The sequence below is a fragment of the Chryseobacterium populi genome (genome assembly GCF_000282115.1).
Taxonomy (GTDB): Bacteria; Bacteroidota; Bacteroidia; order Flavobacteriales; family Weeksellaceae; genus Chryseobacterium; species Chryseobacterium populi.
In genome coordinates this window covers 1-57671 of sequence record NZ_AKJY01000018.1, presented here as the reverse complement: position 1 = coordinate 57671, position 57671 = coordinate 1, and the positions used below count along the sequence as shown (strand labels likewise).

The following is a 57671-nucleotide window of genomic DNA, read 5'->3' as shown; positions in this document are numbered from 1 at the left end:
ATTGCTCTGATATTGATCCCGTTATTTCCCAGACACCCGAACATTTTTGCACTCACGCCGCTTCTGCTTTTCATATTTTCTCCGACAAGGGCGATAACAGAAAGGCCACTCTCCATCTTCAGAGGGTTTATTCTTTGCAATTTCAGGTCGTCTTCAAATGCAGAATTAATGGCGCTTTCCGCCTGATATGCATCTTTCTCACTGATGGCAATTGTAATAGAATGTTCCGATGAGCTTTGGGTAATCAGGATAACATTTATATTCTGGTGGCTTAAACACTGGAATAGCTTAGCTGAAATGCCAGGAACACCTACCATTCCACCTCCTTCGAGAGTAAGCAGGACGATATTGCTCATATTGGAGATTCCTACAGCGATCTGCTGATCTTGAGGTTTCAGATGCTGAGAAATCAGGGTTCCCGGAGCTTCTGCCTCAAAAGTATTTTTGATACGGAGATCAATATTTTGTATCATGACCGGCTGAATGGTAGGGGGGTAAAGAACTTTAGCTCCGAAATGGGAAAGCTCCATAGCTTCCTGATAGGAAATTTCTGAAATAACCTTGGCATTGGAAACCAGTCGGGGATCGGCAGTCATCATTCCGCTCACATCAGTCCAGATCTGAAGTTCGTGAGCATTCAGTACAGAAGCAAAAACAGATGCTGTATAATCTGAGCCTCCTCTTCCCAAAGTAGTGGCATTACCATTTTCATCATTGGCAATAAAACCGGGGACGAGTGTGATTTGGCTTTGATTCTTTTCAAAATAGTTTTTCAGGTTTCTTTCAGTAACTTCAAAATCTACTTTAGCATGGGTATAACGGTTATCGGTTCTGATATATTCAGCAGCATTCATCCAGGAAGAATCCAATCCCTGAAACTGTAGTCTTGCAGCAATAATACGGGAAGAAAGAAACTCTCCGTAAGAAGTGATTTTGTCTTTAATCCGGGCTGTAAATTCACCCAGGATAAAAATACCGTTACAGAGATCTTCAATGTCATTGAAATGTTTTTTTACAAAACTAAGCCATGAGCTTTGCCCGGAAATGGGGATGAGCTCTTTGACCAGGTTCAGGTGCTTTTCTTCAAGCCCTTTAATGAATTGAAGATAGCTTTCGTCAGCAACGGATGCTAATTCAGCCGCTTTAATTAAAGTATCTGTAACATTATGTAACGCGGATACTACAACGACTATTTTATCATCAGAAGATTCTTTTTTAATAATATTTTCAACTTTCAGAATAGCAGATGCATGGGCTACGGAAGTTCCGCCAAATTTTAAAACTTTCATATAAATGTGTGTTTTCGATTTTTTTGTAAACGATTTTTTTTGCTCTTATAAAAAAAGCAGGCGACAACAGAATGATATGTGAAAATTTACCCCGTTTATGGGGTTGTAGTAGCTGTAGAAATAATTACCGTAACAGATGCTGCTGCCGAAATGAAAATTCCGGATAAAACCTGAGATATGTTTTGTTGAGATAGCATCTTAATGGGACAAATGTAGAAGTTATTTTGGAGAATAAAAATATTTTTAAGATATTTTTTTGAGATCAGTAATGGGAATGTCTTCTGGAATCCTCTGTTAATCATAGGTGTAGTGATTAATCAGGTTTTTGAAAATTTCTGAAATGTATGTTTTTTATAAAGGTAAAAATACCAGATATATAGTTTTATTTTACGAAAGTATTTTTCACAATGCTTACACTTATTTTGAATATCTGCTACACTTGCTAAGTTTTGTTTTAAAAATACAGAGCCCCACATTTGTTTTATAAATAATATAATCAGCGGTAACCCGAAAAACTGATGGGTGGGGAAATTAAAACAATGATATTATGAAAAACTTAAAGAAACTTTCGCGGGAAGAACAGAAAAAAGTCACAGGTGGTTTCACTCAGTTTCAGATTGATACCTGTGGCGGAGCAGCATATATATGTTATCAAAAAAACGGATCCTGAGGATGCTGGCGTAATCCGGGAGGAACCTGCTATCCACCGATGCTGTAATAAAAACAGACTGAATCGTTTAACATAAATATTTTAATTATGAAAAAATTATCAAGAGCCCAATTAAAGTCAATTGGTGGCGGAGGATGTACCGGCCCTTATCCTCCTGGAACAGGTTACGGACCACACAACGGTGTTCGTACATGTGCAGCTTATCAGGCGTTGCCGAATTGCTGTCAAATTCAATATTGTTCCGGAGAATCCTTATGGACAAGATTAAGACTGATACTAAGCTTAAAATCTATAGGAAAAGCACTGTTCCCTACAGTGCTTTTTTTGTGTATGCTAAGTAATCATTGAATATTTTTTGATATTTAGCTCAAATATAAATAAATATTCAAAATGAAAAATTATTTTATAGATTTAGAAAGATCCAGCATAGCCTCAATCGGTTTTAATGCTTTCAATCTCAATTCTTCATCAATAAGAATTTCAGGAAGTTCGTATTTCATACATAAATACAGTTTCTCCATGGTATTTCGTTTCATGTAGAAACATTCGGAGCAGTTACAGCTTTCGTCAAAAACCAAAGCAGGAATCAGCTCTTTATGGGGAGCACGTTTTTTCATTTCGTGAAGAATTCCTTCTTCAGTGGCGATAATGAATTTCTGGCAGTCGTCTTTTTCTACAAAGTTTAAAAGGGCAGAAGTGGATCCGATAAAATGAGCCAGCTTTAAAACAGCTTCTTCACTTTCAGGGTGGGCAATCAGTTTTGCATCAGGATGATCTGCCATTTGCTGGGCAATTCTTTCCATTGAAAACGCCTCGTGTACAATACAGCTTCCATCCCAAAGGATCATATCCCGGCCCGTTTTCTTGGATAAATATCTTCCCAGGTTTTTATCCGGTGCGAAAATAATGGGTCTGTCTTTCGGAAGAGCTTCGATTACAGTTTCTGCATTAGAGCTCGTGACGATAATGTCACTCTCGGCTTTGGTTTCTGCATTGCAGTTGATGTAGGTGGCAATCAAGGCATTCGGGTGCTGTTCGCGCATTTTCCTCAGTCCTTCCCCTGAGCATCCGTCAGCTAGAGAGCATCCTGCCATGGTATCCGGAAGAACTACTTTTTTAGTTGGATTCAGGATTTTTGCTGCTTCGGCCATGAAATGTACTCCACAGAATACAATCATATCGGCATTGGTTTCCTTTGCCTGCCGTGCCAGCTGCAGAGAGTCACCCAGGAAATCGGCAATATCCTGAATTTCTCCGGGCTGGTAATAATGCGCTAAAATAACCGCGTTTTTTTCTTCTTTCAATTTAAGAATAGCTTTCACCAATTCTTCTCCTTGAGGAATCACCAAATCTTTTATGTCCAAAAACCCTTTAACAGGAATTGCAGATTTAGCTCTTTCTAATGTTTCGGTACTCATATCAACCTCAATGTTTTTTAATTTATAGATGTTAGGTTGGGAATCAGAAGCTAGATTTTTATTTCCATCCTCAATACTTTTATCCTCAACTGTCTATAAAATTTTTTATTAAACTTTCTATTTCTTTTTTAGCGTCATCCAAATCTGTGTTGATTACGATTTTGTCGAAATCTTTGGCATAGGACATTTCTTCTTCTGCCTTTTCTACACGGGTTTTGATGGTTTCCGTATCATCTGTATTTCTTAAAATCAATCTCCGTTCCAATTCTTCAATGGAGGGAGGTTCAATGAAAATGGATAAGGCTTTTTCTCCAAAATATTTTTTTAAAGAAATTCCGCCCTTTACATCCACATCAAAAATAACCACTTTTCCCTGATTCCAGATCTTTTCCACCTCAGATTTTAAAGTACCGTAATATTTATCGGTATAAACTTCTTCATATTCTACAAATGCGTCTTCAGCAATCTTCTGTCTGAACTCATCAGGACTTAAAAAATGATAATCCACGGCATGTATCTCATTTCCTCTCGGCTGTCTTGTGGTGCACGAAATTGAAAACTCAAGTTCGGGAAATGTTTCCAGAGAATGCTTTACCAATGTTGTTTTTCCGCTTCCGGACGGTGCCGAAAATATGATAACCTTTTCCATTTTTATTAATAGTTATGAATTATGAGTTATAAATGATGAGTTATTTTGAAGCTGTATTAAGGCAACGTATAGCCCATGACCAATAACCAATAACTTACAAAACGTTTAATGTCTGTTCTTTAATTTTTTCAAGATCATCCTTCATCATTACCACCAGTTTCTGGATTTCAGCATGATTGGCTTTTGATCCTAATGTATTAATCTCTCTTCCGATTTCCTGGGAAATAAAACCTAATTTTTTTCCGTTGAAATCTTCATTATCCATTACTTCTTTGTAATATTTTAAATGTTGGGAAAGCCTTACCTTTTCTTCTGAAATATCTAATTTTTCAGTAAAATAAGCCATTTCCTGATAGAAACGAGTTTCGTCAACGTTTTCAAATTCTTTCAGGGATTTCTGATAACGTTCTTTTACGCTCTGGATTCTTACTTCTTCAAACGGAATAACTTCAGACAGGTATTTATCAATATTCTGAATGTTTTTTTCCAGTTCCTCTTGTAAAGTCTTCCCTTCAGTTTTTCTGAATTCTTCAAATCTGTCTACTGCAGCATTGACAATTTTTGCTAAAGATTCCCACTCTCCTTCCGTAAGCTCATCAGGCCTTGATGTAATGGCATCCGGAAGTCTTACTGCCATTTTAAGATATTCAAAATCAGGTCCGTCGGATGCGATATTGCGAAGCTCGTTGATATAAGAATCAATAAGGTTTTTATTGATCTTCACATCATTTGTCTCTTCGAGATTTTCTAAATTAATATAGCAATCTACCTTTCCACGGATAATTCTGTCGTTAAGAATTTTTCTGATCTCAAATTCTTTTTCCTTATAACGCAACGGTATTTTGATATTTAAATCAAAGCTTTTGCTGTTCAGAGATTTAACATCTACGGTTATTTTCTTTCCTTCAAAAACATCTTCGGCTCTGCCGAATCCGGTCATTGATAAAATCATAGTTTTTTATTGTTGTACAAAGATAAACATTTAAATTAGCACTGTGAAAAATTTGATTTCTGTAGTAGGACCCACCGGAATTGGAAAAACGAAATTAGCAATTGATCTGGCTAACCATTTCAATACGGAAATTGTTTCCTGTGATTCACGCCAGTTTTTTAAGGAAATGAAAATTGGTACGGCAGCTCCGTCAGAAGAAGAATTGTCGGAAGCTACTCATCATTTTATCGGAAACCTTTCGGTTAAAGAATATTACTCCATCGGGCAATACGAAGAAGATGCCTTAAAAAAACTCCACGAACTTTTTAAAAATCATGATACCGTGATCCTTGTCGGTGGAAGTATGATGTATGAAAGAGCCGTGATTGAAGGCTTGAATGATCTTCCGGAAGCTGATGAAAACAATCAGAAAAAATTACAGAAAATCTTTGACAAGGAAGGAATTGAAAAGCTACAGGAAATCTTAAAGGAGCTTGACCCTGAATATTATGCAGTCGTAGATTTTCATAATCACCGGAGGCTTTTAAGAGCGATTGATGTGATTTGGCAGACCGGCAAAAAGTATTCTGAGCTGATTGCTGTTTCACAGGATTCCAGGGATTTTAATGTAATCAGGATCGGAATTGAGGCTTCGAGGGAAGAGTTGTATGAGAGGATCAACAGGAGAGTGGATATGATGATGGAGAAAGGTTTGCTGGAAGAAGCAAAAGGCCTGGAAGAATTTAAAGGGCTCACCGCCCTGAATACGGTTGGCTATGCTGAGCTTTTCAAATATTTTGGTGGTGAATGGGATCTGGATTTTGCCGTTTCTGAAATCAAGAAAAACAGCAGACGATATGCAAAACGTCAGTTAACGTGGTATCGGAAAGCGGATGATATTCATTATCTGAAGCTGGGGTATTCTCAAAATGATTTTGATGATCTTCTTCAATGGATTTCTGGAAACATTAAAAATTTTAACCATTAAGATCCTGTTGAGTTTTTAAGGATATTAAGTTTCATGATCGCAAGTATTTTTAACGTAAAGATTGATTTTGATTACTGAACATTTTAAAGAGGCAAAGTCTGAATCAATGAAATTGATTTTTAAGAAGCCGGTCTTATAAACGGATTGCTGCAATCTTTACTCATTGGAGCACCTTTTTTTATTAAAACTTTGCGTTTAAATAATTTAGAATAAAAAAGTGCGATCCCGAAGGACCGCACTTCAACAATATAATTAATTTACTACTTCCATCCGCCGCCTAAAGCCCTGTAAAGATCTACAATGCTGCTTAATCGTTGTCTTTTTACAGATGCAAGATTCAGTTCTGCCTGCAGAGAATTACCCTGAGCTGTAATTACTTCCAGGTAATTGGCCAGACCACCTTTGTAAAGCATCTGTGCACTTTTAATCCCGTCTTTTAGGGTAGCAACCTGTTCTGTTGCTTTTTGTTCCTGCACTTTTAGGCTTTCATTAGAAACCAAAGCATCGGAAACTTCACCTACTGCATTTAAAACAGACTGACGGAATGCCAGTACATTTTTCTCTCTCTGAATTTTAGCGACATTCAGATCGGTTTTCAATTGTCTTTTCTGGAAAATTGGCTGGGTAATTCCTCCTAAAACAGATCCGAACAATGAAGCCGGAATCTGAAACCAGTTATCAATTTTGAAAGAATTAACACCGCCATTTGCTGTAATCTTTAAAGAAGGATACATATTGGCCTGGGCAATTCCTACTATGGCATTGGATTCCAGTAAAACCAATTCCTGCTGACGGACATCCGGACGACGGCTTACCATTGCTGCCGGTAATCCTGCTGAAATATCCTGTGGTAATGATGTGTCAGACATTTCAATCGTTCTGTTTACTTTATTCGGAGTTTCTCCAACCAGGATGCTCAGTGCATTTTCCTGAATGGCAATATTTTGTTCCAGCTGGGAGATCAGAAGCTCTGTAGACTGCTTTTGTGCAGTAGCCTGCTGAACTCCGAGAGAAGTTGTATCTCCGCTGTCCCACATCTTTTGGGTGATCGACAACGTGTTATTGCTTAATTCCAGGTTGGATTTGGCAATTTCCATCTGCTTGTCAAGCATCAGCAGATTATAATATCCCTGAGCGATCGCAGCCACTACCTGTGTCTGGATGGCTTTGGTTGCCTCATAAGTCTGCAGATACTGCATTCTTGAAACTTCCTGCTGATTTTTTATTTTCCCCCAGATATCAGCTTCCCATGAAAGGTTGAATGCTGCATTGTAATCTTCAACATGGCTTTTCCCTAAAAATAAATTAAGGCTCTGCCCGTTCATGCTGTTTTTTGAAGGTCTTGAAATCTGAGCTGAGACTCCAAAACCGATGTCGGGATATTGGAGGTATTTTGCCTGCAGTAATCTCTCCTGTGAAGAGGCGACCTGTTTCAAAGCAATCTGAAGGTCATAGTTATTGGCAATTCCTTTCTCAATCAAACCCTGTAAAATGGGATCATTGAAGAATTTTCTCCATTCCAGATTAGCGATGCTTGCCGTATCAGCGGTTGCTGTAAACCGGAATTCTTCGGGAAGCTGGGGATCCGGCTCTTTGTAGGCAACTTTCGTTACACAAGAAACCGCGATCACTGCTAATATTAATGCTGTAAATATATTTTTTATTCTTTTTATTGTTCTCATTTCAATAAACTTTTAATGAGCAGTTGTTAAAGTTTGCTCCTGATTTTGCTTTTGAAGTCTTCTCTTTTTTCTGCTCGGCATTTTTTCATGCAGATACTGGAAGATGACAAACATCACAGGAATAATAAAGATCCCGAATAAAACACCTGTCAACATTCCACCTACTGTACTGATACCGATTGAATGGTTACCTTTTGCAGAAGCACCCTGTGTCCAAACCAACGGAAGCATACCGATAATGAAGGCGAATGAAGTCATCAAAATAGGTCTCAAACGTAGTCTTGATGCCTGAAGTGCAGATTCAATCAATGTTTTTCCTGCGTTTCTTCTCTGAACGGCAAATTCTACAATCAGGATGGCATTTTTTGCCAATAGCCCCACGAGCATGATCAGTCCTACCTGTACATAAATATTATTGTCAATTCCTGCCAGACCTGTGAAGGCAAATACCCCAAATATTCCTGTAGGAACGGTAAGGATGACTGCAAACGGGAGGATATAGCTTTCATACTGAGCGGCAAGCAAGAAGTATACAAACAAAATACTTAGCATAAAGATGAATGCAGTCTGGCCTCCGGTTTTGATTTCTTCACGGGTAATTCCGGTCCATTCGTAGCCATATCCTCTTGGAAGGGATTGCTTAGCCACTTCTTCCACTGCTTTAATGGCATCTCCGGTACTGTATCCGGGTTTTGGTGTTCCGTTGATGGTTACTGCATTGAACAGGTTATTTCTTGTTACGGTTTCAGGGCCGAATGATCTTTTTAAAGTCACTAAAGTTTTTACAGGAACCATTTCAGCCTGATTATTTTTTACATAAATTCCTTCTAAAGAATTTACATCCGTACGATAAGGAATATCAGCCTGGGCCATTACTCTATAGTATTTTCCGAATCTGTTGAAATCTGAAACGAAGCTACTACCGTAGTAAATCTGCATGGTCTGCATCAATTCTGTAACAGAAACTCCCAACTGGTTGGCTTTATCAGCGTCCACTTCAATAGTGTACTGTGGATTTCCTGCTGCATACGTTGTGAATGCAAAAGCGATTTCCGGACGTTTCATCAATTCACCGATAAATGCCTGGGTTGTCGTTCCCAATTGTTCAAAAGAACCGTTGGTCTTATCCTGCAACATGAATTCAAAACCACTCACGTTACCAAACCCCTGAATGGTAGGGAAGTTGAAGAAGAAAGCATTCGCATCTTTTACCGCACCTACCTTTCCGGTTAATTGTGCGGCAATCTGGTCAGGATCTTTAAGATCACCACGTTGGTCGTAATCTTTCAATTTAATAAATCCTGCAGAATAAGGAGAAGCGTTGGCGTTACTGATGAAATTCAATCCGTCTGCCACCCATAAATGGCCGGTTGCTTTCTCTCCGTTTACAATTTTATCAATCTGTTCGGTGGCACGGTGCGTTCTTTCCAATGAACTCCCCGGAGGAGTGTTCACGGCATATAAAACAAATCCCTGGTCTTCTGTCGGAATAAATCCTGATGGCGCTTTTTTAATCAGGATCACACTTGCTGCAATTAATATCGCCAAACCTCCTACAGCTACCCATTTATTTTTAATTAAAAACTTAAGACTGTAGATGTATTTTCTGGTCATATTATTGAAGCTGGCATTGAATGCACTGAAAAATTTCGCTCCAAATCCTTTTTTCTCGTGGCCGTGCTCTCCCTGAGGATCATTAAGGAAAAGCGCACATAAAGCCGGGCTTAATGTTAATGCGTTCACAGCTGAAATCAAAATCGCGATAACCAATGTGAAGGCAAACTGTCTGTAGAAAACCCCTGCAGGACCCTGCATAAAACCAACCGGAATAAATACCGCGCACATTACCAGTGTAATGGAAATAATGGCTCCTGAGATTTCACTCATTGAGTTCGTCGTGGCCTGTTCCACGGGCATTCCCGTATGCTCCATTTTAGAGTGAACAGCTTCTACTACCACGATGGCATCATCCACCACAATACCGATGGCCAGGATCAAAGCAAACAACGTAAGCATATTGATACTGAACCCAAACAATTGCAGGAAGAAAAAAGTACCGATAATGGCTACAGGAACTGCAATTGCCGGGATCAGGGTAGATCTGAAATCCTGAAGGAAAATGTATACCACAATAAATACCAGAATGAATGCAATTATCAAAGTTTCCACTACCTGATGAATAGAAGCATCAAGGAAGTCTTTGGAATTATACATGATGATCGGTTTTACTCCTTTTGGCAGGGTAGTTGAAAACTCATCAACCTGTTTTTCAATTTCAGTTAAAATTTCATTCGCGTTAGAGTTGGCAGTCTGTAAGATCGCAAAACCGGCTACCGGCTTTCCGTCAACTCTGTTGGCCGCTGTATAAGTATAAGAACCGAATTCTACTCTTGCCACATCTTTTAGTCTCAGGAATGATCCGTCATTGTTAGCTTTAATGGCAATATTTTCATAATCTGCATTCTTATTCAGCTTTCCTTTATACTTAAGGATGTATTCGTATGTTTCCTTACTTCCCTGCCCGAGACGTCCTGGAGCAGCTTCAAGGTTGTGGTCTTTAATGGCATTCAATACTTCCTGAGGAGAAAGATTATTAGCTGCCAGACGATCCGGTTTCAGCCAGATACGCATTGAATAGTCTCTTGTTCCGAAAACCTGGGCCTGTGCAACCCCCGGGATACGCTGTATCTGAGGAATTACATTGATCTTAAGGTAATTTTGCAGGAAAAGCTCGTCATATTGTTTCGGATCTTCACTATACAGACCCATAAACATGATGAAACTGTTTTGTACTTTCTGTGTTGAGATACCGGCCTGCACCACTTCCTGAGGAAGCTGGCTCATTGCTTTCGATACACGGTTTTGTACGTTTACGGCTGCGTTATCGGCGTCTGAACCCTGTTTGAAAAATACGCTCAGAGTCATTGTACCGTCGTTACTTGAATTTGAGGTCATGTACGTCATGTTCTCAACACCATTCACTGCTTCTTCAATCGGGGTTGCTACCGAGCGGGCCACTACTTCAGCGTTGGCTCCGGGATAGAATGCTGTCACCTGAACACTTGGAGGTGCGATATCCGGAAACAGCGTAATCGGAAGATTGAAAACCGAAAGTGCCCCCAATAATAAGAGTATGATGGATATGACCGTGGATAGTACCGGTCTTTCTATAAATTGTTTTAACATAAGAAGTTTATTTTTTTAAGTCTTCTGTATCTGAAAAAAGTTTACAAGGGTTTTGACTTGAATAAGCTGTCAGAAGAAATCGCTTTCGGTTGTATTGAAGCGCCGTCTTTCAAGCTGCCAAGACCTGTGTATACAATTTTATCACCTACAGAAAGTCCATCAGAAATGAAGTAATAGCTGTCTGTTTTTCCGGAAATGGTCACCGGTTTGCTCGTTACTTTTTTATCTTTTCCTAGAACATATACATAAGTTTTATCCTGAATCTCAAAAGTAGATTCCTGTGGGATAACCAACATATTGGTCAGAAGCTGAGGCATACGTACTCTTCCTGTATTTCCTGTTCTCAATGCTCCGTTTGCATTTGGGAAAACTGCACGCACGCTGATGGCTCCGGTAGTCTTATCAAACTGTCCGTCTACAATACTCATTTTACCTTTTTCGGGATAAGTGCTGTTGTCGGCAATTACCAGGTCTACCATAGGCATATTTTTCAGTTTCTCATCTAAAGTTGCTCCGGGATATTTTTTCTGAAAAGCAATAAAGTCCAGTTCACTTAATGAGAAATAGGCATAGATCTCGCTGATGTCTGACAGTAAGGTTAAAGGATTGGGATCTGTTCTTGAGATCAGACTTCCTTTTTTATATGGAATTCTCCCGATATAACCGCTTACAGGAGCTGTAATGGTTGTAAATCCTACGTTGATCTTAGCGCCGCCTACAGAAGCTTTTGCCTGTGCTGCAGATGCTACTGCGGCCGCATAATTGGCTTTTGCAGTTTTCAGCTGTACATCAGAAACTACTTTTGCGGCTACCAATGGCTGAAGCCTGTCAACTTCTACTTTTGCTTTCTGAATATTAGCATTGGCAGCCTGTAAGTTGGCCTGAGCCATATTCATCTGTTCACCATATGCTCTTGAATCTATTTTGAACAGAGGTTGTCCGGCTCTCACATAAGCGCCTTCTTCCACATAGATTCTATCTAGATATCCGTCTACCTGAGACCTTATTTCTACATTGTTTTTCCCTTCTAATGCAGTCGGAAATTCCTGATATGTCGTAGCTGGAGAGGTAATCACGGTATAAACCGGCAATTCTGGTGCAGGTGGGGCTTGGTTTGAACCTTCCGCGGCCTTGCTGCAATTCTGTAAAAGGATAATACTTGAGATCAGTACAATAATCCTCGTTTTTCCAGGTATTTTCATTTTAAGTTTAATTTTTTAATGAAGTGTTGAATTAAGTAAATGTTGTTTTTTGAATAAATTCCGTTAATTTTTCTAACAGTGTTAATGATTAGTTCAAAAAAAATTATAGAATTTGTAATAAAGGTTACATGATCATTTCCATAATAGTTAATGTTTTTAATGTTGGTTTAGTATTTATAAAATGAGGTGTGATTGTTATTTTTTCTAACAGTGTTAATACTTAAGAAGGTAATATTAAAAAAATACTTTTAATTTCTTATTTTCTATAGGTGTATTTTGGTTTTATTTTCTTTTTTGTTGAATATTTTTAATATATTCTGTGTTATTTTTCCTAACGGTGTTAATGTCAGGTTCAAAAAAAATTTACAAAGATTTAATGAAAGCAGAAACCGTTTCGTCTAAAGTTGTTTTATTCATCGTAGAAGGAATATCATCATTACGCATCATCATAATAGAAATCAGTCCGTGTACTGCTGAAAACAAAGCATGAGACATATGACAGGCATTGTCCGTATTCGATCCGTTCTTCTTAATCATTTCGTAGGTACAATCATAAATAAGGTCCTGAAAAGATGAAAATTCTTCTTTCATCAACCCTTTACCACTACATTGCATTCCCAAACCAAACATCAGCTGGTAATATTCTTTATTCTTAAAAGCAAACTTCCAGTAAGTATCCACAATGGCTGTCAATTGTTCTTCCGGTGTGTCATGTTTTTTCTGAGCTTTCAGTAATTCTATATGTAAACAATGGAAACCATTTAGTGAGATTTCATATAAAATAGCTTCTTTGTTTTCAAAATAGTCATAAACTACAGGAGCACTATATTCTATAGCGTCTGCTATTTTACGTATAGAAAGTGAAGCCCAGCCGTCTGTTTTAGCCAAATTAAAAGCCGCCTGCAAGATATTTGCTCGGATGGATTCTTTTTCTCTTTGACGTCGTTCATGTAGGCCCATTATATTTTTTACTAACAGTGTTAGCAAAACTACAAAGATTAACCAATATCTTCCAAATAATATTTAAATTTTAACATTTAACTCAACTTTATAACAACCTGAATTGCCAGTCATAAAAGAAGTTTTATCTTTGCCGATAAAGAAAATAAAGGATATGAATACACCCTCCAATATGTTGGCATTAGGAACAAAAGCTCCTTTTTTTGAGCTTCCTAATCCGTCGAAAACTAACGAGATTCAGTCATTAGATGACCTGAAAGGAGAAAAGGGAACGTTGGTTATTTTTATGTGTAACCACTGCCCGTTTGTACTTCACGTGATTGATAAGCTTAATGAGCTTTATGAAGATTATCAGGAAAAAGGAATAGAATTCATTGCAATCAATGCAAATGATATGGAAAAATACCCGGCAGATGCTCCGGAAAAAATGATTGAATTCCAGATTGAAAGAAATTTTGATTTCCCTTACCTGTATGATGAAAGCCAGGCGGTTGCAAAAGCATATGATGCTGCTTGTACACCGGATTTTTATTTCTTTGATGAAAAGCTTGACCTTATTTACAGAGGTCAGATGGATGATTCAAGACCCGGAAATAATAAGGATGTGACCGGTGAAGACCTGATTATTGCCTTTGAAAATCTTTTATTGGGAGAGCCTCAGGAAGAAATCCAGAGACCGAGTATGGGCTGTAACATCAAATGGAAATAATTTTTAAGCTGAGGACTGCATATTATCTATTTATGGTTTTTGCAATTTAAGAATATATAAAAGCTGTTCACTTAAAGAACAGCTTTTATTTCAAAAACTCTATAATTTTTATTTACATTCAGGAAGTGATAACAAATTATTTCTGACTGTATTGTCTGCCTCTGTTTTTAAATATTGAGTACCATGAGCAGTCTCTGCAGTAATAACTTTTACTCTGTTTCCATAGACATCTGTAACATAAGCATATCCATTCTTGTTCTTTATCCAGAAATATATTTCTAGTCTCGTACTTTTTCCTGATTCTTTAGTTTCTTCATTTATCCAACCTAAGTGGGTAATTGCCAGGTTTGGATTTTCGTGATAACCATTATCTTTGCTGATACATGTAATTCTAATTGCCATAATTTTGTAGTTAAGATTGTTAATAAATTATTATTACGAAAATAATTTATACCAATTGCTTATCCTTACGGTTTTCCATAACTTGAAAAATTATTAATGAGTAATGAATTCTATATTTCATTTAAGAGATTGTGAACATAAAATTTGAATTAAAATAAAAATTTATTACAATTTATTTGTTAAAACTTTTAAATTCTTTACTAAAATTGAGGCTTGATTTTAGTCTCATCTTTAAAATTCAAATCCACATTCACTTTATTGTGTGAGAAATTCTTAATAAACTCTGAAGGTGTTTTCTCCGTATACTTTTTAAACATTCTGTTAAAATAAGTCACATTATTAAAACCGCAACTGTAGCTGCATTCCGAGATTGCTTTATCCTGAGCCATTAATAAACAGGCTTTATTGATACGGTACCGGTTGACAAATTCAGTAAACGTAATCTGAGTGGCTTTCTTGAAGAAATTACAAAATGCAGGTAGGGTAAGATTAGCCAGCCGAGCTACATCTTCTATATTAATATCCTTCTCATAATTGTTTTCTACGTAGGTGAAGATATTTTCAAGCCGTGTTTTATTTTTTGAAATGATTGTGTAAGGCATAATTTCGTTATTAAGAAGCCGGTAATCTTTCCGTGTGGAGAGGTCAAAAATAATTTCCAGAAGCAGAAGGTATCTTTTGTAGCCTTCATATTCGAGCATTTTCCTCAGTTTGGGAAGCAGTGCTTTTTTAGTAGCTGTATTAAAAAGAATGCCGTACTTGGATAATTCAAGCAGGTTTTTAATAGATCTTGCTTCCATTTCTTCCTGGGGAAACTGCAGGATTTCTTCCCTGAACTGCAAGACAATCTCCTCGTGTGGGTCAATAGAATTCAGGCCGAATCCTGAATGGGGAATATTAGAGCCGATAAGCACTAAGTCTCCATCGGAATAATTACTTTTATGATACCCTACATGGCGGGTTCCGCTCCCGGAAACAATACATACCAGCTCAATTTCCGGATGATAATGATACTCCCATTTGAATTCAGATATAGGCGCATCATTATGTAAGGTGCGGAAAGAGCTTCTTTCATCGGCTATAACCCTTTCAAAACTAACTTTCATTCAATTAACAATATTTTTGGCTTAAAAATAATAATTATATTAATATAGTTCAAATATTGATTTACTGTGTTAAATTAACGTTAAGCCAAATGCTTCTATCTTAGCCGCAAAGAAATTGTTAATGAGAAATTTCAACATCCGGGCTATCTTATTTTTAAACTATTTTGTTTTTGCGATTTTGCTGAATTCTGTAGGAACAGTTATCCTCCAGGTGCAGCAGAATTTCGGAATTTCAAAATCGTCTGCAAGTGTTCTGGAAGGATTTAAAGATCTTCCGATTGCGATCTGCTCATTTATTTTAGCCTCATTTTTACCGAAAATAGGAATCAAAAATTCTATGCTGATCGCGTTGTTTCTGGTAAGCTGGATGTGCTTTGTGATGCCATTCTCGAATGATTTCTGGTTTTTTAAATTATTGTTTGCCATTGTAGGAATTTCTTTTGCCCTCATAAAAATTTCGGTTTTCACGTCTATTGGCCTGGTTACCGATACCGATAAAGAGCACTCAAGCTTTATGGGCTTTCTAGAAGGTTTCTTTATGATCGGAGTACTGGCCGGAAATGTATTGTTCAGTTTATTTATTGATGATCATAATCCGAAATCTACTCATTGGCTTAATGTTTATTGGGTGTTGGGCGGACTTTCCTCATTGTCATTTCTGTTCCTTTTCTTCTCAAAACTGGATGAGAAGGAAGCCAGAAGTGAGAAAACCGATTTGTTGGGTGACCTTAAAAACAGTATCAGTTTATTCAGCTACAAAAAAGTACTGTTCTTTTTATTGTGTGCATTCCTTTTTGTGCTGGTAGAACAGAGCTTTCAAACCTGGACCCCGACTTTTTATAAGGAAATACTGAAAGTACCGACTTCTATGAGCATTCAGGCAGGAGCTGTTTTAGCAGGAGCTTTTGCTTTAGGTAGGTTTTTATCCGGTTTTTTCTCTAAAAAATTCAGTTGGATCTATGTGGTTTCTTTCTGTGTCGTGGGGTTTGCTATCAGTATTTTGTTGGTACTACCTTTAACGAACAATACCCATATTGATGAGAATACAGGCTGGCTGAATGCTCCGGCTGTAGTCTATTTATTTCCATTGATGGGCGGGTTACTGGCTCCGATTTATCCGAGTATCAATTCCGTGATTCTGGCTTCAATACCAAAATATTTACATAGTGCCATGTCGGGGCTTATTGTGGTTTTCTCTGCCATTGGGGGAACGATAGGCTCGATTATTACAGGTTTTGTATTCCAGGAATTCAGCGGGCAGAGAGCATTTTATCTTTCACTGATTCCACTTTCATTACTGGTAATATCGGCAGTTATCATGAATAAATTAAAAATAAATCCTAAAAAATAAATGAATACACAGCTTTATATCAAAGACATTCACACTCTTTTTGATGATGTTCAAAGAGCGGAAATTTTTGAAGATCAGAAAATGATGACAGATGCAGTGCCTTTATTTTCCATATCTGAGATTAATGAGAAATATGAAAAGGAAAAATATGAAAAGGATTTTGATTTAAAAGATTTTGTGCTTTCAAATTTTGATTTTTTAGGAGCGAAAATATCAATCCAGCGGGAAGATCAGTTACCCATACGGGAACATATCGAAAAGCTCTGGGACGAGCTTACCCGTACTGCTTATGAAGAAAAAGGAACCCTTTTGAAACTTCCCAAACCTTATGTGGTTCCCGGAGGGCGCTTCAACGAGTTTTTCTATTGGGACAGCTATTTTATTATGTTGGGGCTGCAGGTTTCAGGGAGAACAGAGATGATGGAGAATATTGTTGAGAACTGTTCTTACCTTATCCAGACGGTAGGATTTGTGCCGAATGCCAGCAGGACGCATTTCCTGAGCCGTTCACAGCCTCCGTATTTTTCTTTAATGCTTGATTTGCTTTTTGAAAGTACAAATGATGGAAAAGTGTACAGCAGGTATCACGATACTTTGGAAAAAGAATATGCATTCTGGATGGATGGAGAGAAAGACTTAGAGAATGGTTCCAGTGCAAAAAGAGTTGTCAAAACTCAAAATGGGGATATCCTGAACCGTTACTATGATGCGGAAAATGCACCCCGTCCGGAAAGTTATTTAATTGATATTGAAGATGGTGAGAATATTTCCGGAGAAGAGTTTTACAGGAATATAAGAAGTGCTTGCGAATCAGGCTGGGATTTTTCTTCCCGATGGTTTGCCGACGGAAATACAATACAGACAATAGAAACACTGAATCTTGCTGAGGTAGATTTGAACTGTCTTTTGTGGCATCTTGAAAAAACACTGGCAAAATCATCAGCACTTCAGAGCCTTTCAGATAAAGAAAATTATTATACCCAAAGAGCAGCAACCAGAAAACAGATGATCAATACTTATTTTTGGGATGAAAATGCCGGAATTTACAAAGATTATCACACAAAAAAACACAAAAACACACCTTCTGAACATATTGCTGCTCTTTACCCTTTATTCCTTGGATTGGCCAGTCAGGAACAGGCAAAAGCCATATCTGAAATCGTTGCAGGAAAATTCCTGTATAAAGGCGGTCTGGTGACCACTACAAAAGAATCGGGACAGCAATGGGACCTGCCCAATGCCTGGGCGCCTTATCAATGGCTGGGGTTTGTGGCCATGAAAAACTATGGATTCACCCAATTGGCAGATGAAATAAAAAATAACTGGTGCTCTAATGTCGAGAGAGTCTATCACAATACCGGTAAACTAATGGAGAAATATAATGCTGTAGATACCGCAACGATTGCCGGAGGAGGAGAATATCCGAATCAGGACGGATTTGGATGGACAAACGGAGTCTATTTACAACTTAAACAAAATTAAAATCATACAGCTATGAAAAGTAAATCAATCTTTTTAATTGCCGGTATCGCAACACTTTATTTCAATAATGCGTATGCCCAGGAAACCGTTCAGGATTCCACAAGAACGGCATCGATTGACCAGGTAGTTATTACCGGGAACTCAAATCCCAAAAAGAAAATAGAATCAAGCACGGCAATTTCTACATTCAGTGCAAAAGAAATCCAGAAGCAGAATCCGATAAGTGCTGCAGCATTATTGCAGAGGGTTCCCGGATTTGCGGTGGAAACTTCAGGTGGGGAAGTGGGAAATAACCTTTTTGCAAGAGGGATTCCTTCTGCGGGAGCTTATGAATTTGTACAGGTTCAGGAAGATGGTCTTCCCGTTTTTGAGGATGGTGCTTTACAGTTTGCCAATGCAGATAATTTTTTCCGTGTAGATAATTCAGTGAACAGGCTTGAAGCTTTGAGAGGAGGTTCGGGATCTATTTATGCAAATAATTCTCCGGGCGGTCTGATCAACTTCATTACAAGAGAAGGAACGAATGACTTCAGGGGAACAGCCAAGTTGGAAACCAGTACTTACGGATTGATGCGGACGGATCTGAATGTTGGTGGAGCTTTGATTCAGGATAAGTTATTTTTCAATGTGGGTGGGTTTTACAGAACAGACAGCGGGATCAGAAAAACAGGTTTCAAAGCCAATAACGGTGGACAAATCAGAATGAATCTGAAGTATGTATTCGATAAAGGCTATGCAAAAGTGTATTACAAAAAGCTGGATGACAGGAATACTTTCTATCTGCCGATTCCTTTGATACAGAACGGAAATGACTTAAAAGAGTTTCCGGGCTTTGATGCCAATTACGGAACATACAGCTACAGAACGATCAGCCAGCTGAATATTCCACAAGTGGGAGGTGGTTTTTTCAACAGAAATTTAGAAGATGGCATTCATCCGAAAGTTGATGTTTTAGGTGCTGAATTCAAATATGACCTTGGAAATAATTTCTCTGTGTTAAATAAAACAAGATATACAGATATCAATATGAATTATACGGGGATATTCCCGGCAGGCGGACCTCAGCTTGCTGCTGATTTTGCCAATGCCAGTGGAATAACCGGAAGTAACTACCGCTATTCTTTAGTAGGCAGCGGAGCACTGGTAAATCCTCAATATGTGCAGAAATTAGGCTTCTGGGCCATTGATAAGCAGATGAACAATTTTGTGAATGACTTACAGTTTAATTATAAATTTGACAAGGGAAATGTGACGGCAGGTTTCTATAAATCTAACTGGAAATCCCATCAGTACTGGAACTGGAGTAATGTTCTTACCACGGCTACAGACCGCCCTCAGCTGCTAAATCTAGTAGATACTTCTCTTACTCCAACGGATGTCGGATATTCTAAAACGTACAATGGGGTGACAGATATGTCTTTCTTAATAAGAGATTCCCAGATTCAGGGGAGTTTGAATGATGTGTATCTGAATCTGGACTATAATATCACTGAAGATTTAAGTTTCAATGGCGGAATCCGTTACAGTCGTGATTTCTATAAAGGGTATGCAGTAAATACAACGACTTCCAATCTTAATAATTCAGGATTGACTACAGACGGAACACACAGCTTTGCAACGACCACAGCAGATGATAATATGACAGTGCTCGGAAACCGGTATACCTACTGGAATTATGATGTGGATAAAGTATCGTATACTGTAGCATCAAATTATAAAATCAATAAAGAAAATGCAGTGTACGCACGATTTTCCCATGGCTTCAGATCTCCGAATGAAGAAGCGTACTATAACAATATCGGGAGCTTAAATAAAATAGAGCCGGTGTCTACCAATCAGTTGGAAATCGGATACAAATATTACACACGTACTTTTGATATTGGAATAATTCCTTTTTATTCCACACTGAAAAATCTTTCGTTTACTGATGTATTCTCTGACGGGACTTCAGAAAATAAATTTGCCAATACCACAAATATAGGGGTAGAAATTGAAGGTTTTGCAAGAGTATTCAATAATCTCCTTGAAGTGACCTTCAACGGAACTTTCCAGAATCCGAAATATAAAAACTTCACCGGTACCAATGCAGACGGAAGCACATTTGATTATGACGGGAACCAGGTAAGAAGAATCCCGAAATTCTATTTTAATATTTCGCCTGCCGTAAATATTACCAGGCAGTGGAGAGCTTATGTGAGCTATAACTATTATGGAAAACGGTTCCAGGATGAAGCGAATAAAGATAACAATACGCTGCCTTCATTCAGTGAATTCGGTGCCGGAACTTCCTATCAGCTAGGTAAAATCCGATTTGCTATTGACGGAACCAATATCTTCAATACAATCGGGATTACTGAAGGGGATCCAAGATCACCATTAACAGGAACCGGAGATATCAGAATGGCAAGACCTATTATGGGTGCTGCTGTTAGAGGATCAATCACTCTGGATTTCTAAATACGAATCTTTATAACAAACAAAACCGTCTGATCTTTTCGGCGGTTTTTGTTTTGTATTTTAATGCTTAATCTGTTCTTCAAAAGGAATTCCAAAAGAGTTACGGTTGAGATTCCTACAGAATGACAATCATTCAATAAGCATCAGCCTCAATTTAATCAACCTTCATATTCAATTTCTTAACTGCCAGCTCCGAACCCTCAACTAATTAAGAAAAGGGTTATGCTGTTTTTCAAATCCGATCGTAGTAGGATTCCCATGCCCTGAGAAAACCTGAGTCTCATCGTCTAAAATAAAAAGCTTTGTTTTGATTCCGTCAATCAGCTGTTCGTAATTTCCTTTATATAAATCTGTTCTTCCGATACTTCCTTCAAAAAGTACATCCCCGGAAATCATGAATTTTTGATTTTCATTATGGTACACTACACTTCCCGGAGAATGCCCCGGAACATGATAAATTCTGAATTTTTCTCCGTCAATATCAAGCTCATCCCCTTCATTAATATACTCAATATCAACTTTTACAGGGCTGATATTTATCCCGAATCTGATGCCGCTTGCCTGCAGCATGTCCAGAATTTCCTGGTCTTCTTTGTGCATATTCACAGGTACTTTAAAGGTATCGAAAGCCCATTGCAAACCAAAAACATGATCGATGTGTGCGTGAGTCAAAAGAATTTTCTGGATTTTTAAACCGTTTTCAGTGATAAAATCATTTATAGCCTGAGTTTCCTGCCCGTTCATATTCCCCGGATCGATCAGCCATGCATTTTTATTTTCGTTATAAAGGATGTAAGTGTTTTCGCTTGCAAAATTGAATACGAAGCCTTGGATCTGAAGCATAATGGGAATATTTTTTTTATCAAAAATACGATAATATAAAGAAAATGACGATTTTTCGTTATCTTCGTCATAATGAAAACTTTGCGAATATTTTTACTTTCTTTAAGCGGATTGGTTTTTGGGCAAAACATCCAAAGCATCCAGTTGTTTAATCCTCAGACCAATGATGAGACGCCGGTAATCAACTTTAACCAAACGTTGGTTTTAAGTTTTGATGATCTTACCAATTCCAGTGAAATTTACAGATATACTATAAAACATTACGACAGAAACTGGAATGATGATAATCTTTTCTTTACAGAATTTGCCAACGGAAGTTTAAACGGGCTGCTGGACAGGTTTCAGTATTCATTTAATACACTGCAGGCCTATACTCATTATACCTTAACGTTTCCCAATGAGAAAATACAGCCTAAAATTTCCGGGAATTTTGAGCTGATTGTCTATAAGGATTCAGCTGATAAGCCGCTTTTCAAAAAAAGATTTTTTCTGGTAGAAGATAACGCAACACTGGCTTTAAATGTTTCAAGGATAGCAGATTCAAAAAATCCGAATGTGAATCAGAGGGTAGAGGTACAGGCTGTTTCCAAAGCCGGAGACTTGTCTTCCAATGTAAATTCAATGAGTTTAAACGTAATGCAGAATAATAATTTCAATGTTACAGTTAATAATCAGAAAGCAAGTACCACATTAGGAAATAAACTGCTTTTCCAGCAAATGAACCTTACATTTCCCGGGAATAATGAATTTTATTATTTCGATAATAAAAATATGGATATGGCAGCGGATATGGTTCGGGCTACAGAAGTAAAAGACGGGGTAAACCAGACCTATCTGCATGCAGTTTGGGCATATCCGTTAAATTATCAGTATCAGCCGGACGTGAATGGTGCCTGGTATTACAGAAGAAATGATCTTGGCCTTGAAAGAAATGCAGAAAGGGAAGCTGACTATTCATGGGTGTATTTTTCATTAGATTCCGATCCTCTGGATAAAGATATTTATGTGCTGGGTGGATTTAATAATTTTAAAGCTTCCAAAGAAAATCAAATGCAATATGACGCTGCAAATAAACAATATGTGGCTAAAATATTTTTAAAACAAGGTTTCTATAACTATATCCTGGCAACAAAAGAAAGCAACGGAGCTCTGAATTTCGGGGAAATCAACGGGAATTTCTGGCAAACTGAAAACCTGTATCAGGCATTTCTGTATTATGCACCATTCGGAAGAAACTATGATGGTCTGATGGGATATGGAGAATTCAGAACACCTATAAAATAAGATGATTATCAGAAAACCTTATAGGTTTAAGAACCTATAAGGTTTATTGCACAAAGGCAACTTATATATAATAATAGTCTGAAAATTAAACACTGAGCTTAGTTCAGCTCTTTAAAAATCGCAGTTACCAGCAAACTTTCTTTGCTTTCAACGATATAGTGAATGTGAACCGGGAAATTCTGCATAACCATTTGCCCGAGTTGAGTTTCCTGCATCTCCGGATCGTTCAGAATCTTACCGACAGATACTTTAAGGTCCTCAAGGAAATCAATCCCCATATTTTCTTTTTCCGCATTGAAAACCCTCATCAGTAATCTTATATCATTTTTTGCAATGGAGGACAGGAATACTTTCATCACGCAAAACTCTTTTTCAGCTCAGAAATATTTTCATAGAAATCAAGCCTTGTCTTTGGATTCTCTGTATGAAACTGAATTCTGTACAAAACTTCATCAAGCTGAAACTGCGGAATAGAAGACCTGTTCTGGATTTCAAAACTTTCTACTATTCTTGCAAACGACTCCAATAATTCAGGAGTAAAATTCTCAATCTTACGTTTTAAAATTTCGGCAGTTGTATTCATCATTATTATTTTAAAAGGTTAATAATGTTTTGATGGGGTAAAGTTATGAAAATTAATTAATTTTTATAATTAATTTTAAAAATTATATGGGTGATTGTTATTTTATTGTATTTATTTATTATTTACTCATTGAAATAATGGGGTTGTTTATTTATTTTTTATTTTTCTGAATGAAGCCGAAGGGTTTCTTTAATTGGAATTCATTTTCAGCTAAGAACAAAAAACCCTCATTAAAATGAGGGCCTGCTTTATAAGTTTTTATTTTAAACCAGATAGAAGTCGTTGAGTTTTTCCTCACACAAAGTTTTTACCACATCAATCCATCGGTCTTCATCATTTAAGCAAGGGATATAATGGAAATTTTCCCCGCCACCATGTAGAAACTGCTCCTTCCCTTCAACGGAGATTTCTTCTAATGTTTCCAGGCAATCTGAAACGAAAGCCGGACAAACAATAGCCAGGTTTTTTATGCCTTGTTTAGGGATAGTTTCTAAAGTTTCATCTGTATAAGGCTCGATCCATTTGTCTTTTCCTAGCCTTGACTGGAAAGAAACGATTGTTTTTTCTTTCGGTAACCCCATTTTTGCAATGACAGATTCTGTGGTTTTATAACACTGATGTCTGTAGCAATATGCATTATGAGTATCTACCTTACTGTTGATGCAATTCACATCATCAATTTTGCAGGTTTTTGAAGGATCGGTTTTATAAAGATGTCTTTCAGGAACTCCATGAAAGGAGAATTGTAAGGCATCAAAATTTTCTGGAAGTTTTTCCTTAATACTTTCTGCGAGGCAATTAATATAAATATCTCTGTCGTAGAAAGGTTGTATATAATTGATCTTTACCTTCGGGAATTTCTTTTTTCTTATTTCTTCAGCCTGTTCAATTACAGTTTCCGTCGTACTCATCGCATATTGCGGGTACAATGGAAACAGAACGATCTCAGACACCCCTTTGTCATCCAGTTTCTGAATCCCGGCTTCAATACTTGGCTGTGCATACCTCATCCCGATTTCTACAGGAACATCCACAAGCTTCTGAAGCTTTTGCTGAATTTTTTCGGTGATTACAATTAACGGAGATCCCTGATCTGTCCAGACCGTTTTATAAGCTTCCGCAGATTTTGCAGGTCTGGTATTTAAGATAATCCCGCGTACCAGAAGTGCGCGGAAAATCCACCGGTAATCAATTACCCTTTCATCCATCAGGAACTCATCCAGATATTCTTTTACATCATTTACAGCCGTAGATTTTGGTGATCCGAGATTTACCAATAAAATTCCTTTCTTTGAATTTCGGGATTCTTTCTGCAAAATTTTCTTTTTAAATTAATTGTATAAAATTAATAACCAGTAATCAATTATCCGTTAACTGCTTCCACTCTTTCTACAAGATCCGGAACGAATTGTTTTAAAATATTTTCAATCCCGTTTTTCAAGGTAGCTGTAGAGCTTGGGCATCCTGAACATGCTCCCTGTAAAAGCATTTTTGCCGTTTTATGTTTCTGGTCGTATTCCATTAAAGAGATTTTTCCACCATCGTTTTCTACTGCCGGAGCAACATATTCGTTCAGGATATCGGAGATTTTTTGTTCATCATCCGTATATTCCCTGTTGATGATTTTTTCTACAGGGTTTTCATGCTTCTGAGCTTCAATATTTGAAATCTCACCACCGTTTTGTAAATATTCGGCGATCAAAGCACGAACAGCCATCATCACCTGATGCCATTCCACAGAATTATCCCTGGTTACCGCTACAAAATTATCGGAAATAAAAACTTCTTTAGCAAAATCAAACTCTTTAAAAATAGCCTGTGCCAAAGGAACTCCCTCTGCTTCATCCCTTGATTTTACCTCCACGAAACCTTCCAGTAATAATTTATTGGAAACAAATTTCATTACATTAGGATTAGGTGTCATCTCAGCATAAATCTGATACATTTCCTTTTTCTTCTGAAGATAAATTCTCGGATTGGCCAGAAGTTCATCCTCAATTATATTTTTCAGGCTTTCAGCTACATGTTCCCACTCCATAGTATCCTGCTTGGCAACGGCAACAAAATTGGCTGTGATGAAAATTCTTTCCACAAAAGGATAATTGAAAAGTTCCTGGGCAAGAGGAATTTCCGAGATATCTGAATTTCTGTCCAACTCTAAAGATCCCGGAATCAAATTGTAATCCGCTACAAATTTCATCACTTTTGGGTTTTCTGTTGGCTCTATAAGAATCGTACGCATTTTTTCGTTAAATTTGAGATACAAAAATACGCATTAGAAGTTAGAAGTTAGAGATAAGGAGTTAGATTTTCGCTATCACTATAATTTAAAAATGGTGAAGGCAGGGATTTAATTTTCAAATTAACTCATTTTCAAATTCTCAAATTAAAAAATATGGCACTTGTAAGAGAACTTTTAGGAAAAACACCGCAAATCGGTGAAAATACTTTTTTGGCAGAAACAGCGACCGTCATTGGTGATGTTACCATGGGGAAAGATTGCAGCATTTGGTATAACGCAGTGATAAGAGGCGATGTTAATTATATCAGAATGGGAAATAAGGTAAATGTTCAGGATAATGTCATGCTGCACTGTACTTACGAAAAATATCCTCTGGTAATCGGAAATAATGTTTCCATCGGGCACAACGCCATTGTTCACGGATGTACGATCCAGGACAATGTGTTAATCGGAATGGGAGCGATTGTAATGGATGACTGCCTGGTAGAAGAAAATTCTATCGTAGGTGCCGGTTCGGTAGTTACACAGGGAACCCATATCAAATCAGGAGAGGTCTGGGGCGGTGTTCCTGCCAGAAAGATCAAAGATATCAACTCCCAATTGCTGGAAGGAGAGGTCAACAGAATTGCTGATAATTATGTGAAATATTCTTCATGGTATAAGGGGTAGAAGCTAGAAATTAGAAGTTTGTGGGAATTTTTAAATTACTGAAAATTGATGATTCGCCATTTACCTATTCACTTTCCACACGTAATCCTGTAATAAAAAATCTCCTTCTCAACAGAGGGAGATTTTGTTTATTCCTTAGTGATAAACTCCTTTGAATTTAGAGTGTGTGTTGTGTGTTTATTATCAGGGATAAGTAATTTCTGCTTTTCCGTCATTACATTTTATTCCTGTAGGTTCCGCGATCATTGCACAGTCTGAAACAATAGCATATTTCTTGTTAAATTCTGCTTCTTTACTAGTATAATCTTCTATTTTCGGAAGAATAGCGGCTTCCAGTTTTTTAGGATAAGCAATATAGGTTTTAGGCCCGCCACAGGCTTTTGATCCCATTGGAGCTGTTTTCCAGTCATCAGGATTGGTACAGGTTTCCTGGGCAATCTCCTTTTCAATTTCAGACCTTAGTTTTTCCAATTGTGTCTCATCATATTTCTGACTGTTTTCATCAGCCGGCCTTTCGGAGATATCTTTTGGTAAATTGGTATTGGCATTTTTTGTCGTATTACAGGAGACCAGTGCAAATGCAGTGCATAAAGCTAAAATCGGGACCTGTAAGCGTAAATATTTCATATAAACTTTTTTTCTTTTCAATAATTTTCAAAACTTATGCCAATATAAAAATTTTCAAATTCATTTCCGTAATTTTGACGGCGATGAACAATCATTTTTTTGACTTAATAGAGCATACCAACAGAAGTGTCTTTCTTACAGGAAAGGCAGGAACGGGTAAAACAACTTTTCTGAATGATTTCGTAAAGAAAACAAGAAAGAAACATATCGTATTGGCTCCCACAGGGATTGCGGCAATTAATGCAGGCGGAGTTACCATTCATTCTATGTTCGGGTTGCCGTTAAGAACTTTCTTACCGACCACAGACCGTATAGACGGAAGTTTGGCTAATAATATTGCCGATCTGATGCCACATTTCAAATACAGGAAAGATAAGCTCAAACTTTTAAGAGAGGTTGAAGTCATCATTATTGATGAGGTTTCCATGCTAAGAGCCGATGTATTGGATATGATGGATTTTTCTTTACGGTTTATCAGAAGGAATAATCAACGGTTCGGAGGAGCTCAGATGCTTTTCATTGGTGATCTTTATCAGCTTCCGCCGGTGGTAAGAGATGAGCATATTTTGAAATTATGTTATCAGTCGCCCTTCTTTTTTGACAGTCTTGCTATAAAAGATATTCCGATCATTACGATTGAGCTGACAAAGGTTTACAGGCAGTCTGACGAAGAATTCCTGGATATTTTGAATGCAATCCGGGATGGGGATGTTGCGAATATCGATTTTGATCATCTTAATGAAAGATATGATCCCGATTTTGAAACCGGCACCGAAGCTTACGTTTACCTGTGTTCACACAATAAAATGGCAGATGAGATCAATCAGGAGAAGCTGGCCGGAATAAAAGTTGATCCTGCCACCTATGAAGCTAAATTATTTGGAGAATTTAAAGAAAACCAGTTCCCGAATGAACAGTTTTTAGAGTTAAAGATAGGAGCTCAGATCATGTTTATCCGGAACGATATTTCTCCGGAGAAAAAATACTTCAACGGAAAATTGGGTGAGATCGTGGCTCTCGATGAAAATGAGATCAGGGTTGTTCTTGACGGAAGCGAAAGGGAAATTGCAGTGAAAAGGGAAGTCTGGGAACAGAAAAAATATTTCCTTGATACCGATAAAAATATTAAGGAAGAAGTATTGGGAAGCTTTGAGCAGTTTCCTATAAAGCTGGCCTGGGCAGTTACCATTCATAAAAGTCAGGGACTTACGTTTGACAAAGTAATCATTGATGCCGGAAAAAGCTTTACAGCCGGTCAGGTATATGTCGCATTATCGCGGTGCCGGACACTGGAAGGCATTGTCCTGAAATCTAAAATTACACCGGAAGTCATTTTTAAAGATAACAGGATTTTACAGTTCCAGGGAGCTACTATTGCAAATGATAATGTTGAAACAATTTTAAATCAGGAGAAATACGATTACAGTATCAAAAAAGTGCTTCGTACGCTTGATTCAAGATGGTTTTTAAACGAAGTGGAAGAATGGAATAAGCTTTCCGTCACTACAAAAAGTATAGATACTGTTAAAACCCATCAGCTTTATATCCAGCTAAAGCACGAGGTAACCCAATTGGGTAAAATATTTGAAAAGCTGGAGAAGATTTTATTTCAGAAAGTAGCTCTCTTTATCAATAATCAGGAAGAATGGTCTGAAATTGAAAGCAAAGCAAAAGGAGCGGTAAATTTCTTTTTTACCGGAATCAGAGATAAAGTTTTCAGCCCTTTGAAAGAATTTTATGCAGAAATAAAAGGAGCGAAAGGTTTAAAACAATATAACGAAGAGTTTAAAGTCTGGCTGGAAGATATTGAAGAATACCTTAACAGCTTGAAAAACATTCATTTGTTGGAAACTAAGCTTTTAGATGAGAAGAATGATAAGGAAGTCAGCATGAAAATTGCAAAAGTCCCATCCCAGGTTCTCACTTTTCAATTATTTGAGCAGGGGAAAACCATCGCTGAAATTGCATTGGAAAGAGGATTGGTAAAAGAAACAGTGGTCGGGCATCTAGCGAAATTTGCCGAGCAGGGATTGCTGGATATTTCAAGAGTGATTACTTCAGATAAGATCAAAGCCTTTGAAGCAGAATTCAATAAAAATCCGCATGAAACACTGTCAGAATGGAAGGCTGCATTACCCAATGAATTTGAATTCAATGAAATCAGAATCTTGATTAATCATTATAATTATAAGAAAAATAAAGCTAACTAATGTTTTTTGAGAAAGCTTTTAATAGTTAATTGGAAAATCAATTATTAAAAGCTTTTTTACTCCTATTTATTTAATAAATCCTGATTAATTCTATATCCAACAATTTTAATGATGCCATTTTCTTTTCTCATTGAAAAAGTTTCCTGTGTTTTACCCATTTCTCTTTTAACATCATAGATCAGTACATATTCACTTCGCGGGTTGGTTCCTTTGGCAACAAAAGTTTCCCATTTCACAAGATTATATTCTATAATCGGACCTATCTCATTCTGAGAAATGGTATTCATCTTATCAAGCGTCTCCTTAGGAGTTACCTCAAAAAATTTATTACTAAACAGACTGTAGATTTTATCATAATTAGCTCCGTATCTCAATTCCCAATAGAATTTCTTTGATATTTTTTCTGCGTCATTCTTATCAGATTCTCTATTTGAGAAAGTCTGATTAAATGAACAGCTGATTAAAAGAAATGAGATAATAAGCAGGTAAATTTTTTTCATTTTTAATATCATTTTTAGGAAAATATAGTTTTTGTTTGATTTGCAAATAAAGTATAATTTGGTCTACAAAAAAAATAAAGAAGATTAAAATTTTTTTAATAGTTTTTTCCTCACAACACTTATCAGACTTATCAATTACAAAAAGTAACTAATGCAATTTATTAGTCTTACATTTGTTCGGTTTTAAACCTAAAATTTAAAATATGAAAAATTTTGAAATATCGGTGTTGGATCTTGCTCCTGTAAAACAAGGGAAGACGATTCACGATAGCTTTCAGGACAGTTTATCTTTAGCCAACCATACTGAAAATTTAAATTATAAAAGATTCTGGCTTGCCGAACATCATAATATGGAAAGTATTGCCAGTTCTGCAACTTCCGTACTGATCGGCTTTATTGCCAACGGAACCCAGAAAATCAGAGTCGGATCAGGAGGAGTTATGCTTCCGAACCACAGTTCTTTAATTATTGCCGAGCAGTTCGGAACCCTGGAATCTCTTTTTCCCGGAAGAATTGATCTGGGCTTGGGCAGAGCTCCCGGAACAGATGGTTTAACAGCTCAGGCATTGGGAAGAAACCCGGCTATTATCAATGAGCAGTTTCCAAGACAGATCCTTGAACTGCAAAAATATTTCTCCAAAGAAAATTCAGATGCTTTAGTGCGTGCGATCCCGGGGGAAGGTCTGGATATTCCGCTTTATATCCTTGGGTCAAGCACAGACAGCGCATGGCTGGCTGCGGAGCTTGGTTTACCCTATGCTTTTGCCGGGCATTTTGCTCCTGAACAAATGGAAATAGCTTTCAATATCTACAGGGAACATTTTGAACCGTCAAAACAACTGGCACAACCTTATATTATGGCCTGTGTCAATGGAATTGCTGCCGAAACTTCAGAAGAAGCCCACAAGCTTTCCACGACTTTGTTCCAGGCGTTCATTAATATTGTAAGGAATGACAGAAAACCTTTTGCCCCACCCGTAGATGATATGGATAATATCTGGTCACCGATGGAAAAAGGTGCCGTTCTGCAAAAGCTGAGGTATAGTTTTATCGGGGACCAGTCTGAAATTGAAGAGAAGCTAAAAAGCTTCCAGGAAAGATTTAATGTAGATGAGCTGATCATTAATTCCCATATTTACGATCATCAGAAAAGGCTGGATTCTTATAATATTATCCGAAAGGCTGCAGACTCTTTGTTCAGTACACAATAAACCATTTATATTAATTGGCGGATGCTTATTTTTATGAGTATCTTTGCAAAAATTTAAAGTAAAAATGTCTGATATTAAATTAAATACTATTCCTGAGGCTATTGAAGACCTTAAAAATGGTAAAATAATCATAGTAGTAGATGATGAAGACAGGGAAAATGAAGGTGATTTTCTTTGTGCAGCTGAGTTGACAACTCCTGAGCTTATCAATTTTATGGCAGTTCACGGAAGAGGGCTGATCTGTATGCCGCTTCCTGAAAAAAGATGTGATGAGCTTGGCCTTGATATCATGGTAAGCAGAAGCAGCGATCCTAAGGAAACAGCTTTTACCGTTTCTGTAGACCTTCTTGGAAATGGTACTTCTACAGGTATTTCTGCTGGAGACAGAGCCAAAACGATCCGGGCTTTGATGGATGAAAAATCAAAACCTACCGATTTTATGAGACCGGGACATATTTTCCCGCTTCGTGCTAAAAAAGGAGGCGTTTTAAAAAGAGCCGGACATACGGAAGCTGCCATCGATCTTACGCATTTGGCAGGATTAAAAGAAGGTGGAGTGATTTGTGAAATCATGAATGAAGACGGTACAATGTCCCGTTTACCGGATTTATATGCTTTTGCCCAGAAACATGATATGAAGATTGTTTCTATTGAAGACCTGATTCATTATCAGCTTAAAAAAGGAAATCTTATCGACAGGCTTGAGGAAAGAAAAGTGAAAACTTATTATGGTGAATTTGATTTTTATGCTTTCAGAGAGACTTCGAATGAACAGATCCACTTTGCATTGGCAAAAGGAACATGGACTGTTGATGAACCCGTTTTAGTAAGGGTACAGTCTTCAGATTCTTATTTTGATGTATTAACGAGATTAAATAACGGTGAAAAGCCTTTGCTCGAGAAGGTAACCCATATGATCAATGAAGAAGGAAAAGGGGTTGTTATTTTCATCAACAACGTTTCGAATTCTGAGAATACATTGAGAAAATTGCAACAGTTCCTAAACTATCAGGACGGGCAGGAACAACATCCTACACTGGCTTATAATTACAGAGATTATGGTATCGGAACTCAGATTTTAAAGAATCTGGGAATTAATAAATTTAAGGTGATCACTCAAAACCCGAACATAAAACCCCAGGTTGGAGGATATGACGTGGAGGTGACTGAGCTGGTTCAGCTATAGTATATGAATGGTCAATTTTGTATGCAAGTGAATTTTTTTACAGTGTTAAATTACTCCTGAAGAAAAGAACTTCAAAAATTCATGATTGACTTAAAAATAAAAAATGGCCTGATCAAATCAGGCCATTTTTATTTCGTCGAAATTTCTGAAACCGTTCAGAAAATCTTTGATATTCATTCTTTTTTTTCCTTCTAATTGTAATTCTGAAGGAAAATAAACTCCGTCATTGGTATAGATTTTAAAATCATTTTTTGAAATATTCAAAGTACCTGCTGTTTGACCATGATTTGAAATTTCAAATTTTCCACCGAATATTTTCAGTCCTTTTTCTTCTTCACCTATTTTTAAAGTAGTGAAAGCTGCAGGATAAGGAGACATACCGAGGATAAACTGATGAACTTCCTTTGAGCTTTTTGTCCAGTCTATCCGGGTATCTTCTTTAAATATTTTATAAGCATTTTTAGGATGTTCAACCTGTGGCTGAGGTTTTTCCTGAATGGAATTTTCAGCAAGCCCGTCAAGGGTTTTTACAACTAATTTCGAGCCCATTTCCATGAGTCTGTCATGAAGGCTTCCTGCATTCTCATCAGGCAGAACTTCCAGCTCTTCCTGAAGCAGAATATTGCCTTCATCTATTTTTTCGTTAATGAAGAAAGTCGTTGCACCTGTTTTTTCTTCTCCATTGATCACTGCATAATTAATCGGGGCAGCTCCCCTGTAATCGGGAAGTAATGATGCATGAAGATTGAATGTTCCCATTTTAGGCATCTCAAAAAGGATTTTAGGCATCATTCTGAAAGCGACTACGATGAAAACATCAGCGTCCAGCTTTCTGAGCGCTTCTAAAAATTCAGGATTCCTCAGTTTTTCGGGCTGAAAAACAGGAAGATTATTTTCTACAGCAAATATTTTCACAGGAGACTGGTTTATCTTCTGCCCACGTCCGCTTGCTTTGTCAGCAACGGTTACAACGCCTACTATTTCATGATGTGACTGATGAACGGCTTCCAATGAGGTTTTTGCAAACTCGGGAGTTCCTAAAAAAACGACTTTCAGTGATTTCATTCTGCAAAGATAGGAGTCTTTTAAATCATTTAAAAATTAAAATATTAAAGAATTAAAAGATGAATGAGTATTTGTTATCCGGCATTTATCAATTATCATTCATTACCTATCACTCATTACTCATGATTCAACGCGTAAGTCCTGAAGTTCAGCATTTTTATTTTACCTGAATCCAGGAGGAAAATAAGGTTTTCTAAAATGCTCTCTTTTGACTGATAGCTTAGCTGTACGGAAAGCTCTTCAATAGTAGCAGGCTTCTTCGTTAATAATTTGATGATCTGTGCCGAAACATTTTTTCCGAAGATGGATCGTTTATTCTTTTCGCAGACTGAACACTGTCCACAGTTTTTAGAGTTTTTCTCTCCAAAATAGGAAAGAATAAGTTTCATTTTACAATAGTCATTATTTTCTATGTAAAATTTCATTTCTTCCCATTTCTGAATTTTGGTTTTTTGAATATGCTCGAAAAGTTTCCAGTAAGCACTGTTAATGATTCTTTCATCCCTTGGTTTTAAAAATTTTACGCTGGATAAAGCTCCATCAACATATTCTACATAGTTTTTCTGTTGCAGTTCTTTAAGACGTTCTTTAATTAAATGAACACTTACTCCGATTTTATTACTGACGTTTTGTTCACTGAACATGACTTTATGGGTTGTAATACCTGAAACCGTGCGGAGAAGAAGCTCTATAAAATAACTGTCTTTATGGGGCAACTGATCAATTTCATCAGCCTGCATCAGTAGTTGTAAAGAAGATAAACTTTTATTGTCGTTATAGTAGATGATTTCCTGGTTGTGGAGGAAATTCAGGACATTTTTAATTTTTGCCTTTGAGAGCCTGGTGAAATTCTGGATTCCTGTAGTATTCAGCTGAAAGACCTTTTCTGGCAGCTCATTTTCTGCAACCTGGAAAATAGAGTAGAGGTAGGTAACAATTTTCAGAAATTCGACTTTATTGGGAATCTGATTTTTTAAGATCTGGTCAAAGTTTAAAATTTCCTGTTGATTCCAGAGTAGAAAAGCAAAGCTCTTTTTTCCGTCTCTTCCTGCCCTTCCTATTTCCTGATAATAATTTTCCAGTGAAGGAGAAGGCGAATAATGGATTACGAAACGTACATTATCTTTATCGATTCCCATGCCGAAGGCATTCGTGGAAATCAAAACATTACTGTTGCTATTATTCCAAATTTGCTGTTTGATGTTTTTTTCCTTTGTCGTTAATCCGGCATGGAAAAAATCAACATGTTTCAATTGATTATTGTGAAGAAACTCAGTAAGTAATTCTGCCTCTTTCCTGGAGCGGACATAAACAATTCCGGAATCCTGTGTATATTTTAAAATTGTATAAACACGCTGGAATTTATCGGAGACTTCTTCGGTGTAAATTTTAATGTTTTCCCTTTTAAAACTTTTCTGAAAAACCTCCGGTTTCCTGAGCTCAAGTTTAGATTTAATCTCTTCCAGAACTTTCGGCGTGGCAGTTGCTGTTAAAGCCAGGCAATGAATCTCAGGATTATTTCTTCTGAATTCTTTTATATTCTGATAGCTTGGACGGAAATCCTGTCCCCATTCGGAGATACAGTGTGCTTCGTCTACTGCTATAAAAGACATTTGAGTTTCTTCAATATTTTGCAGGAACTGAGTATTGGTAAGCCTTTCAGGTGAAATATAAAGAAGCTTTGTCAGACCGTCTTTGCATCTGTTATAAATTACTTCAGCATCAAATTCATCGAGCTCTGATGACAAATATTCTGCTTCAATACCCCGAAATTTAAGCTGATTTACCTGGTCTTTCATCAGGGCCAGTAATGGAGAGATAACAATACAAACCCCTTCTTTTAATAAGGCCGGAAGCTGATAGCATAGCGATTTCCCTGCTCCTGTAGGTAGGAGAACGAGAGTATCTTTTTCGTTGAGCACAGAATTGATAATTTCTTCCTGTGAATCTCTGAACTGATCATAGCCCCAAAAATGTTTAAGAGTTCTGTATTTTAGCTGGTGAAAGTCTTGTGAAGAAATCATGGCGTAAAAATAAGGAAAGAAATATAACAAAAAAAGTCACGCATTGCGTGACTTTTATATAAATAAATAATTAGTTTATTATTTTGCTTCAAAGTAAACTCTTCTGTTTGCTCTGTTTTTCCATTCAGGACATTTTGTAGCTGGTTCACACTCAGGATATTTAAGGTCTTTTTCACCTTTACCTATAGCGTTAAGTTTACCTGTCTGAACACCGTTTTTGATTAAATAATCTTTAACGTTATTTGCTCTTCTTTCAGATAGTTTCTGGTTGTAAGCATCAGTTCCTCTTGTATCGGTAGCTCCTACTACATTGTAAGAACCTTCTGAAGAATTGATATAACCAACAGCGTTGTTAAGGATCGGTGTGTTTGAAGGTAAGATTCTGTCAGAATTTAAATCAAATTCAATTCCTTCCAATGTTCTTTCCGTTTCTTTTACAGGCCCTGTAGTCGTTGTAGGACAACCGTTGTTTTCAACAGGTCCGGGAACTGTAACACACTTGTCGTAAAGGTCGATTACACCATCCAGATCAGTATCAAGAGCTACACCGGCACCATCCACTCTTGCTCCTGCAGGAGTATCAAGTTGTCTGTCCCAATCGTCACAAACTCCGTCATTATCAGCATCTCCTTTTTTACAAACTTCGATATCCTGGTTTTTATTAGCTAAAACATCTAATTTGTAATAGATTTCCTGTAACGGGTCATGCCACATTAAGTGAGACTCGTGTTTTCCCAATTTCAACGAAACCCCTAAAGTTGTGTTGAAGAAATTGTCTGAAGTATTTTCTTCACGTTGGTTAACAGCACTGTATTGTGCTCCTCCACCATCGAATTCATCATCACCGGAAATTACGTACATTACCCTTCCTTCAATGTCAATTCTGTTATTAACTTTGAATTTAAGACCTGTACCAACCTGACCGAATAATGAATTAAATTTAAAAGGCTTAACCTCAGTCATTAATGCCTGCTTGTTATTAGCCCCTTTTTGGTAAGCTCTGTAAGCCAATGTACCGATACCTGCATACCCGTGAAGTGCCCATCTGTAAGGAGAGTGGTTATCTACTCTTCTCAAAAGGTTTGAAAAGTTGATATCCCCCAATAATGAGATTGCATCATACTGGGTTCTGGCAGCTACTTCCTGGTAAGGCATTCCTGACGGTGCAGAATCTTTAGTACTGAACCAACCTTGTCTTGTTTCTCCTCTGTCATATTGTAATTTAAGACCAAAAGCATGGGTAATGGCTTTATCGATACTTACATATGCAGAATACCCGAAAAGGTTTTTCCCGTTCCCATTCTTTATAGATGTTAAATCAGCAGACTGCATAAGCGGTACGCCGGCACCTATTGAAATTGCCCAATCATTAAATCTTTTAGATTGTTGGGTAAAAGGAGAAACATTGGCAGAGCCCGAAGAAAACGTGTTCGGATATTCTCCATTTGAAACTGCCGTTGAGTCTTGTGCAAAAGAAGCTGTTGGAACAGCTAATGCTAGTGCTACAATTGCTAAACTTAATTTCATAGTGTATTTTTTATTTAGTTAATTAAATGATTTATTATGCAAAAGTAAGTTTTCTATTCTTAAATACCAATAAATTATATAACCTTCGTTCAGAAAATTATATAAATTTAGGAAAAAAAAATCATTCCTGAAAGATAAAAAAATAAATAGGCCGGAAAAAAACTTTCCGGCCATTTAATTTATAAGAAATTATTTTCTTTTACCTGACGATTTTTTTATCGACTTTTTTACAGGAGCTTCCTCATAATCTTTCTTCTTCATCGCTTCCCACTCCGAACTGTTTTCAATAAAGCGTACTGTAACTTTTCTGTCTGCCAATCTTTCTTCATCGCTGGCAGTTGCCGGGAATTTAGCTTCCGCAGACCCAACTCCTCTGGATTTAAGTGAGTTTAAAGAAACTCCTCTGTTTTCCAAAGCAGCTACTACGGCGGCGGCTCTTTCCTGGGAAAGTTTTAAGTTATAAGCAGGGCTTCCTTTAATATCTGTGTGGCCTGTAAGTAAATAATTACCACCATTTTCTTTAATTATTTTTGCAGCTTGATCTAATCTATCATTAGACTCAGGTCTGATAGTAGCTTTATTGAAGTTAAAGTAAACATCTTTAAGCTCCTGCTCTACTACAGTTGCTGTTTGATGATTGTCTTTTACTATTGGGCAACCATTGTTTTCAGCAGGTCCGGGAACCGTAACACACTTGTCGTAAAGGTCGATTACACCATCCAAATCTGCATCAAGAGCTACACCGGCGCCATCCACTCTTGCTCCTGCAGGTGTATCAAGCTGTCTGTCCCAGTCATCACAGATGGCATCTTTATCAAGATCTCCTCTTTTACACAAATCAACGTCCTGTTTTCTGTTAGCTAAAACATCTAATTTGTAATAGATTTCCTGTAGCGGGTCATGCCACATTAAGTGAGACCCGTGTTTTCCCAATTTCAATGAAGCTCCTAAGGTTGCGTTGAAAAAGTTGTCTGAAGTATTTTCTTCACGTTGGTTAACAGCACTGTATTGTGCCCCTCCACCATCGAATTCATCATCACCGGTGATGACATACATTACTCTTCCTTCAAGATCAATTCTGTTATTGACTTTGAATTTAAGGCCTGTACCAACCTGACCGAATAATGAGTTAAATTTGAAAGGTTTAACCTCAGTCATTAATGCCTGTTTGTTATTAGCTCCTTTTTGGTAAGCTCTGTAAGCCAATGTACCGATACCTGCATACCCGTGAAGCGCCCATCTGTAAGGAGAGTGATTATCTACTCTTCTCAAAAGGTTTGAAAAGTTGATATCTCCTAATAATGAGATTGCATCATACTGGGTTCTGGCAGCTACTTCCTGGTAAGGCATTCCTGACGGTGCAGAATCTTTAGTATTGAACCAGCCCTGTTTTGTTTCACCTCTGTCATATTGTAATTTAATGCCAAAAGCATGGGTAATGGCTTTATCAATACTTACATAGGCAGAATAACCAAAAAGATTTTTCCCGTTCCCATTCTTTATAGATGTTAAATCTGCAGACTGTAGAAGAGGTACACCCGCACCTATTGAAACAGACCAGTCATTAAATCTTTTAGATTGTTGAGTGAAGGGAGAAACATCAGCAGATCCTGATGAGAATGTATTGGGATATCCGCCATTAGAAACAGCTAGGGAATCTTGGGCAAGTGAAGCCGTTGGCACAGCTAATGCTAATGCCACAATTGCAAAATTTAATTTCATAGTGTTGTGTTTGAACAGAAACTATAGGGTCAGTTTTTTAACTAACCCGATAGTTTAATTTTGTATAATATGTGTTTGTTTATTATTTGGTAGGACAGCCGTTGTTGTCAGCTGGTCCGGGAACGGTTACGCATTTGTCGTATAGGTCGATAACTCCATCAAGATCCATATCCAATGCAACACCGGCGCCATCTACTCTTGCTCCTGCAGGAGTATTCAGCTCTCTATCCCAGTCATCACATACACCGTCGTTATCGTTATCTCCTTTTTCGCAAACTACAAAATCTGTTGTTGCATTTTCAAGTACATTAGTTCTGTAGTAAGCTTCCTGTAAAGGATCATGCCAAGCTAAGTGAGAAAGATGTTTTCCAAGTTTGAATGATACCCCTAAATTCACAGTCCACATATTATCAGATCTGTGCTTATTGATCATGTTATATTTGGAAACTTTTGATGCCGGATCGTAATCTGCGGGTCCGGACCAACCACCACCATCAAACTCGTCATCACCACTAAGGATATACATTGTTCTTGCTTCAATATCAACAAGTTTTGAAACTTTATACTTCAAACCAACACCAAATTGGTAGAAGATTGAGTTAATGTCAAGATCCTGTTTAATGAATAACGGGATTCTGTGTGGAGTAGTGCTCCATCTGAATTCATTGTTGTCGTGCAAAGAGGTATTATACCCCTGAACTCCGATACCTGCATACCCATGTAATGCCCATCTGTAAGGAGAGTGGTTGTCAACTCTTCTTAAAAGATTTGAGAAATTTACATCTCCCATCAAAGCAATCTGGTTGTACTTCGTGTCAGCAACACCTACTCCTGCAGCTTGTCCGGCTGCACCCTCAAGCTGAGCTTTTTGTTTGGTCTCACCTCTTTGATAGATAAGGCTTAAACCAAAGGTATGAGAGATTTGTTTGTCTATGCTGACGTAAGCATTATATCCCCAGTTCACTTTACCGTCATAAAAAGAGGTAAGATCAGAATGAGTCATAAATGCTGCGCCACCTCCGACTGAAATAGACCAGTCGTTGAATCTTCTCGCCTTGTTATCAAAAGGCTGAACATTAGCTGAACCCGAAGAGAATGTATTAGGGTATTTGTCCGAAGAATTTACTGAAATACTATCCTGTGCATAAGTAGCAATAGGAAGTGCGGCCAATAATAATAAACCTAATTTCATACAATATGTTTTATGTTTTATAGATAAAATCTTTTAATAATACTCTGGAAAATTCCCTTTCAAAAAGATGTTTTTTATGAGGGATTTCCAACCTTTCTGATACAAAATTCAAATTATCATAACTAACGATATCAATGTCTATGATCCTGTCACTATAACTTCCGGATACCTTAGAATCGCTAATTCTTCCCATCTCATTTTCAATACTTTTAACAAAATCAAGAAATTGAATTGGTGAAAGATGTGTGCGTATTATTGATGCAATATTACAAAAAATATTGGAACTGACAAATTCTATAGGTTCGGATGTCAAAAATTCACTAATTTTTAATATCTCATTACCCTTTGATTTAATTTTTTCTAAAGCCTGTTCTAAATTTTTTTTTCTGTCTCCGAGATTACTTCCGAGTAACAAAACTACCTCATGTTGCGACATATTTGAAAATGATTGATTTTATGAAAAGTTTTTTTAAAAATGTTTTGGCAAATATAGTGGCAATTGTCATACTATGTGCTGTATTTTTCTTCTTTTTTATTATGATGCTGGTGTTTAGTTCTATGAGTAGTGATAAATCGGTAACGGTGAAAAAGAACTCGGTTTTAACAATTAATTTAAAAACGATGATTATTGACAGCCCTACGGAAGAGCAAAAAGGACTGTTTGATATAAGCAATCAAAATAAAAGTATTCTGTTATATGAGGCATTGGAAGCCATCAATAAAGCAAAAACAGATGATAATATCAAAGGGATAAGTATTGAAGCAGACGACCTGTATGCAGGGCTTACCCAGGTTGATGATTTAAGGAATGCCATTGAAGATTTCAAAAAAAGCGGAAAATTTGTTTATGCCTACGGGAATACAGCCTCACAGATGTCTTATTATTTAGGGTCTGTGGCAGATAAATATTTTTTAAACCCCTCAGGAATGATTGAACTGAAAGGCTTAGCCACTGAAGTTGCTTTCTTTAAAGATTTTGCGGATAAATACGGAATCGGCATCGAAGTGATCCGTCATGGAAAATTCAAGTCTGCAGTAGAACCATTTTTAAGAAATGATATTTCTCCGGAAAATAAAGAGCAGTTAAGCACTCTTTTAAACGATTTATGGAAAAATACATCAACAAGAATTGCAGCTTCAAGAAAAATTGATACCGCTCAGTTTAAGACCATTGTTGACAGCCTGTACGGAATGATACCGGAACAGAGCTTGAAATACAAACTTGCCGATCAGCTGATCCAGAAAACCGAATATGATCGCCTTATCAAATCTAAGTTAGATCTGAAAGATGAAGATAAATTAAATAAAATTTCATTGGGAAAATATATTAATTCTTATTCTGGCGATGATGCTAAATCAGGCGATAAAGTTGCTGTATTATATGCGTCGGGATCCATCAATAACGGGGATGAATATAATGAGATTTATTCTGAAAAATATATCAGATACATCAAAGACCTTCAGGAAGATGATAAAGTAAAAGCTGTGGTATTCAGAATTAATTCTCCGGGAGGAAGTGCCAATGCTTCTGACGAAATTTTATTTGAGCTTCAGCAGTTGAAAAAGAAAAAACCGCTTATTGTTTCTTTCGGAGATTATGCAGCATCAGGAGGATATTATATTGCGATGGCAGCAGATAAAATTTATTCCGAACCTAATACACTTACCGGATCTATCGGAGTTTTCGGGGTGATTCCTTATTTTAAAGATCTTGCCAATAAAAACGGGATACGCTCAGATATTGTTGCGACTAATGCAAATTCGCAGTACTATTCTTCATTAAATGGTGTAAGCCCTTATGGAGTAAGTATGATTACAAAAAGTGTGGAAGGTACTTATAAGAGATTTGTACATTTCGTTACCCAAAACAGAAAACAGACTTTTGAGCAGATCGATACTGTAGGCGGCGGCAGAGTATGGAGCGGGACCAGAGCGAAGCAGATAGGTTTGGTAGATGATCTCGGAACTTTAAATGATGCGGTGAAATTTGCAGCCCAGAAAGCGGGATTGAAATCTTATCATGTGGCTTCTTATCCTAAGCAGATGTCTGCTTTTGAACAGATCTTCAAAGATTTCAATGAAGATGATATCTCAGCGAGGGTGATTAAAAACAAAATAGGGAAGGCTAATTATGAAATCCTGCAGCAGATTACCAGCGAAAAGCTGAATTCTGAAATAAAAATGGAAATGCCTTATCAGATAAAAACTAACTAAATTATATATTTTATTTTACAGAAACGCCGGATCTGAATTTCAGATCCGGCGTTTGTTTTTTTAATATTTTATCAGCTTTTTTTCGAGGCCATTCCGAATATCCAGAGCACAACCAGCGCTCCTCCAACGGCGAGTAGCATACTTCTGAAATCAAAGCTGTCAACGGTTCCCCATCCTAAAAGGCTTCCAACAAATCCGCCTACAAAAGCTCCGACGATTCCTAAAATAATGGTCATCAGCCATCCGCCTCCCTGAGTGCCCGGCATAATCATTTTTGCAATTGCTCCTGCGATAAGACCAAATATGATCCAAGTTAAAATTCCCATAGTCGTAAATTTTTTAATTGTTAATATTAATAAAAAGTGTTTTACTTATTTGGGAAAACATGATAAAAATCATCTTTTCTTGAAGAATGAGTCAACAAATTCCGTACCATTAAACAATTGCAAATCCTGCATTTTTTCGCCCACTCCTATATATTTCACCGGAATCTGGAACTGATCGGAGATGCCGATTACGACTCCTCCTTTAGCAGTACCGTCTAATTTTGTAACGGCAAGAGCATTCACTTCGGTGGCGGCTGTAAACTGTTTAGCCTGCTCAAAAGCATTCTGCCCTGTGGAACCGTCAAGAACCAGTAAAATCTCATGGGGAGCATCAGGAATAACCTTTTGCATCACTCTTTTGATTTTTGAAAGCTCATTCATTAAATTGATTTTATTATGAAGTCTTCCTGCCGTATCAATGATGACTACGTCTGCTCCCTGGGCAACGGCGCTTTGTACTGTATCAAATGCAACGGAGGCCGGATCGGAACCCATATCCTGCTTTACGATCGGGACATCCACTCTCTGGCTCCAGATAGTCAGCTGGTCAACAGCAGCGGCTCTGAACGTATCGGCAGCTCCCAGAACAACTTTCTTGCCTTCAGATTTAAACTGATAGGCCAGTTTTCCGATAGTAGTGGTTTTACCCACACCGTTTACTCCTACAACCATAATAACATAAGGTTTTTTGGAGGTATCTATATTTCCCGTACCTGCGTGTGGATTTTCCAGCAATAATCCTGAAATTTCTTCACGAAGAATTGTATCGAGCTCATTTACATTAACGTATTTATCTCTGGAAACACGTTCTTCAATTCTCTCTATGATTTTAATGGTAGTGGATGCACCTACATCGGATGCAATAAGTACTTCTTCCAGGTCATCAAGTACTTCATCATCTACTGTGCTTTTGCCGACTACGGCTTTTGTTATTTTTTCAAAGAATCCCTGACTGGATTTTTCCAATCCTTTATCCAAAGATTCTTTTTCTTCTTTCTTGAAAATATTTTTAAACCAACTCATAGTTTTAGTTTATTCTTATTTGTTTTTAATCACTGCAGTGGCTTCTACTTCTACAAGCACATCTTTTCTGAAAAGGCTGCTTACTTCTACAAGACTGCTTACGGGAGGGCTTTGAAGATTGATATATAAATCCCTGACTTTTCTGAAGTCTGGTGTCCGGGTTATATCTGTAATAAATATCCCCAGTTTTATAATATCTTTTCCTGTACCGCCATATTCTTTCAGAATGTTTTCGATATTTTTGAAAACCTGATGGGTCTGATCTTCTACATTATTTCCCACGAGATTGCCTTCCGGATCCAGAGGAACCTGTCCGGATAATAAAATCATTTTAGAATTTCCACAGTCAATGCTTACTGATTGTGATAATCCTTTAATGTTGAAAACTTTTGGAGAACTTTTATATGCTGTAGGGTTCATGGTTTTCTGACTGAATGAAAATAGAAAAATTACTGTGCAGACCAGAACAAAAATTTTTTTCATATTTTACGTATTAATCATCTGGCGAACAAAGATAACAAAAAAACTACCCAAAATATGAGTAGTTTTTTATATTGTAAATAAAGTACAGATTATTTTTTTAAATAACCGTCAACTTCGTCTGCATTCATTACTTTTTCTTCAAAAACGTAAGCCCCTGATTTAGATGACTTAACCATTTTCACAACTTTAGTCATTTTTTTTGACTGTCCGCTTTGTAGGGTTGCTACTACTTTCTTTGCCATGGTAAATTATATTTTATAAATTACTTGATTTCTTTGTGAACTGTAACTTTCTTAAGAACCGGATTGTACTTTTTAAGCTCTAATCTCTCTGTCGTGTTCTTTTTATTTTTAGTAGAAATGTATCTTGACATTCCCGCCATACCGCTTTCTTTGTGCTCTGTACATTCAAGGATTACTTGAACTCTGTTTCCTTTTTTTGCCATGATTTAATTACTTTTTAATCAATCCGTTTCTTACAGCTCTTTCAAGAGCCTCTTCGATTCCAATCTTGTTAATCACTCTCAATCCATGAGCTGATACTTTCAGCGTAACGTGCTTATCTTGCTCCGGAAGGTAAAACTTCTTCTCCAATAAGTTAATTTCAAAACGACGCTTCGTTTTGTTATTAGCGTGAGAAACGTTGTTACCAACCATTGCACGCTTTCCTGTTATTTGGCAAATTCTTGACATATCTCGATGTTCTTATTTGTATAATATTTGAGAGTGCAAAATAACGAAGAATTTTTTAGATAGACAAATCTTTTATAAAATATTTGCAAATAACCTGTTGATTAATAATATTGAAAGTTAAGCGATTTCTGGTCATAGAAGAATACAGCGATGATGCTGGTACATTTCATATCAACTTACAATCTTTAATGTCTTTAACCGTTAAATTGATCTTAATGATTAATTCTAAGCTTTTTTGCTCTGGAATTTATTCTGGAATCTTTTAATTAAAAAATAGAAAAGAAGGAATCCTAACGCAAAAATTGAAATTCTTGTCAGCAAGTCCCCCGTTCTTGTATAAAACGTCTGTTGGTCATACAGATTTATCTTAGCAAATAATGCCGTCTGGTCGCCATAAAAAGTATCGGCAACGACGTTCCCCTTTGCATCGATATGGGCAGAGATCCCACTGTTGGCTGCACGGGCGATTTCTCTTCTTGTTTCTATAGCTCTTAATCTGGCGTAAGATAAAAGCTGTTTATGGCCTTCCGTAACGCCCCACCAGGAATCATTGGTCATGATGGCTAAGAAGTTGGCTCCTTTCTTTACATAGTCGGTTACAAATTCTCCATAAATACTTTCATAACAAATGATAGGAGCAAGCTTTCCCTTGTTGTAAGGATTGGAAAAAGCGACTCTTTCTTTATCTGTTCCCAATGAAGCTACGGTTCCGCCCAGGTTAAGCATGGCATCTCCTAAAATGGGCTTTAAAATATTCATATAAGGGAAGATTTCCACTCCGGGAACAAGCTTTCCTTTGTGATACACTTCCACTTTCCGGCTCGGAACAATTTGTACTGCCGAATTATAGCTTTCGACCCAAAGTCCCTGGTTGATCTGGTAAGCTTCCTCAGGCAGGTTTTCAGTGCTTGAATAAAAACGGTGTGAGGAAATTCCTGTTGAGAATACAGAACCCGGATGTTTTGAAAGAAATCCTTTGATATTGTTTAATAATATACTCTTTTCAAATGCAGTCTCAGAAATGGAACCTCTTCCCGGGATTGCCGTTTCCGGAGCTATATAATAATCTATTCTTCCTTTTGAATTCTTTTCGGCAAGGTTTAATAAATCATTTTCTATGGTCAGGCTATCTTGAGAATATTTTTCTGCATAAGGGTCAAGGTCTGGCTGAAGAAGCAAAACATTGACCTGTCCAATGGGTTTTTCATCGAAATTATTGTACTTGATTAATGAAATAATCATCGGGAGGATAATGGCAAGAACAAGGATGGAAACATTTCTGATCAGGTCTTTTCTTTTTCTTCCGGCTTCCCAGGTCCTCAGGGTATAAAAAATAAAAACATTAGTCAGTAAAATCCAGAAACTTCCGCCGGTAGCGCCCAATGTGTCATACCATTGAACCAACTTAGGGTATTCTGAAAATACATTTCCAAGGTTTAGCCATGGCCACGTTAATTCCCAGGACATATGGAATTTTTCAAAACTCATCCAGAGGGCTACTAAAAAAGCCAGCCCCCAATACGTTCCCTGGGCATTTTTATACCAATGATAACACTGGAAAACCAATGAATACAAAAAGGAATTGACTAAAACCGGAAATACAACAGCCATCAGAGAGTGGCTTCCGTCCGGGTTTTTAGAACCGTACAGCCATCCTGTGGTTACGATGTTCCAGATCATAAAGCACAGATAGGATAATCCGAAAACCATCCAGCTTTTTCTTTTATAATCTGAAAATCTGGAAATGCCATGCTCCATCATTAAAAGAGGAACAAGAGCAAAAAATATGAAGAAAGGAATTCCGTAAGTGGGCCAGGATATTGATAGCAACATCGCTGAAATGAGCGTAAGAAGTACGTATTTCATTATATTCAATTAACATACAAATTTAATGTTTTTGAAATGAATAAATTGACAATCGATGTTAAAGAAATTTTACCCACTCATTATTTTTCCATATACATCCGGCGCTTATCCGGGCTGGTTGATATGCCGGCTTATGGAAAATAAATTTAACCGTTTAGCTCTTTAGCACGTTTCTCAGCATTTAAAATTCCGTTTTTCAAAATTTCTTTGAAGTGGCTATCTTCAAAAGTTTTTAAAGCTGCTTCCGTAGTTCCGCCTTTGGAAGCGACATCGCTTATTAGTTCTTCAAGGTTTTTATCGGAATTGTTAATCAGATGATAGGCACCAAGCATCGTTTGCTTTACAAAAAGTTTAGACAGGTTTTCTTCAATCCCCATTTCGATTCCGGCTTTGATCATGGCATCTATAATGTAATAGAAATAGGCAGGTCCGCTGCCGGAAAGAGCTGTAACACCATCCAGCAGATCTTCATCTTCCAGATAAACCGATCTTCCGGTGCTGTTTAATAATCTTTCAATATTAATGATCTGGCTGAAAGAGATTCCGTCAGCAGAAGTGTAGCCGGTAATCCCCATTCCTAAAAGAGTAGGGGAGTTGGGCATTGCTCTTACAACAAGGGGATGATTTAACAGTTTCTGGATTTTCTGAATTTTAATTCCGGCCATGATCGATAAAATCATCTGGTTTTCCTTTAATGAAAATGAAATGTTTTCAGCAACATTCTGAAAATCCTGGGGTTTTACAGCGATGATAATTAAATCTGCATCCAATTCTTTAATTTCCTCAAAAGTTGAAATTTTTGAGCCCGGGAATTCTTCAGATAATTTAGAAATTTTAGAGGGATTCCTGATGATAAGATGCAGGTCCTGACGCCTGATCAGCTCATATTTCAAAAATGATTTCGAAAACGATAATCCCATGTTTCCGGCTCCCAAAATGGCTATTTTCATAAATGTTTTTTGTTATTCCAACTTAATTTTTTAAGTATTTTTTGAAGGTGACAGAGTAATTATCATTAAAAGTAATAAATTCTAAATTTTTAAAAGAAATTTTATGAGGTTTTTTATATATTTTACCAGTGGCATCATAATTTTTAATGGTAACCGATTGCCCATTGATATCTGAAATTTCACCAATTGAAAACAGGTTCTTTTTCTTTTTCAGACTTTCTACAATACAGTGGAAATTCTGCTTCTTTAGTGATTTAAAAAGTGATTCCGGGTTTTTTAAAGAAGTATTGTCGATAATTCTTTGGTTGAATTTAATCAGCCCTTCTCCAGAGAAAATCTCTTTTGTTTTTTTATCAAATCTGTTGTTCCGGATGTTTTCAATTCTCTTGTAAGGGATGATTTTAAGGCCTGACAAGTTGAAATCATGAGTCTCCTGGATCATCAGAAAATCATCAGACATTTTAAGAATGAATCCAAAAATATACCCGTCCGGGCTTTTTTCCGAAAGATATATTTTTACATAATTATTCTTGTCAATATGCTTTTGGATAAGCTTTCTGAATTCTTTTTCCGTTAAGTCTTTTGCCATGATCTTTGTATTAAAAATGGTTTTTAATAATTGAAGGGATGAAATTTAATGAAAGTAAATGTTTTATAAATATTAAATTTTATTCAACAGGGTTTCATATTAAAAAACAACTGCATTTGCAGTTGTTTGGAAGATTATTTTTTAGAAATTTTATTCTCTTTATTTATGAAGGCTCAGGTCAAATAATATTCACTTCTCTTTCAAGTTCAATCCCAAATTTTTCCTTTACCGAATCGATAATCATTGTTGAAAAGTCAAAAATTTCTTTCCCTGTTGCATTTCCTGTAGCATTCACGATAACCAGGGATTGTAATTGATGGGAAGCTACGTTTCCAATTTGTTTTCCCTTCCAGCCGCATTGCTCGATCAGCCATCCGGCAGGAACTTTCACTTGATTCCCATTCGGATAACCCTGGATGTTTTCAAATTTCTGTTTTAATACTTCAAACTGAACAAGAGGAATGGTCGGATTCTTGAAAAAGCTTCCTGCATTTCCAATAATTTTCGGATCCGGTAACTTGCTTTGTCTGATATGAATTACCGCTTTGGAAATATCCTGTATCGTAGGATTTTGAATGCCCATCTTTTCCAGCTCAGACTGAATGGCACCGTATTCGGTTTTAATGATATGGTCTTTTTTGGTCAGCTTAAATGTAACTTCAAGAATTACATATTTTCCTTTCCCTTCCTGCTTGAAAATAGAATCCCTGTATGCGAATCTGCATTTTTCCAGGTCGAAGTTTTCAATCCCGAGAGTTTCGAGGTTCAATACTTTACAATTAACAAAAACATCTTTTATTTCTGTTCCGTAAGCGCCAATATTCTGCATTGGGGAAGTTCCTACATTTCCCGGAATTAAGGAAAGATTTTCCAGCCCGCCATAATTATTTTTCAAACAATACATGACAAAGTTATGCCAGTTTTCTCCGGCTTTGGCAGTGATCAATACTTCATTTTCTGTCCGGTTTTCTTCTGTTATTCCTTTTAAATCAAGTTTAATAGCAAGACCATCAAAATCTTGGGTCAGTAAAATATTACTTCCACCTCCAAGAAACAGGATGGGAAGGGTTTGAACGTCTGAGAAGTTGAGTGCATTCTTCAGTTCTTCGGTATTGGTGATTTCTGTGAAGTATTTTGCACTGACTTCTATACCGAAAGTGTTATATGGCTTTAAGGAAAAATTTTCGTACATGGGATTTACTGGTATTCTTTCGGAAGAATTTTTTCTATCCGGATTTTTAGTTTTTGAAATTGCTTATAATGAATGTTGTCAACATAAGAATTTACATAGACATGGGATTTTTTCGGAGTTCTGATCTGAAAGGTTTCATCAGTCCCGTCAACGGGTTGTTTACTTGGTGAACTTTTGATTTTATCCAACGTATTAGGATCAATAGCGGAAACCATATTTTGCCAGGTTTCGGGAGTAATGGCGGCATCCCAACGATGGTGGGTCTTGTCTGCTGCGATGCCCCGTTCTGAATGAATGGAATCTTTTGTGATTCTGATAATCCTGTAGCTTCCTAAACTTCCACCAATATCAGATAAACTGATGGATGTAATTTCATTTGGGTTTTTGACAGTAGTAGTCCTTTTCTTTTTAAGGCAGGAAAAAAATGTCAGCAATAAAACGGTTGAAAAGAATATTTTCAGACTGATTTTTTTTATTGCTGACATTGTTATGATTTATAGATTAAATTCTGATTTGTATTGCTGTAGTGCATCTTTTAAAATTTCGGCACTTCTTTTTAAATCCTGTTCTTTTAAAACATAGGCGATTCTTACCTGTTTTTTACCCAGTTCAGGATTGCTGTAAAATCCTCCTGCAGGAGCCACCATGATGGTTTCGTTTTTGTGGGTATATTTTTCCAGGAGCCATTGAGCAAATTTTTCAGTATCATCCACCGGAAGCTCAGCTACACAGTAAAATGCTCCTTTAGGTTTCGGGCAGATCACTCCGGGAATCGCATTTAATAAATCTACCAGGATATTTCTTCTGTGCGTATATTCTTCTCTTACTGCACGGATGTAGGCTCCGTCATTCTGGTGAGCGGCAGTCGCTGCAATCTGTCCCAAAAGAACCGGACTCAGTCTTGCCTGTGCAAAAAGCATGGCTGCATCATGAATTTTTTTGGAGCGGGTAATCATACACCCGATTCTTACTCCACACATAGAATAACGCTTGGATTCTGAATCAATGATGATACAGTTTTCGCTTAATTCAGGGAAAGCCAACATTGAAATCTGCTGTTTGCCATCATAAACGTATTCTCTGTAAACTTCATCAGAAATGACTACGATGTCATATTTTAAAGCAATTTCTGCCAGCTTCTGAAGTTCTTCACGGGTATAAAGATAACCTGTTGGGTTTCCAGGATTGCAGATTACAATTGCTCTGGTTTTTTCAGTGATTTTTTTCTCAAATTCTTCAATCGGAGGAAGGGCAAAACCGGTATCAATTGTTGATGGAACAGCCACCACATTTACATTGAATGTGCTGGTGAATCCGTTATAGTTTGCATAATAAGGCTCCGGGATAATTACTTCATCACCATCATCACAAAGAGTAGAGATGGCAAAGTTCAATGCTTCAGAACCACCATTGGTTACAATGAAATTATCAGGAGTCAGATCTTTAAAATCCAAAGAATGATAATATTCTGTAAGGGCTTTTCTGTATTCTATATTTCCTTCGGAAAGAGCATATTCCAATACTTTTAAATCAATATTCTTTAAAGCATTTAAAGCCGTTTCCGGGGTCTCAATGTCCGGTTGCCCGATGTTGAGGTGATATACTTTTATTCCTTTTTGTTTTGCTTTAAGGGCGAAAGGAACCAGTTTTCTTACCGGTGACGGCGGCATGTGTTGTGCTCTGTTTGAAATATTAGGCATTGTTCAAAAATTTGTATGGCAAAAATAAGATTTAATTTTCCAATAATAAAATAATAGCTACGGAGAGGAAAAATATTGGTATTTTGTTATTTGTATCATATTTTTTCTTTTTGTAAATTTTATGTTATATTTTAACTTGTTTAATTGTTATATGGTATTTTGAACATTTGAAAGTATTTGTTATTTATTTATGTTATTTTGATATTTTAATAAAAAAATATTAAGTAAAAGTTTTTTATATTGTTTTTTTATTAAATTTACGATCGTAATATTGATTTATATGAAAATAAAACTATTTGTTGGAGCTTTAAATTTGATGGCTCTTTTTTCTGTCTCAGATTTAATGGGACAAAACTTTCAGACCATGCCGGTGCAATCCGGATATTCGGCTGATGTGATTGCTAACGGAATTGGTTCTTCTATGACCTCTACAACGATGGATGTGGATGGAGCATCTTTTGCTTTTGTAGCACGGGATTTCCAGCTTACTTCATCAAGTATGCCCCTCACTTACGGAATTCCTTCAGACGGACTGATCAATTCTGTGGCTGCCGGAACTCCCGGTTTAAGCTTTAAACTTGGTGATCTGAGTGGAAATAACTCTTTAAGAATGGCAGGTTCCAACGATACCGGAACTTTGATTTTTACAACTCCGAAAGCTGCTTTTAGATTGTATATGTTGTCTACCAGCGGAAGTGGTACTTCTGCAGTGGATATAGTGGTGAATTTCACGGATAATACTACGCAGACATTTACAAACATCGGGCTTCTGGATTGGTACGATGGTGCCAACTTTGCGATTCAGGGGATCGGAAGGATCAACAGAACCAATGATGTTCTGGAACCGAATTCTACCAACCCAAGGCTTTATCAGGCTGAGTTAGTTATCGATGCAGCCAACCATGCCAAACCGATCCAAAGCGTTACTATAACAAGAAATGCTTTAGGTAATGGTGTTTCCAATATTTTAGCTTTTTCTGCTGATGCATATTCCGATTGTGCAGCTCCAACTATACAGCCGGTGGGTACACTTACACCTAATTCAGCACAGGTATCATGGACTGTTCCTCCTACCACTCAGGCTTCAGGATATGATCTGTATTACAGTACAGGTTCTACAACGCCTACAAGTTCAACCACACCCAGTTTACCCGGGCTTACAGGAACTTCGACAACAATAGGCAGTTTAGCTCCGAATACAGTATATTACTATTGGGTAAGAACAAACTGCAGCACGGCAACAGGCCAGAGTGTATGGTCTTTTGCAGGTACATTTAAAACATTGTGTGGCCCTATGACTTCAATGTATGAGAATTTTGATTCTTATTCTACAGGATCTATCGTGCCTGACTGCTGGGCAAGAATTATCACTAATGGAAGCCAGACTATTACTTCTACAACACCGGCTTCGGGTACAAGAAATATCTACCAGTACTGTTCAAGCTCACAAACCCCCAGTGTTGTTGTTTTACCGGAATTCAGTAACATTAATGCAGGAACTCATTGGCTAAGATTTAAAGCAAGAGTAAGCTCGGCTACAGGAACATTGAATGTAGGCTATGTAACAGATGCTGCGGATGCGAGTACATTTGTTCCGATTCAAGCCTTAAGTATTGCTAATACCAACTATACCACTGCAGCTGCAGAATATACCGTAATAGTTCCTGCTTCTACACCGGCAAATGCAAGATTGGCGATAAAAAATACTGCAGATGGAAAGTCTTATTATTGGGATGATGTGTATTGGGAACAGATTCCGACTTGTTTTGCACCAACAGCTCTAACCGCTTCAAATCCGGGATTAACGACAGTAGATTTGGCGTGGACAGCCCCGTCTACTCCTCCTGCGAATGGATATGAATACTATTATTCTACCAACAGTACTACACCGATAGCTACAACAACACCTTCAGGAGTTACAGCTGCCGGAGTTACTTCAACAGGACTTTCTAACTTAAATCCTAGTACCAACTATTATGTTTGGGTACGCTCGGCCTGTAGTGCAGCTGATAAAAGTGCATGGACTTATGTAACTACTTTTAAAACATTATGTGGTAGTATAGCAACGATGTATGAGGATTTTGATTCTTATTCTACAGGATCTATCGTTCCAGATTGTTGGGCAAGAATAGCAGGATCAGGTTCACAGACCATTACATCTACCTCGCCGGCCTCCGGAACAAGAAATATTTACCAGTATACCGGTACATCAGCAACCCCGAGTATTGCAGTACTTCCTACATTCAGCAACGTCAATGCGGGGACGAATCAGTTGAGGTTTAAAGCAAGAGTGACAAGCGGAACGGGAACCCTTAATGTAGGATATGTTACCGATATCACTGATGCTGCTTCATTTGTTCTGATACAGGCTGTAACAATCAGCAGTAATTCTTATTCAGATTCTAATTCAGAATATATTGTTTCTGTCCCTACATCTGTACCTGCAAATGCAAGACTGGCTATTCATAGTATGAATGATGCGAAAGCCTATTATTGGGATAATGTATATTGGGAAGCTTTACAATTAAGTACTTCTGATGTAAACGTTAAAAAAGAAACGGTGAAAATTCACCCGAATCCGTTCAAAGATGTAGTGTACATTTCTGAAACGAAGGAGATTAAATCTGTAATGATCGGTGATTTATCAGGAAGAGTAGTGCAGACTATTCAAAATCCGGGTAAAGAAATTAATTTAAGTATGTTGAATTCCGGATTGTATTTAATCACGATCCAGTTTAAAGACGGTTCAAGATCTACAGTAAAAGCAATTAAAAAATAATTTTTAAATTGATATTGAAGAGACGGCTATAAATTTTTTATAGCTGTCTTTTTGTTTATAAATTTTAGATCAAACTTATCTATAAATTTCGTTATTTTGAAAACCCTTAAAATAAAATCGAAATGCAAATTCCTGCTATATCCATAGAAGATTATATCTCAAAGATTCCTGAAGAAAGACAGGAAGTATTTAAAAAACTGTTCGATACGGTTAATGATAATTTGCCCAAAGGCTTTAAAGAAAATATCAGCTACGGAATGGTAGGCTGGGGAGTTCCTTTGGAAACTTATCCGGCAGGCTACCACTGTACACCCGGTTCGCCCTTGCCTTTTATAGGGTTGGCTTCACAGAAAAACTTTATTGCCTTATATCATATGGGTATCTATGCAAAGCCTGATTTATTGGAATGGTTTGTATCGGAATTTCCGAAACATTCCAAAAGAAAACTGGATATGGGAAAATCTTGTATAAGATTCAAAAAGACAGACGATATCCCGTTCGGATTAATCGCTGAGCTAAGCAAAAAAATGACTGTTGATGGCTGGATTGAATGTTATGAGAGCAACTTTAAAAAGTAAGCTTTTACTTAAGCTGGGTGCTGTTGCTTTTATTTTGCTGCTGGTTATCAGTTGCAAAGCCAATCCGGTTTCAGATCTGAAAAATGGTGACCTGCTCTTCGTTACAGCAAAAGAATCCGGTCTTTCGGGAGCGATCAACAAGGTGACGCAAAAACAGAAGAGTGCTTCATTCGATCACATCGGTATTCTGGAAAAAGAAAACGGTCGATTTTTTGTTCTGCATGCTGCCCCTAAAGGAGGCTCTCAAAAACAGACTTTAAAAGATTTTATGAATGATCAGAGAAAAGACCGGCAAAATATAGTGGTGTATCGTCTAAAGCCGGAATTTCAGCATACAATTCCTTCTGCAGTTGAGAAAGCCCATAGCATGTTAGGAAAACCATACAATTTCAATTATATTCTTGATGAGAGCTCTTATTACTGTTCAGATTTTATAGAAAGGGCATTCAGGGGCGATCATATTTTTAAACTGGAACCCATGACTTTTATAGATCCGAAAACAGGAAAAACCAATGCTTTCTGGGAAGAGTTTTATCAGAAGAAAAATTTAAAGGTTCCTGAAGGTGAGCCCGGCTGTAATCCTAATGGTTTGGCGGGTTCAGAAAAACTGGTACGAATAAAGGAATTATAGATTTAAAGTTTTATATGCAGGAACTAAAATTTGAATAGATACAGATCTTTACAGTACATTATCATCTGCCAAATCTGCTCAATCCACGAGAAAAATAATATTGAGACTGTCTCAAAAGTAAATAATACTCTGAGAATCTCCTAAAAGTCAAAAAGAGTTGTCATGCAGGAGATTCCGGAACAGGGAGGACTTTTGAAACAGTCTTTTTCCTTTTTATAAACCCATATAAGGTTTCAGCCCAAACATACATCACAAGCAAAAGTGTTAAAATTTAAAATTATTAGTCCACTAATTTTGTGGACTAATAATTTTTTATATTTTTGTCAAAAATTTAATGCATTACGCGAATAAATCAAACATGGTCTAACCCCAAAATGTTTAATTATGATTACACCCAATCCGAACCTGCAGGTTTTACAGAATAGATTAAACCTTCCTAAAAAAGAATTGATACTGGAAATAGAATTAAATGGTAAAATGAAATTTGAGCAATTGCTTAATATCATCTATAATCAGTTCGGAATTTGTCACCGGGTGTTATCAGCTAATGTAGAATATGTGCAGGGCCGTAGCTTTGGGTCGGTTCAGTTATACATCAGTGCAAATTCAGAAGATTGTCGGGAACTCGAGCTTTATCTGAATAAAAATAAACTTTTGAATACAACGGTAGAGTATCTCTGCAGGAAGTATTCTTAGGGGAGATTCATATAGTTTTAATTACAAGAGTGTTCAGTTTACTGGACGCTTTTTTTATTTCCGGGTGATAACTAAAAAAACATTATTTTTAAAGTAAATAAAAACAAATAATATATGATCACAATTATTGTTATCGTTGCTGTAGTCGTTCTGTTTCTTCTTTACGGCGTTTCTGTTTACAACCGGTTGGTAAAATTGAAAAACCTGGTTCAGGAAGCATGGAGCAGCATTGATGTAATGCTTAAAAAACGTCATGACCTTATTCCCAATCTTGTGGAAACGGTAAAAGGATATGCCACCCATGAAAGAGAAACATTAGACAGTGTTACCAGAGCGAGAACCCAGGCTGTAGGTGCCAATTCTGTCGAAGCTAAAGAAGCTGCAGAGAAAAACCTGAATCAGGCCATGATGAATCTGTTTGCTGTAGCAGAGCAATATCCGGACCTGAAAGCGAATGCTAATTTCCAGCAGTTGCAGTCTGAACTTACCTCGATAGAAAATGATATTGAAAAATCAAGAAGATATTACAACGGAACGGTAAGAGAAAACAATACTCTCGTAGAATCTTTCCCGAGTAATATCATCGCTAATATGTATAAATTTGAAAAGTCGCCGTTTTTTGAGCTGCAGAATATTGCGGAGAGAGAAGTTCCAACTGTAAATTTCTAGCTCATGAAAAAGTTTTTGTTGCTTTTTTGCCTCCTGCTATATACAGCTGCCTTTTCCCAGGAAGAGCCCGGGCGTCCTGATCAGATGTCAATTGTAGAAGGAGTTGAAAGAATAACTTCCTTTCATACCGACATTGATGTTGATAAAAATTCAGGGCTCACGGTTACGGAAAGCATCAATGTTCATAGCCTGGGAGAAAATATTAAAAGAGGGATTTACCGTGCGTTGCCTTTATCCAGAAATCTGAATAACAGGACACAAAAGGTAAAATATGATATTATTTCCGTTAAAAAGAATGGTTCAGAAGAAGACTATCACAAAAAAATAGAAGATGGTTTTCTGAAAATTTATGTCGGGAATAAAGATATTATCTTAAATCCTGGAGATTATCAGTACGAAATAAAATACAAAACGGAAAAGCAAATCGGTTTTTTTGATACCTATGATGAGCTGTACTGGAATGTAAACGGAACCTACTGGGATTTTGAAATCGATAGCATTTCGGCGAAAATAAATCTTCCCGAAGGTGCAGGGATTATTCAGAACTCCTGTTATACCGGGAGATACGGAAGTAATTCACAAAGCTGTACTTCAAAAATTTTATCGGATCATTCAATAGAATGGAGTGCAGCAGGGCTTCAGGCTAATGAAGGGCTTACTATCGCTGTCGGTTTCAAAAAAGGAGTGATGATCCCGCCTCCGCCACCAACTTTTCTTGAGAAATTCGGAGTTCTTATTGGCGGATTTATTGTCTTTTTAGGATTGCTGTTCTACTATTTTTCTACATGGAGAAAGTATGGCGTTGATCCGGAAAGTCCTGTGGTTTATCCTCAGTTTAATGCTCCTGAAAATCTTTCACCGGCTTCATTAGGCTATATAAAAAGTGAAAATTTTAAAAATAAATACCTCACTGCGGCAATTGTCAACCTTGCCGTGAAAGGATATGTAAAAATAATTGAAGGTGAAGATTCAGGTATTCTGGGACTTTTCAATACAAAAACATTTACCATTCAGAAATTAAAAGAGCCCGATGAGGTTTTACCGAAAGAAGAAATTAATCTGATGAATACTCTTTTTACGGGAAATAAAGACACCGTGAAATTTGACGGAAAATATGACCCGAAGATTGAAAAAGTAGTCAATAGCTTCAGGGAAACCTTAAAATTCCAGCATGATAAGTTTTTGAATGAAGGGAATAACGGAAGTAAAATTATTTTACCGGTTTTAATTACCACTATGGTCTATGCGTTAGGTTTATTTTTAAGTTATAAAATATATCCTGAAGGCGAAAAAATAGTCATTGGCGGATTTCTGTATGCTGTCCTTTTCATTGTATTGGGGTTAACGATGATTCTGTTTAAAAATGTTTCCTGGAAATATTTAACCCCCATTCCGGCACTGGTTTTTCTGGCGATCGGAGGTTTGATAACCAAAGGGCATAATGCGGTGGAAAGTAATAATTTTAATATCTGCTATATCTTTATAGCACTGGCATTTACTTCACTGATCATTTATCAGAATCTGATTAAAAGGCCATCAGAAGAAAAATTAAAGAAAAAATCACTGATTGAAGGTTTTAAAATGTATATGGGGGCTGCAGAAAATGAACAGCTTAAATTTCACAATCCGCCTCAGATGACGCCGCAGGTTTTTGAAAACCTTCTGCCTTTTGCGATGGTTTTGAGTGTTGATGAGATTTGGGGTAAAAAGTTTGATGAAATGCTGAAAAAGATGGCCAGCGGATCAGATTATGTTCATACATGGTATGTAGGAAGTTCAATCAATCATTACAGCTTTGGAAATACTTTGAATTCAAGCCTTACCCATTCCATACAATCGGCAGCAACGCAGCCATCCAGTTCCGGGAGCGGTTCCGGTGGTGGTGGATTCTCCGGCGGCGGTGGCGGTGGTGGTGG

General features: G+C 37.2%; 53 protein-coding genes (1 of these 53 running past the window's edge). 18 read left to right on the top strand and 35 right to left on the bottom strand.

All coding sequences use genetic code 11. From position 1 onward, the window contains the following. A protein-coding gene (thrA, locus tag PMI13_RS06485) for a bifunctional aspartate kinase/homoserine dehydrogenase I (protein WP_007841905.1) crosses the window boundary here: on the bottom strand, positions 1-1289 show its 5' portion. 1153 nt of this gene lie to the left of the window's left edge; the window shows 1289 of its 2442 coding nt (coding positions 1-1289); its start codon is at positions 1287-1289; the stop codon falls past the left edge of the window. A gap of 547 nt (positions 1290-1836) precedes the next feature. On the opposite strand from thrA, the gene PMI13_RS21670 reads away from it, so the two are divergent. After that, a complete protein-coding gene (locus PMI13_RS21670; protein ID WP_262483286.1) occupies positions 1837-1959 on the top strand; it encodes a bacteriocin-like protein in 123 nt (40 codons plus the stop codon). A gap of 398 nt (positions 1960-2357) precedes the next feature. Here the strand turns inward: PMI13_RS21670 and nadA are convergent, their stop codons facing one another. The 3 genes from nadA to PMI13_RS06470 all read right to left on the bottom strand — a co-directional run bounded on the left by nadA (position 2358) and on the right by PMI13_RS06470 (position 4978). Then, positions 2358-3377, bottom strand: coding sequence for a quinolinate synthase NadA (gene nadA / locus PMI13_RS06480; RefSeq protein WP_007841900.1), 1020 nt, complete (start codon positions 3375-3377; stop codon positions 2358-2360). 85 nt (positions 3378-3462) lie between these two features. Then, entirely contained in the window at positions 3463-4026 is a 564-nt protein-coding gene (gmk, locus tag PMI13_RS06475; RefSeq protein WP_007841899.1) for a guanylate kinase, read from the bottom strand. Positions 4027-4120: 94 nt separating this feature from the next. After that, positions 4121-4978 carry a YicC/YloC family endoribonuclease gene (locus tag PMI13_RS06470; protein WP_034670098.1) on the bottom strand — a complete coding sequence of 286 codons (858 nt, stop codon included), beginning with the start codon at positions 4976-4978 and terminating at the stop codon, positions 4121-4123. Between the two features lie 43 nt (positions 4979-5021). Here PMI13_RS06470 and miaA point away from each other — a divergent pair, with 43 nt between their 5' ends. Next, the gene (gene miaA / locus PMI13_RS06465) at positions 5022-5945 is read left to right on the top strand and encodes a tRNA (adenosine(37)-N6)-dimethylallyltransferase MiaA (RefSeq protein ID WP_007841897.1); all 924 of its coding nucleotides are present in this window, start codon (positions 5022-5024) and stop codon (positions 5943-5945) included. 260 nt (positions 5946-6205) lie between these two features. Here the strand turns inward: miaA and PMI13_RS06460 are convergent, their stop codons facing one another. The 4 genes from PMI13_RS06460 to PMI13_RS06445 all read right to left on the bottom strand — a co-directional run bounded on the left by PMI13_RS06460 (position 6206) and on the right by PMI13_RS06445 (position 12975). Continuing rightward, the gene (locus PMI13_RS06460) at positions 6206-7618 is read right to left on the bottom strand and encodes an efflux transporter outer membrane subunit (protein WP_034670112.1); all 1413 of its coding nucleotides are present in this window, start codon (positions 7616-7618) and stop codon (positions 6206-6208) included. A 21-nt stretch (positions 7619-7639) separates the two neighbouring features. Continuing rightward, complete coding sequence (locus tag PMI13_RS06455) at positions 7640-10813, bottom strand: efflux RND transporter permease subunit (RefSeq protein ID WP_007841894.1); 3174 nt, start codon at positions 10811-10813, stop codon at positions 7640-7642. Between the two features lie 41 nt (positions 10814-10854). Next, entirely contained in the window at positions 10855-12015 is a 1161-nt protein-coding gene (locus PMI13_RS06450; protein WP_007841892.1) for an efflux RND transporter periplasmic adaptor subunit, read from the bottom strand. 363 nt (positions 12016-12378) lie between these two features. Further along, complete coding sequence (locus PMI13_RS06445) at positions 12379-12975, bottom strand: TetR/AcrR family transcriptional regulator (RefSeq protein ID WP_007841890.1); 597 nt, start codon at positions 12973-12975, stop codon at positions 12379-12381. A 154-nt stretch (positions 12976-13129) separates the two neighbouring features. Here PMI13_RS06445 and PMI13_RS06440 point away from each other — a divergent pair, with 154 nt between their 5' ends. Continuing rightward, entirely contained in the window at positions 13130-13684 is a 555-nt protein-coding gene (locus PMI13_RS06440) for a thioredoxin family protein (protein ID WP_007841888.1), read from the top strand. A 108-nt stretch (positions 13685-13792) separates the two neighbouring features. Here the strand turns inward: PMI13_RS06440 and PMI13_RS06435 are convergent, their stop codons facing one another. Together PMI13_RS06435 and PMI13_RS06430 are read right to left on the bottom strand one after the other, a co-directional pair. Further along, on the bottom strand, positions 13793-14086 hold the full coding sequence (locus tag PMI13_RS06435) for a DUF3892 domain-containing protein (RefSeq protein WP_007841886.1): 294 nt from the start codon (positions 14084-14086) through the stop codon (positions 13793-13795). 200 nt (positions 14087-14286) lie between these two features. Beyond that, positions 14287-15192, bottom strand: a complete 906-nt coding sequence (locus PMI13_RS06430; RefSeq protein ID WP_007841885.1) for an AraC family transcriptional regulator — start codon at positions 15190-15192, stop codon at positions 14287-14289. 121 nt (positions 15193-15313) lie between these two features. Between PMI13_RS06430 and PMI13_RS06425 the strand changes: the two genes are divergently transcribed. From PMI13_RS06425 to PMI13_RS06415, 3 genes are read left to right on the top strand one after another with little or no spacing between them, the layout of a single operon-like run. Continuing rightward, positions 15314-16543, top strand: a complete 1230-nt coding sequence (locus PMI13_RS06425) for an MFS transporter (protein ID WP_007841884.1) — start codon at positions 15314-15316, stop codon at positions 16541-16543. Next, positions 16544-18025, top strand: a complete 1482-nt coding sequence (locus tag PMI13_RS06420) for a trehalase family glycosidase (protein WP_007841883.1) — start codon at positions 16544-16546, stop codon at positions 18023-18025. Positions 18026-18037: 12 nt separating this feature from the next. Continuing rightward, complete coding sequence (locus tag PMI13_RS06415; RefSeq protein ID WP_007841882.1) at positions 18038-20482, top strand: TonB-dependent receptor; 2445 nt, start codon at positions 18038-18040, stop codon at positions 20480-20482. A gap of 204 nt (positions 20483-20686) precedes the next feature. Here PMI13_RS06415 and PMI13_RS06410 read toward each other — a convergent pair whose 3' ends face one another. After that, positions 20687-21325 carry an MBL fold metallo-hydrolase gene (locus PMI13_RS06410; RefSeq protein ID WP_007841880.1) on the bottom strand — a complete coding sequence of 213 codons (639 nt, stop codon included), beginning with the start codon at positions 21323-21325 and terminating at the stop codon, positions 20687-20689. Positions 21326-21397: 72 nt separating this feature from the next. Here PMI13_RS06410 and PMI13_RS06405 point away from each other — a divergent pair, with 72 nt between their 5' ends. Continuing rightward, on the top strand, positions 21398-22609 hold the full coding sequence (locus tag PMI13_RS06405) for a type IX secretion system plug protein (protein ID WP_007841878.1): 1212 nt from the start codon (positions 21398-21400) through the stop codon (positions 22607-22609). A 98-nt stretch (positions 22610-22707) separates the two neighbouring features. Here PMI13_RS06405 and PMI13_RS06400 read toward each other — a convergent pair whose 3' ends face one another. The 4 genes from PMI13_RS06400 to PMI13_RS06385 all read right to left on the bottom strand — a co-directional run bounded on the left by PMI13_RS06400 (position 22708) and on the right by PMI13_RS06385 (position 25434). Beyond that, on the bottom strand, positions 22708-22968 hold the full coding sequence (locus PMI13_RS06400; RefSeq protein ID WP_156105542.1) for a hypothetical protein: 261 nt from the start codon (positions 22966-22968) through the stop codon (positions 22708-22710). Then, a complete protein-coding gene (locus tag PMI13_RS06395; RefSeq protein ID WP_039889306.1) occupies positions 22965-23192 on the bottom strand; it encodes a hypothetical protein in 228 nt (75 codons plus the stop codon). The genes PMI13_RS06400 and PMI13_RS06395 overlap by 4 nt, the downstream gene beginning before the upstream one ends. Before the next feature lie 263 nt (positions 23193-23455). Beyond that, complete coding sequence (gene hemH / locus PMI13_RS06390) at positions 23456-24508, bottom strand: ferrochelatase (RefSeq protein WP_007841872.1); 1053 nt, start codon at positions 24506-24508, stop codon at positions 23456-23458. Between the two features lie 47 nt (positions 24509-24555). Continuing rightward, positions 24556-25434 (bottom strand): NifU family protein, encoded by an 879-nt coding sequence (locus tag PMI13_RS06385; RefSeq protein WP_007841870.1) that lies wholly within the window; start codon positions 25432-25434, stop codon positions 24556-24558. A gap of 153 nt (positions 25435-25587) precedes the next feature. On the opposite strand from PMI13_RS06385, the gene PMI13_RS06380 reads away from it, so the two are divergent. Further along, positions 25588-26103, top strand: coding sequence for a gamma carbonic anhydrase family protein (locus tag PMI13_RS06380; protein WP_007841868.1), 516 nt, complete (start codon positions 25588-25590; stop codon positions 26101-26103). A gap of 183 nt (positions 26104-26286) precedes the next feature. Here PMI13_RS06380 and PMI13_RS06375 read toward each other — a convergent pair whose 3' ends face one another. Beyond that, complete coding sequence (locus PMI13_RS06375; protein ID WP_007841866.1) at positions 26287-26730, bottom strand: hypothetical protein; 444 nt, start codon at positions 26728-26730, stop codon at positions 26287-26289. 83 nt (positions 26731-26813) lie between these two features. Between PMI13_RS06375 and PMI13_RS06370 the strand changes: the two genes are divergently transcribed. Beyond that, complete coding sequence (locus tag PMI13_RS06370) at positions 26814-28940, top strand: helix-turn-helix domain-containing protein (protein WP_007841864.1); 2127 nt, start codon at positions 26814-26816, stop codon at positions 28938-28940. 62 nt (positions 28941-29002) lie between these two features. On the opposite strand, the gene PMI13_RS06365 is transcribed toward PMI13_RS06370, so the two are convergent. Beyond that, positions 29003-29440, bottom strand: coding sequence for a hypothetical protein (locus PMI13_RS06365; RefSeq protein WP_007841862.1), 438 nt, complete (start codon positions 29438-29440; stop codon positions 29003-29005). A gap of 203 nt (positions 29441-29643) precedes the next feature. Here PMI13_RS06365 and PMI13_RS06360 point away from each other — a divergent pair, with 203 nt between their 5' ends. Then, complete coding sequence (locus PMI13_RS06360; protein WP_007841860.1) at positions 29644-30651, top strand: LLM class flavin-dependent oxidoreductase; 1008 nt, start codon at positions 29644-29646, stop codon at positions 30649-30651. A 64-nt stretch (positions 30652-30715) separates the two neighbouring features. Beyond that, positions 30716-31837, top strand: coding sequence for a 3,4-dihydroxy-2-butanone-4-phosphate synthase (gene ribB, locus PMI13_RS06355; RefSeq protein WP_007841858.1), 1122 nt, complete (start codon positions 30716-30718; stop codon positions 31835-31837). A gap of 117 nt (positions 31838-31954) precedes the next feature. On the opposite strand, the gene fmt is transcribed toward ribB, so the two are convergent. The 6 genes from fmt to folK form a co-directional block, all read right to left on the bottom strand. Continuing rightward, on the bottom strand, positions 31955-32902 hold the full coding sequence (fmt, locus tag PMI13_RS06350; protein WP_007841856.1) for a methionyl-tRNA formyltransferase: 948 nt from the start codon (positions 32900-32902) through the stop codon (positions 31955-31957). A 116-nt stretch (positions 32903-33018) separates the two neighbouring features. After that, positions 33019-34926, bottom strand: a complete 1908-nt coding sequence (locus tag PMI13_RS06345; RefSeq protein ID WP_007841854.1) for a RecQ family ATP-dependent DNA helicase — start codon at positions 34924-34926, stop codon at positions 33019-33021. Positions 34927-35004: 78 nt separating this feature from the next. Continuing rightward, a complete protein-coding gene (locus PMI13_RS06340; protein WP_007841853.1) occupies positions 35005-36453 on the bottom strand; it encodes an OmpA family protein in 1449 nt (482 codons plus the stop codon). Positions 36454-36642: 189 nt separating this feature from the next. Continuing rightward, on the bottom strand, positions 36643-38175 hold the full coding sequence (locus tag PMI13_RS06335; RefSeq protein WP_007841836.1) for an OmpA family protein: 1533 nt from the start codon (positions 38173-38175) through the stop codon (positions 36643-36645). 82 nt (positions 38176-38257) lie between these two features. Further along, entirely contained in the window at positions 38258-39367 is a 1110-nt protein-coding gene (locus PMI13_RS06330; RefSeq protein ID WP_007841834.1) for a hypothetical protein, read from the bottom strand. 10 nt (positions 39368-39377) lie between these two features. Continuing rightward, the gene (gene folK, locus PMI13_RS06325; RefSeq protein WP_007841832.1) at positions 39378-39803 is read right to left on the bottom strand and encodes a 2-amino-4-hydroxy-6-hydroxymethyldihydropteridine diphosphokinase; all 426 of its coding nucleotides are present in this window, start codon (positions 39801-39803) and stop codon (positions 39378-39380) included. A 20-nt stretch (positions 39804-39823) separates the two neighbouring features. On the opposite strand from folK, the gene sppA reads away from it, so the two are divergent. Then, positions 39824-41581 carry a signal peptide peptidase SppA gene (sppA, locus tag PMI13_RS06320; protein ID WP_007841831.1) on the top strand — a complete coding sequence of 586 codons (1758 nt, stop codon included), beginning with the start codon at positions 39824-39826 and terminating at the stop codon, positions 41579-41581. 71 nt (positions 41582-41652) lie between these two features. Here the strand turns inward: sppA and PMI13_RS06315 are convergent, their stop codons facing one another. The 12 genes from PMI13_RS06315 to PMI13_RS06265 form a co-directional block, all read right to left on the bottom strand. Continuing rightward, positions 41653-41907 (bottom strand): GlsB/YeaQ/YmgE family stress response membrane protein, encoded by a 255-nt coding sequence (locus PMI13_RS06315; RefSeq protein ID WP_007841828.1) that lies wholly within the window; start codon positions 41905-41907, stop codon positions 41653-41655. 69 nt (positions 41908-41976) lie between these two features. Continuing rightward, the gene (gene ftsY, locus PMI13_RS06310) at positions 41977-42930 is read right to left on the bottom strand and encodes a signal recognition particle-docking protein FtsY (RefSeq protein ID WP_007841826.1); all 954 of its coding nucleotides are present in this window, start codon (positions 42928-42930) and stop codon (positions 41977-41979) included. 15 nt (positions 42931-42945) lie between these two features. Then, complete coding sequence (locus tag PMI13_RS06305) at positions 42946-43413, bottom strand: RidA family protein (RefSeq protein WP_007841824.1); 468 nt, start codon at positions 43411-43413, stop codon at positions 42946-42948. 89 nt (positions 43414-43502) lie between these two features. Further along, on the bottom strand, positions 43503-43655 hold the full coding sequence (locus PMI13_RS20865; protein WP_002976755.1) for a DUF4295 domain-containing protein: 153 nt from the start codon (positions 43653-43655) through the stop codon (positions 43503-43505). A 20-nt stretch (positions 43656-43675) separates the two neighbouring features. After that, positions 43676-43858 carry a 50S ribosomal protein L33 gene (gene rpmG, locus PMI13_RS06300; protein ID WP_007841812.1) on the bottom strand — a complete coding sequence of 61 codons (183 nt, stop codon included), beginning with the start codon at positions 43856-43858 and terminating at the stop codon, positions 43676-43678. Between the two features lie 7 nt (positions 43859-43865). Beyond that, a complete protein-coding gene (rpmB, locus tag PMI13_RS06295) occupies positions 43866-44105 on the bottom strand; it encodes a 50S ribosomal protein L28 (protein WP_007841810.1) in 240 nt (79 codons plus the stop codon). Positions 44106-44330: 225 nt separating this feature from the next. Beyond that, on the bottom strand, positions 44331-45971 hold the full coding sequence (lnt, locus tag PMI13_RS06290) for an apolipoprotein N-acyltransferase (RefSeq protein WP_007841807.1): 1641 nt from the start codon (positions 45969-45971) through the stop codon (positions 44331-44333). Positions 45972-46117: 146 nt separating this feature from the next. Continuing rightward, the gene (gene proC, locus PMI13_RS06285) at positions 46118-46921 is read right to left on the bottom strand and encodes a pyrroline-5-carboxylate reductase (RefSeq protein WP_007841805.1); all 804 of its coding nucleotides are present in this window, start codon (positions 46919-46921) and stop codon (positions 46118-46120) included. 22 nt (positions 46922-46943) lie between these two features. After that, positions 46944-47510, bottom strand: a complete 567-nt coding sequence (locus tag PMI13_RS06280) for a hypothetical protein (protein WP_007841803.1) — start codon at positions 47508-47510, stop codon at positions 46944-46946. 178 nt (positions 47511-47688) lie between these two features. After that, entirely contained in the window at positions 47689-48702 is a 1014-nt protein-coding gene (gene murB, locus PMI13_RS06275) for a UDP-N-acetylmuramate dehydrogenase (protein ID WP_007841802.1), read from the bottom strand. 5 nt (positions 48703-48707) lie between these two features. Continuing rightward, positions 48708-49187 (bottom strand): hypothetical protein, encoded by a 480-nt coding sequence (locus tag PMI13_RS06270; protein ID WP_007841801.1) that lies wholly within the window; start codon positions 49185-49187, stop codon positions 48708-48710. A gap of 9 nt (positions 49188-49196) precedes the next feature. Further along, positions 49197-50402 (bottom strand): pyridoxal phosphate-dependent aminotransferase, encoded by a 1206-nt coding sequence (locus PMI13_RS06265; RefSeq protein ID WP_007841800.1) that lies wholly within the window; start codon positions 50400-50402, stop codon positions 49197-49199. Positions 50403-50682: 280 nt separating this feature from the next. Between PMI13_RS06265 and PMI13_RS06260 the strand changes: the two genes are divergently transcribed. The 6 genes from PMI13_RS06260 to PMI13_RS06235 form a co-directional block, all read left to right on the top strand. Further along, entirely contained in the window at positions 50683-53181 is a 2499-nt protein-coding gene (locus PMI13_RS06260; RefSeq protein ID WP_007841799.1) for a fibronectin type III domain-containing protein, read from the top strand. A gap of 122 nt (positions 53182-53303) precedes the next feature. Then, entirely contained in the window at positions 53304-53759 is a 456-nt protein-coding gene (locus PMI13_RS06255) for a DUF1801 domain-containing protein (RefSeq protein WP_007841798.1), read from the top strand. Beyond that, positions 53719-54390, top strand: a complete 672-nt coding sequence (locus tag PMI13_RS06250; RefSeq protein ID WP_007841796.1) for a YiiX/YebB-like N1pC/P60 family cysteine hydrolase — start codon at positions 53719-53721, stop codon at positions 54388-54390. The genes PMI13_RS06255 and PMI13_RS06250 overlap by 41 nt, the downstream gene beginning before the upstream one ends. A gap of 384 nt (positions 54391-54774) precedes the next feature. Further along, positions 54775-55086, top strand: coding sequence for an NIL domain-containing protein (locus PMI13_RS06245; protein ID WP_007841795.1), 312 nt, complete (start codon positions 54775-54777; stop codon positions 55084-55086). Between the two features lie 114 nt (positions 55087-55200). Continuing rightward, positions 55201-55755, top strand: a complete 555-nt coding sequence (locus PMI13_RS06240; protein WP_007841794.1) for a LemA family protein — start codon at positions 55201-55203, stop codon at positions 55753-55755. A gap of 3 nt (positions 55756-55758) precedes the next feature. Beyond that, positions 55759-57671: DUF2207 domain-containing protein (locus PMI13_RS06235; RefSeq protein WP_007841793.1), on the top strand; the 1913-nt coding region annotated here is incomplete at its 3' end.

Coding starts and splice junctions, on each gene's coding strand:
- PMI13_RS21670 (WP_262483286.1), top strand. CDS start 1,837: ATGAAAAACTTAAAGAAACTTTCGCGGGAAGAACAGAAAAAAGTCACA.
- nadA (WP_007841900.1), bottom strand. CDS start 3,377: ATGAGTACCGAAACATTAGAAAGAGCTAAATCTGCAATTCCTGTTAAA.
- gmk (WP_007841899.1), bottom strand. CDS start 4,026: ATGGAAAAGGTTATCATATTTTCGGCACCGTCCGGAAGCGGAAAAACA.
- PMI13_RS06470 (WP_034670098.1), bottom strand. CDS start 4,978: ATGATTTTATCAATGACCGGATTCGGCAGAGCCGAAGATGTTTTTGAA.
- PMI13_RS06455 (WP_007841894.1), bottom strand. CDS start 10,813: ATGTTAAAACAATTTATAGAAAGACCGGTACTATCCACGGTCATATCC.
- PMI13_RS06450 (WP_007841892.1), bottom strand. CDS start 12,015: ATGAAAATACCTGGAAAAACGAGGATTATTGTACTGATCTCAAGTATT.
- PMI13_RS06445 (WP_007841890.1), bottom strand. CDS start 12,975: ATGGGCCTACATGAACGACGTCAAAGAGAAAAAGAATCCATCCGAGCA.
- PMI13_RS06440 (WP_007841888.1), top strand. CDS start 13,130: ATGAATACACCCTCCAATATGTTGGCATTAGGAACAAAAGCTCCTTTT.
- PMI13_RS06435 (WP_007841886.1), bottom strand. CDS start 14,086: ATGGCAATTAGAATTACATGTATCAGCAAAGATAATGGTTATCACGAA.
- PMI13_RS06430 (WP_007841885.1), bottom strand. CDS start 15,192: ATGAAAGTTAGTTTTGAAAGGGTTATAGCCGATGAAAGAAGCTCTTTC.
- PMI13_RS06425 (WP_007841884.1), top strand. CDS start 15,314: ATGAGAAATTTCAACATCCGGGCTATCTTATTTTTAAACTATTTTGTT.
- PMI13_RS06420 (WP_007841883.1), top strand. CDS start 16,544: ATGAATACACAGCTTTATATCAAAGACATTCACACTCTTTTTGATGAT.
- PMI13_RS06415 (WP_007841882.1), top strand. CDS start 18,038: ATGAAAAGTAAATCAATCTTTTTAATTGCCGGTATCGCAACACTTTAT.
- PMI13_RS06410 (WP_007841880.1), bottom strand. CDS start 21,325: ATGCTTCAGATCCAAGGCTTCGTATTCAATTTTGCAAGCGAAAACACT.
- PMI13_RS06405 (WP_007841878.1), top strand. CDS start 21,398: ATGAAAACTTTGCGAATATTTTTACTTTCTTTAAGCGGATTGGTTTTT.
- PMI13_RS06395 (WP_039889306.1), bottom strand. CDS start 23,192: ATGAATACAACTGCCGAAATTTTAAAACGTAAGATTGAGAATTTTACT.
- PMI13_RS06385 (WP_007841870.1), bottom strand. CDS start 25,434: ATGCGTACGATTCTTATAGAGCCAACAGAAAACCCAAAAGTGATGAAA.
- PMI13_RS06380 (WP_007841868.1), top strand. CDS start 25,588: ATGGCACTTGTAAGAGAACTTTTAGGAAAAACACCGCAAATCGGTGAA.
- PMI13_RS06375 (WP_007841866.1), bottom strand. CDS start 26,730: ATGAAATATTTACGCTTACAGGTCCCGATTTTAGCTTTATGCACTGCA.
- PMI13_RS06370 (WP_007841864.1), top strand. CDS start 26,814: ATGAACAATCATTTTTTTGACTTAATAGAGCATACCAACAGAAGTGTC.
- PMI13_RS06365 (WP_007841862.1), bottom strand. CDS start 29,440: ATGAAAAAAATTTACCTGCTTATTATCTCATTTCTTTTAATCAGCTGT.
- PMI13_RS06360 (WP_007841860.1), top strand. CDS start 29,644: ATGAAAAATTTTGAAATATCGGTGTTGGATCTTGCTCCTGTAAAACAA.
- ribB (WP_007841858.1), top strand. CDS start 30,716: ATGTCTGATATTAAATTAAATACTATTCCTGAGGCTATTGAAGACCTT.
- fmt (WP_007841856.1), bottom strand. CDS start 32,902: ATGAAATCACTGAAAGTCGTTTTTTTAGGAACTCCCGAGTTTGCAAAA.
- PMI13_RS06345 (WP_007841854.1), bottom strand. CDS start 34,926: ATGATTTCTTCACAAGACTTTCACCAGCTAAAATACAGAACTCTTAAA.
- PMI13_RS06340 (WP_007841853.1), bottom strand. CDS start 36,453: ATGAAATTAAGTTTAGCAATTGTAGCACTAGCATTAGCTGTTCCAACA.
- PMI13_RS06335 (WP_007841836.1), bottom strand. CDS start 38,175: ATGAAATTAAATTTTGCAATTGTGGCATTAGCATTAGCTGTGCCAACG.
- PMI13_RS06330 (WP_007841834.1), bottom strand. CDS start 39,367: ATGAAATTAGGTTTATTATTATTGGCCGCACTTCCTATTGCTACTTAT.
- folK (WP_007841832.1), bottom strand. CDS start 39,803: ATGTCGCAACATGAGGTAGTTTTGTTACTCGGAAGTAATCTCGGAGAC.
- sppA (WP_007841831.1), top strand. CDS start 39,824: ATGAAAAGTTTTTTTAAAAATGTTTTGGCAAATATAGTGGCAATTGTC.
- PMI13_RS06315 (WP_007841828.1), bottom strand. CDS start 41,907: ATGGGAATTTTAACTTGGATCATATTTGGTCTTATCGCAGGAGCAATT.
- ftsY (WP_007841826.1), bottom strand. CDS start 42,930: ATGAGTTGGTTTAAAAATATTTTCAAGAAAGAAGAAAAAGAATCTTTG.
- PMI13_RS06305 (WP_007841824.1), bottom strand. CDS start 43,413: ATGAAAAAAATTTTTGTTCTGGTCTGCACAGTAATTTTTCTATTTTCA.
- PMI13_RS20865 (WP_002976755.1), bottom strand. CDS start 43,655: ATGGCAAAGAAAGTAGTAGCAACCCTACAAAGCGGACAGTCAAAAAAA.
- rpmG (WP_007841812.1), bottom strand. CDS start 43,858: ATGGCAAAAAAAGGAAACAGAGTTCAAGTAATCCTTGAATGTACAGAG.
- rpmB (WP_007841810.1), bottom strand. CDS start 44,105: ATGTCAAGAATTTGCCAAATAACAGGAAAGCGTGCAATGGTTGGTAAC.
- lnt (WP_007841807.1), bottom strand. CDS start 45,971: ATGAAATACGTACTTCTTACGCTCATTTCAGCGATGTTGCTATCAATA.
- proC (WP_007841805.1), bottom strand. CDS start 46,921: ATGAAAATAGCCATTTTGGGAGCCGGAAACATGGGATTATCGTTTTCG.
- PMI13_RS06280 (WP_007841803.1), bottom strand. CDS start 47,510: ATGGCAAAAGACTTAACGGAAAAAGAATTCAGAAAGCTTATCCAAAAG.
- murB (WP_007841802.1), bottom strand. CDS start 48,702: ATGTACGAAAATTTTTCCTTAAAGCCATATAACACTTTCGGTATAGAA.
- PMI13_RS06270 (WP_007841801.1), bottom strand. CDS start 49,187: ATGTCAGCAATAAAAAAAATCAGTCTGAAAATATTCTTTTCAACCGTT.
- PMI13_RS06265 (WP_007841800.1), bottom strand. CDS start 50,402: ATGCCTAATATTTCAAACAGAGCACAACACATGCCGCCGTCACCGGTA.
- PMI13_RS06260 (WP_007841799.1), top strand. CDS start 50,683: ATGAAAATAAAACTATTTGTTGGAGCTTTAAATTTGATGGCTCTTTTT.
- PMI13_RS06255 (WP_007841798.1), top strand. CDS start 53,304: ATGCAAATTCCTGCTATATCCATAGAAGATTATATCTCAAAGATTCCT.
- PMI13_RS06250 (WP_007841796.1), top strand. CDS start 53,719: ATGGCTGGATTGAATGTTATGAGAGCAACTTTAAAAAGTAAGCTTTTA.
- PMI13_RS06245 (WP_007841795.1), top strand. CDS start 54,775: ATGATTACACCCAATCCGAACCTGCAGGTTTTACAGAATAGATTAAAC.
- PMI13_RS06240 (WP_007841794.1), top strand. CDS start 55,201: ATGATCACAATTATTGTTATCGTTGCTGTAGTCGTTCTGTTTCTTCTT.